Source organism: Massilia sp. DWR3-1-1, assembly GCF_049898325.1.
Taxonomy (GTDB): Bacteria; Pseudomonadota; Gammaproteobacteria; order Burkholderiales; family Burkholderiaceae_D; genus JAFCUW01.
Genome location: NZ_JAFCXL010000002.1, coordinates 286,456 through 342,158 on the forward strand (window position 1 = coordinate 286,456; position 55,703 = coordinate 342,158).

Genomic DNA, 55,703 nt, shown 5'->3' on the forward strand with positions numbered 1-55,703 from the left:
GCGGCGCGGTCGGCAAACAGCGCCAGCGGCGCCTTGTGCAGCGATTGCGACAGCAGGGCGGGAAAATTGTCGAGCAGGGCCTGACGCACGGCCGATTCGAGCCGGCGCCCCGCCTGCTCGGGGAACAGGACGAAAAAATCGCGTCCCAGCGCGGCGCCGGCGTCATGCCGGCTGTGGCGGTTCATCCAGTCGTTCCACAACACCACCCGGTGCTCGCGGTCGAGCACCACGGCGCCGATGTCGAGGGTGTGAAACACGCTGGCCAGCAGGCCGGCGGCGGTGGCGCGATGGTCCATCTCAGCGGCCCGCCGCCGGCAGCAGGCGCGCCAGCCAGCCGTCGACCTGCGCGCGCAGCTCCTCGAACGCGCCCAGGTCCAGCACGAAGGCGATATACCCATGGATGCGGTGCGTCGCCAGCGCCAGGTCGATGTGCAGCATCAGCACCACGGGACTGCGCCCCGGCTCGGCCGCGCTGGCGCCCAGGATGACGGCACTGCTGGCCAGTTGCACCACTGGCAGCGAGCCGCGCAGCTCCTGGTCGAACAGGCTGGCCAGGGTGCCGACGCAGCAGTTGAGAACGATGTTGCCGATTTCGCCCATCGCTTCCTGCTCCATCTCCGTCAACTCCTCGAACGGCACGGCGTCGCCCACCATCAGGCGCACGATGTCGAGGCTCTTGTCTTCGGCGAACATGACGATGGCCTCGGTGCGAAAACTGCCCTCGTAGTGCTGGCGCACGCCGCACACGCGCGTATCGTCGCCGGCCAGCAGCGCGCCGGCCGCGGCGCGGTCGAGAAAACGCAGGGTCGGCACCGACATCGTCACTTCATCGCCGACGATGTCGCTCAGCGCATTGGCGGCCTGGCCGACGCCGATGTTGAACAGTTCGACGAGGGCGTCGTGCTGCAGCGCGCTCAGAATCAGCATGATCAGCCCAGCGCGTCGAGCAGGGCGCCGATGCGTTGCTCCGTCATGGGCTTGGCCAGAAAGCCCAGCCCCAGTTCGGCCGCGCGCCGCCGCGTCGCCATCTGCACATTGGCCGTCAGCAGCGAGATGTGGGCGTCCGGGCACAGCGCGCGCAGCGCGCTGGCGGCGGCCAGCCCGCCCATGCCGGGCATGTTCACGTCGAGCAGGATCAGGTCCGGTACCAGCACGCGCACGCGCTCGAGGGCGTCCTCGCCGCTGGCCGCTTCTTCCACGTGCCAGAAGCAGCGGCGCGCGAGAATGAACTGACGGGCCAGCAGGCGGGAAACGCGGCTGTCGTCGACAACGAGGACGGTCTTGGCAGGGGACATGGGAAAATCCTGTGGTGGCAGATAGGCCAGGCAATTCTGCCACGGCGCTCCCGCTAGTTTTTCCCAAAAGTAACTTCCTTTGCGCTGGCGCGGGTCGCTAATTGCCCTGCGACAAATTTATTGCCGTTTGCCGTGTCGATTGATCACCGCCGATCCGTTAAAATGGCGCCACTTCCGACTCTTCTCAAAGACTGCCACCATGACCCAGGACGAACTCAAACAGGCCGTTGCCGCCGCCGCCATTGCCTACGTGGTCGATGGCGAAATCATTGGCGTGGGCACCGGCTCGACCGCCAATTTCTTCATCGACGAACTGGCCCGCATCAAGCACCGCATCAAGGGCGCCGTCGCGTCCTCGGAAGCGACGGCGGCGCGCCTGCGCGGCCACGGCATCACCGTGTTCGACCTCAACGACGTCGCCGCGATTGCCGTCTACGTCGACGGCGCCGACGAGATCACGCCGGCCGGCGCGATGATCAAAGGCGGCGGCGCGGCGCTCACGCGCGAAAAAATCGTCGCCTCGGTGGCCGCGCGTTTCGTCTGCATCGCCGACGGCTCCAAGCTGGTCGACACGCTGGGCCGCTTCCCCTTGCCGGTGGAAGTGCTGCCGATGGCGCGCGCGGCCGTCATGCGCAAGCTGACGGCCCTGGGCGGCCAGCCGAAGCTGCGCCTGAAAGCGGGCAGCGACGCCGGCTTCATCACCGACAACGGCGGCGAAATCATCGACGTGGCCGGCCTGTCGATCAGCGACCCGGTGGCGCTCGAGCGCGAGATCAACCAGATCCCCGGCGTCATCGCCGTCGGCCTGTTCGCCCTGCGTGGCGCCGACGTCTGCCTGCTGGGCGAAGGCGACGGCGTGCGCACGCTGACGTTTTGAGCACCGCCGCGATCAGGCTGGCCCTCGCCGTCGGCCTGGCAACGCTGCTGGGCGGCTGCGCCGCGCCGCGCCAGCCGGTGCCGGCGGCGGCACCCGCGCCGGTCAATGCGATCGGCGACGGCGCCCTGCGCGGCGCCGATGGCGTGCTGATCGAGGCGCTGCCGTTTCGCCAGGGGGTCTCGTCGGTGACGGTCGAGCGCCTGGCCAAGGCCCAGGGCTGTGTCGGCGGCGAGGGCGCCAGCCTGGTGACGCCGCCCGGTCCCGTCGAAGTCTACAAGATGGTCTGCCAGTCGGGCCGCGTGTTCATGGCGCGCTGCGAACTGCGCCAGTGCCGGGCGCTGTAACAGCGTCCCCGCTTGAACGACAACGGCGCCCGCGGACGCCGTTGTTATTGAAGCATTGAAGCATTGAAGCGGGCGGGATTTATTCCGCTGGCGGCACGTAGCCCATGGCGGCATCGGCGCCTTCGCCGAAGAAATGCTTTTCCATTTGCGTGGCCAGGTATTTGCGGGCGCGCAGGTCGGCCAGGTTCAGGCGGTTTTCGTTGACCAGCATGGTCTGGTGCTTGAGCCAGGCGGCCCAGGCTTCCTTCGACACCGATTCGTAGATGCGCTTGCCCAGTTCACCCGGGTAAGGCGGAAAATCCAGACCTTCGGCCTCTTTGTTCAGTTTGACGCAGTGTACGGTGCGGGCCATGAGAAATCCTTATGCGGTAATGAATGATCGTCAAGCCGTGATTATAGAGGCTTAATGAGCACTTGTGATTTGCGCTGCCAGTTGTACATCTTCTGGCGGTCCTTCGGCAGGTCCTCGACGCTGGCGGGGACGAAACCACGCTTCTGGAACCAGTGCGAGGTGCGGGTGGTGAGCACGAACAGCTTGTTGTAGCCGGCCGCACGCGCGCGGTTTTCCATGTGGCGCAGGATGCGCTCGCCGTCGCCCTGGGTCTGCACTTCCGGGTTAACCGTCAGGCAGGCCATCTCCGCCATCTTCGAGGCGGGGAAGGGATACAGCGCGGCGCAGCCGAAAATGACGCCATCGTGCTCGATGACGGAAAAATTGTCGATCTCGCGCTCGATCAGTTCGCGGCCCCGCTTGACCAGGGTGCCGTCGGCCTCGAGCGGCTCGATCAGCTTGATGATGCCGCCGACGTCGTCGATGTTGGCCTTGCGCAGGCTTTCCAGGTTCTCGTGGGTGATCATGGTGCCCACGCCATCGTGGGTGAACAGTTCGAGCATGGCCGAGCCGTCCATGGCGAACGGCACGATGTGGGCCCGTTCGACGCCATTGCTGCACGCCTTGACCGCTTCCTTCAGGTAGTAGGCGGCGTCGCCCGGCAAAAAGCCCGCCTGCAGCACCGCTTCGGCCTGGTGCGAGGACAGCTCGCGAATCTCGGCACCGCCTTCGTCGACCATCATCGGCGTCTCGCTGATGAAAATGAGCTTGTCGGCGTGCAGGGCGATCGCGGCCGACACGGCCACGTCTTCCATGGTCAGGTTGAACACTTCGCCGGTGGGCGAAAAGCCCAGCGGCGAGAGCAGCACGATGCTGTCGGTGGCGAGGATCGGGTGGATCGTTTCGGCGGCCACCTTGCGGGTGATGCCGGTCAGCTCGAGGTCGACGCCGTCGATCACGCCCAGCGGGCGGGCGGTGACGAAGTTGCCGGAGATGATGCGAATGGCCGCGTTCGACATGGGCGTGTTCGGCAAACCCTGGCTGAAGGCGGCCTCGATGTCGAGCCGCAGTTCGCCGGCCGCTTCCTTGGCGCATTCGAGGGCGGCGGTGTCGGTGATGCGAATGCCGTTGTGAAAACGCCCCTCGACGTTACGCAGCGCCAGCTGCTCGGCCACCTGGGGGCGCGAGCCGTGCACGATGACCACGCGGATGCCCAGCGCGACGAGCAGCGACAGATCCTGGGCCAGCACGGTGAGGGCGCCGGCGACCACGAGTTCGCCGGGAAAGGCGACCACGAAGGTCTTGCCGCGAAAGGCGTGGATGTACGGCGCGACAGAGCGCAGCCACTGGACGAATTGGTGAGAGGTTTCCATTTGGCGCATTATAATTCGCTGCGCGACTTGCGCGTGAATTGCTGTATTAAAACCGTATAAAAACGTGCAAAACAATGTCAGATCATCGTAACAAACGCTCGCCGGCCGGTTCGGCGGAAAATGCCGGCCGTTCCGGCCGCGCTGCGCAAGCGCCCGCGCGCGCGCAGCGCCCGCCCCGTTCGCGCCAGGCCAATCCCCATCTGCCGGCGCCGGCGCCCACGCATATCCCCAACACGGCGTTGGCCGACGCCCTGCGCGCGCAGCCGGTGCGCCTGCCGCAGGCGCAGATGCCGGCGCGCGCGCCACGGCCGGCACCAGGCGCCGACGCCGTCGCCGTCGACCGCACTGACTTGCCTGCCCGCGCCGATGCGCAAGCGGCCGCGCCCCTGCAGGCGCGCGCCCCCCGCGAATCGCGCGAGGCGCGCGCGGCGCGCCAGGCGCTGCGCACGCCGCTGCCTGCGATTACCTTCCCCGAAGACTTGCCGGTATCGGGCCGGCGCGCCGAAATCGCCAAGGCGATCGTGGAAAACCAGGTCATCATCGTGTGCGGCGAAACCGGTTCCGGTAAAACCACCCAGCTGCCGAAAATCTGCCTGGAGCTGGGCCGCGGCCAGAAGGGCCTGATCGGCCACACCCAGCCGCGCCGGATCGCGGCCTCGTCGACCGCCAAGCGGATCGCCCAGGAACTCGGTTCGGCGCAAGGCGTGCACGTGGGTTTCAAGGTGCGCTTTACCGACACCTTGCAGCCGGGCGCCTCCGTCAAACTGATGACGGACGGCATCCTGCTGGCCGAGACCCAGACCGATCCGATGCTGCGCGCCTACGACACCATCATCATCGATGAGGCGCACGAGCGCAGCCTGAACATCGATTTCCTGCTCGGCTATTTAAAGCAGCTGCTGCCGCGCCGGCCCGATCTGAAAGTGATCATCACCTCGGCCACCATCGACGCCGAGCGCTTCGCGCGCCACTTCGGCAGCGCCGACAAGCCGGCCCCCGTGATCGAAGTGTCGGGCCGCCTGTACCAGGTGGAGGTGCGCTATCGCCCCGTCGAGCGCGAGCAGGTTCTCACCGGCGCCCCGGACACGGGCAAGGCGCCGCCGAAAGCCCAGGCCGCGCGCGAGAAGCGCGACCTGATGGACGCCGTCATCGACGCCGTCGATGAATTGAGCCGGCTCGGCTCGGGCGACGTGCTGGTGTTCCTGCCGGGCGAGCGCGAAATTCGCGACTGCGCCGAGGCGCTGCGCAAGCACCATCCGCCGCACGTGGAGATCCTGCCGCTGTTCGCCCGCCTGTCGGTGGAAGAGCAGGAGCGGGTTTTCAAGATATCGAGTGCGCGCCGGATCGTCCTGGCCACCAACGTCGCCGAGACCTCGCTGACGGTGCCGGGCATCCGTTACGTCGTCGATGCCGGCCTGGCGCGGGTAAAACGCTACAGTTTCAGGAACAAGGTCGAGCAGCTGCAGGTCGAGCCGATCGCCCAGTCGGCGGCCAACCAGCGCGCCGGCCGTTGCGGCCGCGTTGCCGACGGCGTCTGCATTCGCCTGTACGACGAGCAGGATTTCCTGCAGCGGCCCAAATTTACCGAGCCGGAGATCCTGCGCTCCTCGCTGGCCGCCGTCATCTTGCGCATGAAGTCGCTGCACCTGACCGACGTCGAGACCTTCCCCTTCATCGAGCCGCCGCAGGGCCGCGCGATCGCCGACGGCTACCAGCTGCTGCAGGAAGTGGGCGCCGTCGACGACGCCAACGTGCTCACGGCGCTGGGCCACAAGCTGGCACGCCTGCCGCTGGACCCGCGCGTGGGCCGGATGATCCTGGCGGCGCTGGAGAATGCGTGCCTGAGCGAGATGCTCGTCATCGCCTCGGCGCTGTCGGTGCAGGACCCGCGCGACCGCCCGATGGAACACCAGCAGGCGGCCGACGAAGCGCACAAGAAGTTCGCCGACGAGAAAAGCGAATTTCTGACGTACCTGAAAATCTGGCACTGGTTCGAAGAGGCCATCGGGCACAAGAAAACCAACCGCCAGCTGATGGAAACGTGCCGCAGCAATTTCCTCTCGCAGGTGCGCCTGCGCGAGTGGCGCGACGTCCATTCGCAACTGCTCACCATCGTCAAGGAGCAGGGCTGGCGCCTGAACGAACTGCCTGCCACCTACGAAAACCTGCACACGGCCCTGCTCACTGGCCTGCTGGGCAATATCGGTTTTAAAAGCGAAGACGAGCCGGGCGCCGGCTACCTGGGCGCGCGCGGCATCAAGTTCCACGTGTGGCCGGGATCGTCGCTGACCAAGAAGCCGGGCAAATGGGTGATGGCGGCCGAACTGGTCGAGACCACGCGCCTGTATGCGCGCACGCTGGCGAACATCGCGCCCGAGTGGATCGAGCGGGTCGGCGCCCACCTGCTGAAAAAATCGTGGGGCGAGCCACGCTGGGAAAAACGCGCCGCCCAGGTGACGGCGTCTGAACGCGCCACCCTGCACGGCCTGGTGATCTACAGCCAGCGCCGCATCAACTATGGCAATTTCAACCCCGTCGAAGCGCGCCAGATTTTTATCCAGGAGGCGCTCGTCGGTGGCGACTACGACACGCGCGCGCCGTTTTTCGCCCACAACCACAAGCTGGTCAAGGACATCGAAAACATCGAGCACAAGTCGCGCCGTCTCGACGTGCTGGTGGACGATCACCTGATCGCCGCCTTCTACGACAAGCTCATTCCCCTCGACGTCGTCAACGGCGCCGGTTTCGAGGCCTGGCACAAGCAGGTCACGCGCGACGATCCCAAGCTGCTGTTCCTCAATCGCGAAGAACTGATGCGCCACGAGGCGGCCGGCGTGACCACCGAGCTGTTCCCGAAAACGCTGACGGTGACGGGCATCGAGATGGCCCTGACGTACCACTTCGAGCCGGGCAGCCTGCGCGACGGCGTCACCCTGGCGGTGCCCCTGTTCGCGCTGAACCAGATCGCCCGCGAGCGCGCCGAGTGGCTGGTGCCGGGCATGCTGAAGGAAAAAGTCCACCTCTTGCTCAAGTCCCTGCCGCAGAAGCTGCGCCGCCACTGCGTGCCGCTGCCCGACTACGCGGCGCGCTTTTGCGAGCGCATGCAGGACAGCGGCCAGTTCGGCCGGGGCGACCTGATCGACGCGCTGATGCAGGACATCCGCGCGCAGACCAGCATGAGCGTGCTGTCGACCGATTTCAAGGTCGAGACCCTGCCGGCCCACCACTTCATGAATTTCAAGGTGATCGACGAGCATGGCCGCCAGCTCGAGATGGGCCGCAACCTGGCCACGCTGCAGGCCGAACTGGGCAAGGAAGCGCGCCAGAGTTTCCAGAAGCTGGCCGAAGCGGCGCCGGCGGTGCTGACGCCGGCGCCGGCGTCGTCGAACGCGCCGCAGACGGCGCCGGGCAAGGCGAAGGCGGCGCTGGCGCCGGCCGCGCCGCCGGTGACCGGCGCCCACACGGGCCTGACTTCCTGGAGCTTCGGCGAACTGCCCGAGCTGCTGGAGATCCCGCAAGGCAAGCTGACCCTGGTGGGCTTTCCCGCCCTGGTCGACAAGGGCAGCCACTGCGACCTGGAAGTGTTCGACGATCCCGCGGTGGCGGCGCGCACCCATCGCATCGGCCTGCGCCGCCTGTTTGCGCTGCAGTTGAAGGAGCAGCTCAAGTTCATCGAAAAGAACATCGCCGGCATGCAGCAGATGGGCATGCAGTTCATGGCGCTCGGTTCGCAGGAAGAACTGCGCGACCAGATTATCCAGAAGGCGATCGACATCGCCTGCCTGCAGGAGCCGCTGCCGAACGACGCGGCCGCGTTCAACCAGCGCAAGGACGCGGGCAAGTCGCGCCTGGGCCTGCTGGTCAACGAGATTGCCCGGCTGGTGGCGCAGGTGCTGGGCGAGTACCACGGCCTGCCCAAGCGCCTGCAGGGCTTGCCGGCGCCCGTGGTGGCCGATATCCAGGGCCAGTTGCAGGCGCTGGTGCACAAGCGCTTCGTCACCGACACCGATTACACGCAGTTGTCGCATTTCCCCCGTTATCTCAAGGCCATCAACGTGCGCCTGGAAAAACTGCGGGGCGATCCGGCCCGCGATGCGAAATCGATGGCCGAGTGGAGCAGCGCCGCCAGCCCCTTCCTGCGCATCGCGAAAATCCACGCCGGCAAGAACGTCGACCCGCGCATGACGGAATTTCGCTGGATGCTCGAAGAGTTGCGGGTGTCGCTGTATGCGCAGGAGCTGCGCACGCCCATGCCGGTGTCGGCCAAGCGCTTGCAGAAAGTGTGGGAGTCGATGCAGCGCTAAGCGTCACTGTTGCGTTCTCGCCCAAAGCGCGCTGGCGCACAGAATGGCTGTCGTCGCCGCTTTAGTCTGGTGGCAGACAGGAGACGATATGCTCATCACCGCACGCTGCAACAACGCCGGCCCGCTGGCCACCGCCATCCCCACCCGTTCGCTGGCGGCACGCCTGCTGGCGCGCCTGCGCAGGCTGCGATGGTAAAGCGGCGCACTTCCTTGCTGGGGGCGATGCTGCGCGTGGGCAAGCAGCAGCAGCGCTCGGCCGTGCGCATGCTGGGCGCGCTGATGGCGCCGCCGCCGGCCGCCGCCAAGCCACGCCGCCCGCGCACGGTGCGGCCGCCGCCGGCCGCCGCCGGCACCTGGCTGGCGCTGGGCTTTGCCAACCTGACGGGGCGCATGCGCTACTGGCTGTACCTGCCCGCCTGTGCCAGGGCTGGCGCGGACGGGCCGCTGCCGCTGGCCGTCATGCTGCACGGCTGCGATCAAACCGCCACCAGCTTCGCCGACGGCAGCCGCATGAATGCGCTGGCGGAAAAGGCCGGTTATGCCGTGCTGTACCCGCAGCAGTCGGCCACCAGCCACCCCCACCGTTGCTGGAAGTGGTATGACCGCGCCACCCAGCAGGGCGGCGGCGACGCCGAACTGATCGCGGGCGTGGTGCGGGCGGTGCTGGCGGCCTATCCCATCGACCGCCGCCGCGTGTACATCGGCGGCATCTCGGCCGGCGCCGCCATGGCCCAGATTGTCGCGCTCAACCATCCCGAGCTGTTTGCCGCGCTGGGCATGCACTCGGGCCCCGTGTTCGGCGCCGGCCACGGCGGCATGGGCGCGCTGGCCGTGATGCAGCATGGCGCCAGCGCGCGGGCCGGTGCCGCCATCGACGAGGTGTTGCTGCGCCAGCCGGGCCGGGCTTGCCTGCCCGCCATCGTCATCCACGGCGAGGACGATACGGTGGTGCGGCCCGTGAACCAGTTGCAAGTGGCGGAGCAGGCGCTGCAACTGAACGGCATGGGCGCGGGCAGCGCGGTGACGGAGAAGCTGACGGTCAAGCCGGCCACCCGGCGCACGCTGGGCTACCGCATGCGCGACCTGTACCGGGGCCGCAAGCTGATGCTGCGGGTGGTGCGCATCGCCGGCCTCGAGCATGCGTGGAGCGGCGGCGACGGCCGCTTCAAATTCAATTCGGCGGCGGGACCCGATGCCAGCAAGATGCTGCTGGATTTTTTTTCGCGCCACCAGCTCACATAAGCAGCAACAGCGCCGCCGCCACGCAGGTGGGCAGCAGGGCGCCCAGCAACAGGCCGCCCACCCCCACCGATTCGTCGCGAAAGCCCCGTCGCAGCAGCGCCACGCCGGCCGGATTGGGGGCGTTGGCGATGACGGTCAGGCCACCGCCGGCCACCGCGCCGGCCATCAGCATGTATTTTTCGCGATCGCCCAGGCCGACGATCAGCGAGCCCAGGTAAGTGAGGGCGGCGTTGTCGGTGACGGCGGTCAGGCCGAGGGCGCCGAAGAACAGGGCGGTGGGGCCCAGGCTGGCCACGACCGGCTGCAGCCACCACTGCTGCATGCCGCCCAGCACCACCAGGCCGGCCAGGAAAAATCCCACTAGCAGGCCTTCTTTCAAAATGAGGGGGTCCTGGTAGCGCTGGTAGGCCTGGGTAAAGCCGAAGAACAGCAGGAATAATCCCAGGAACAGCACCGGGTGATGGGCCAGCACCACCACGGCGGCCAGGAAGCCGATGTGGATCAGGGCCACCAGCGGCGGCACCGGCGCGGCGTCGCCGGGATCGGCGGCGGGCGCGGCCAGGTGGCGGCGCAGCAGGAAGCTGACGGCGCTGGCGTTGATCACAACGGCCAGCGCCGCCTTCCAGCCGAAGTTGGCGGCCATGAAGGCGCTGTCCCACTGCCAGGCGGTGGCCACCATCAGCACGGGCGGCGCGGCGTACGCGGTGAGGGTGCCGCCGATCGAGACGTTGACGAACAAGACCCCCAGCGCGCCGTATTTGAGCCACTCGGGGATGCCCTCGCGAAACACCAGCGGCGCCAGCATCAGCGCCGCCAGCGTCATCGCCGCCGGCTCCGTCACGAGCGAGCCCGACAGGGGCACCACGGCCAGGCACAACCAGACCAGCGCCAGTTCGGTGCGCACCGGCAACAGCCGCGCCAGCATTCCCAGCAAGCGGCGGATGGCGTCGAGCACGGGCCGCGAGGCGGCCACCACCATCACCACGAAGACGAACAGCGGTTCCGTGTAGTGGCGCGATTCGGCGTAGTCGACGGCGGCCTGGCTGCCGGCCAGCACGGCCATCACCGCCACCAGTACGAAGGCCCAGAAACCGAACACCACTTCGACTTCGCCGAGCAAGTGAAACAGGCCGGCGTGGCGGGGGTGGCGGCGGGCCAGCATTTCGAAACTCTTGGCGGCAAAGGTGTGAAGCAGGGCGAGGCCGAAGATGATGGCGCTGGCCAGTTGCAGGCGCTCCATCAGCGCACCCGCAGGGGACGGGGGGCGGGCAGGGCGGGTGGGCAAAATTGGGCGACGGGCATGGCGGTTCCAGGGATGAGCATGGGCCATTATTTCATTGTTTGGCAGGCGGCGGGGTAGCCTTCGCGCCGACCGGCCCGGCATCACCGTCACACAGGGCGCCAGGGCAGAGTGAGCGCTCGCACCGGCAGCGCGTTCGCAGCATGTTTGATAAAACCCCCTTGCCAAACCGGAAGCCCAATAGTACTGTGTATTCATACAGTAGTTTTAGGGGTTTTCATCATGATATTGCAACAACAGCAACAACAACAGCCACAACAACAGCCACCAGCGCATCGCTCGCGGCCCCCGCCCGAGTCCCTTCACCCTTCTTTATGGCTGGCCTCGCAGCTGGCCCGCTCGTCGTCCCGCTGTGTCGACACGGGCCATGCGGCGCTGTCGGCCCAGTTGCCGGGCGGCGGCTGGCCCAGCGGCACCCTGATCGACCTCATGCTCCAGCAACCGGGCATCGGCGAGCTGCGCCTGTTGCGCCCGGCCCTGCTGCAGGCAGCGCGGCGGCGCATCGTGCTGCTGCAACCGCCCCATCCGCCGCAGGCGCTGGCGCTGGCGGCGCTGGGGATCGCCCCGTCGCAGCTGATCTGGATACGTGCCGACCGCGGCAGCGATGCCTTGTGGGCGGCCGAGCAGGTGCTGCGCAGCGGCAGTTGCGGCGCCTTGCTGTTTTGGCAAAATCACGCGCGCGGCGAAGCCTTGCGCCGCCTGCACCTGGCCGCGCAGAGCGGAGAGTCGCTGTTTTTCATGCTGCGCCCGCTGGCGGCCGCCCAGGACAGCTCGCCGGCGCCCCTGCGCCTGTCGCTGCGGCCCGCCGCCGGCGGGCTGAACATCGAATTCGTCAAACGCCGGGGACCGCTGCGCGAGGCGCCACTGTTCCTGCCCCTCACTCCTTCTTTAATGCAGCGCCATGCGACTTTGGATCGGCCTCTATCTGCCCCAGTTACCGCTCGAAGTGTTTTGCCCGAACTGGTCCAGTGACGCCGCACCTGGTGCGGGCAAGGCCTTCGCCACTGTCGTCATCGAGCAGGAGCGGGTGGTGGCACTGTCGGCGCTGGCACGCGCCGGTGGCGTCCAGCCCGGCTTGCGCCGTGGCGGCGTGCTCATGCTCGTGCCCGACGCCCGCCTGTTCGAGCGCGCGCCCGAGCGCGAGCGCGATGCCCTGCAAGCCGTCGCCATGGTCTTGCTGCAATACTCGCCGCTGGTGGCGCAGGGGGAAGAATCGACCCTGCTGATCGACATCGGCGCCAGCTTGCGCCTGTTCGGCGGCATCGGCGCCTTGTGCCGCCACCTGCGCGCCAATCTGCGCACGCTGGGCTTTAGCGCCAGTCTCAGTTGCGCGCCGACGGCGCGCGGGGCCTGGCTGCTGGCCCGCCACGGCGGCGCGCGCAGCCTGCAGATGGCCTCGCTGACGCGCCGCCTCGACCGCCTGCCCCCCAACCTGCTGCCGCCGGCACGGCCGTTTGCGCCGTGGTTCGAAGGGATCGGCTGTTTTACGCTGGCCCAGTTGCGCCGACTGCCGCGCCCCGGTTTGCAGCGGCGCTGCGGCCGCCCCCTGCTCGACGTGCTCGACGCCGCCTACGGCATGCTGCCCGAACTGTTCGACTGGATCGAAGCGCCCACCACTTTCACGGCCAGCCTGGAATTGTTCGACCGGGTCGAGCACGCCGAGGCGCTGCTGGCAGGCAGCAACCGCCTGCTGGCGCAACTGACCGGCTGGCTGTGCGCGCGCCAGCTGGCGGTGCTGCGCATCACCTTGCTGCTGGAACACGAGCGGGGCCGGGTGGCCTGTCCGCCCACGCCCATCGAGATCGTGCTGGCCGAGGCCACCTGGCGCCCCGAGCATTTGCTGCGCCTGCTCAAGGAGCGCCTGGGCAAGGTGAGCTTGACGGCCCCCGTCATCGGCCTGTGCCTGCAAGCGCCCCAGGTGCAGGCACAGGCGCCACCCAGCGAATCGCTGTTTCCCGAGCCGGGCGGCAGCGAACAGGACCAGTTGCGCATGTTCGAGCTACTGGTGGCGCGGCTGGGGCCGGAAAACGTCCTGCAGGCGGCGCCGCAAGCCGATTACCGGCCCGAACTGGCCAATTTATGGGTGCCGGTGGGCCAGCAGATCCGGGCGGCGGCGCGCGCGGCGCAGATGCCGCCGGACGTGCTCAGCCTGCCCCGTCCCAGCTGGCTGCTGACCAAGCCGATCGCCTTGCTGATGCGCAATCACCGGCCCTTTTATGGTTCTCCCCTGAAAATGGCCTCGACCCCCGAGCGCATCGAGGCGGGCTGGTGGGGCCAGTCGCAGACGCGCGATTATTTTATTGCCGAAGGACTCGATCACGCCCATTACTGGGTGTACCGCGAGCGCATCGTGGGGGCGGCCGCCGATAGCGCGCCCCGCTGGTATTTGCATGGCTTGTTCGGCTGAGGGCCAGCGCATACCGGCATAAAAAAAGCGCACCCGCAGGTGCGCTTGTTGCGGGAAGGTGCCGGCGGACGATTTACTCGTCGTCGAACTCTTCCGCCAGATTTTTCCAGCCCTTGTTTTTCGCAAACTCGCTGAACTCTTCCGGCGCTTCCAGCACGATCAGCTTGCTGTCTTGCAGGCCGGGGTCGCTGTGGGAGAAATCCGGACCCACGTAGCCGAGGGCGCGCAAGCGGTCGATCACTTGCTTGATCAGTGCCTTGTCCTTGTAGGCGCCGGCCTCGACCGGTTTGGCGAAGTCGATGAACACATCAATAATCCCGTAACCCTCGTCGTAAATGCGAATTGCCTTGACGTCGTGGCTACGGCCGCTGGAATCGACGGCCTTGAAGGGGCCGCTCAGTTGGATATCGGTATCGGTCGTCATGGCATCCAGCATACACCAAGGGCTGCGCGCGCGTGGCGCACCGTTGCGCGAGCCATCACGGCAGCGCCTTCAGGATCGCCGTGAAGCGGTCCCTGGTGCCGGCAATGCGTTCGAGATGCGGGTAACGCAAGCCGTCGCGATAATCGAGAGAAATCGTGCGGAAATTGTTGCCCTGCTTGACCAGCAGGTTGATGGGCACGCCGTCCCTGGCCGCCTTGACGGCCGCCTTGAGCACCTCCGGTTTGTAGGCGCGGTTGTTGACGGCAACGATGCTGCTGTTGCCGGCCAGGCCAGCCCGGAACGCCACGCCGTCCCAGATCACGCCCGCGATGCCACCGTCGGCCTTGACCGTCATGCCCAGCGAATAGCTGAAGCTGGCCACCTTGGCCTGCTCGTCGGCTGCCTTGGAAAAATCGCTGGGCGTGTCCTTGTAGACCAGCTTGTAGCCGGCGCGCGCCAGGCCGTCCAGCGGCGCGCCCTTGGCATGGCCATCGAGGCGGCTGCGCAGGAACGGTCCCCAGTCGAAGGCCTGTACCTTGTTGAGGGCGGCTACCACGTCCTCGAAAGTGTAGAACGCCGGCAGCATGCTGCCATCGTTGATGCCGTAGAAGGCGCGGGCGAAATCGTCGAGCGAGCGCTTGTCGCCCGACATTTCGCGGATCTTGGTGTCGACATCGATCCAGATCAGCATGCCTTCGACATAATAATCTTCGCCCCGTTGCCAGTTGCTCCAGCCCATTGCGCGGCGGCCGCTGATGATCGGCTCGTTGACGGTGTCCTGCATGGCGCGCCAGGCCCGGCCCGGCTGGTTGTCGTAGGACGCGGCGTAGGCGGCGATGCCTTCGAGCGTGGTCTTTGCCGTGATCAGGCCCGAGCGGGCGGCCAGCACCTTGCCCCAGTACTGGGTCTGGCCCTCGTACACCCACAGCAATTCATTCTCGAGCGGGGTATTAAAATTCGGCACGTTCTGGCCGGCCGGGCGGCGGAACTTGCCATCCCACGAGTGGGTGTATTCGTGCGGCAGCAGGTCGCGTCCCGCTTCGCTCTTGGCCCATTCCGTGAAGTAGCCGGGCTTGACGCCGTTCTCGCTGGACTGGTGGTGTTCGCGGCCGACGCCGCCGAATTCGTCCGACATGGCGAACAGGAAATCGTAGTGCTTGTAATGGTGGGAGCCGAACAGCTTGCGCGCCTGCTTGACCAGTTCGCGGTGGGGCGCGATCTGTTCGGGCTTCGCTTCCAGGCTTTCCGGATTGTCGGCCACCATGTTCAAAAATACGGGCACGGCGGCGCCCGGATCGAGGTCGATGCGCTTGAAGTAGCGGCCAGCGAACAGGGGCGAATCGATCAGGGTTTCCAGGTCGAGCGGCTTGAAATCGACGACGTCGCCGGTGCGCTTGTCCGTTTCCAGCGCGCTGCCGAACTGCCAGCCTTGCGGCAGGGTCAGGCTGGGCTGGAAGGTGATGCGCCGCGCCACGTAACCGGCCGGGTACATCGTCACCGCCGGCCACTGGATGCCGAGGATGTCACTGGTGATGGTGATGCGGCCCTGGCCGCCATCGAGCGGCGAGAGGAACTGGTACTGCGCTTCCAGGGTCGTCACGCCGGCCGGCACGACCAGGTGAAAGGCGAACACATTGACGGGGTCGCGCACCCATTCGATGGCCTTGCCGTTGCCCGTGAATGTCAGGCCGGCCAGCTGGTTGAGCACATTGTTGGGGCCGTGGTTGGCGGGCAGCCACTGGGGATACAGCATCGTCATCGGCCCTGGCTTGACGGGGATCGACATCTTCATGCGGAAAATCTGCTGGCTCAAATTGGTCGCGTCGACCTGCAGCACGATGGTGCCGGGGTAGGCCACATCCTGCGGCGGCGGGACGTCGGCGCGGGCGGGCGCGCACAGCGTGGCGGCCAGGGCGAGCGGCAGCAAAGTTTTCAACAGGCGCGGCAGGGGGCGAATCTTCAACAGGGCGGTCATGGGCGGGGCGTCAGTATGGTTGATTGGTCAAGTAAATGGCCGAAAGTGTAGCACGCGAAAAAACTTTGGGTTGTGTGAAAATTTTCCCGATATTTTTCGGCGCCTTGGGCCAAAAACCGTGTTTTTCAAGGCCTTGAAAGCACCGCAAGCGGTCCTAAATGGGAACCAGCAGATGCTCCACGGAGGTCTGCCCACCTATCGCTTAACTTACACGAGGATATTTATCATGCGTACTTTTGACCTGACTCCATTGTATCGTTCCGCTATCGGTTTCGACCGCCTGGCCAATCTGCTCGAGCAGCGCGCCGATGCGCAGCCCAGCTATCCGCCTTACAACATCGAACTGGTGAGCGAGAACAACTACCGCATCGTCATGGCACTGGCGGGATTTAGCCGCGCGGAAATCGAGATCATCACCGAGCGCGACGCGCTGCACGTGACGGGCCGCAAGCAGAAGGACGAGCAGCAAAAAACCTTCCTGCACCGCGGCATCGCAGCGCGCGATTTCGAGCAGCGCTTCCAGTTGGCCAATCACGTCAAGGTGACCACCGCCTCGTTCGATAACGGCATGCTGACCATCGACCTGGTGCGTGAAGTGCCCGAGGCGCTCAAGCCGCGCAAGATCGCCATCGACGGTGGCGAAAACGTGCAGGTGATCGAGCAGCCGCAAGCTGCCTGAGCGGCCACGGCCAGGGGACGCGCGTCCCCTGGCCGAGATAGCAGTGTGTCGACATTGCGTCGACACTGAGTGACACAAAGGGCGCCCGCAGTCGGGGCGCCCTTTGTGCGCGCTCTTGCCAGGCACGGGCCAGCGGCGCCGCCAAAGCTTAAGTACCGGCTAAGTCTGGCCGTGCACACTCACTTTCAACGATGGCGTCCGCAGGGGCGCCACACATGAACTATCGAACGCATCACATTTATCCAGGAGTGCGAACCATGTCCAATTCCGCTGTCTCTTCGATCTCCGCCAAGCGCCTGACCCTGGCGCTGGCCGCCGCTGGCGCCATTGGTGGCGCCGTCGGCGCGATCGCCGTCAACCACAACAATGCGGTGTCGGCCCCGGCCGCTGTCGCTGCCGTGACTGCGCCGGCCGCGGCCGAGGTCAAGGCGCCGCTGGCGCCGGCCGGCGCGGCGGTGGCCATGGCCTTGCCGGACTTCACCCAGATCGTCGCGCGCATGGGGCCGGCCGTGGTCAATATCCAGGTCATGGGCAGCACCAAGACCGCTCTCGCGCGCGGCCCCGGCGGCGCGCAGCTCGATGAAGACGATCCGTTCTTTGAATTTTTCCGGCGCTTTCAAGGCCCGCAGGCACCCCGCGGCCAACAACGCGACCGGCCCGTTTTTGGCGCTGGTTCCGGGTTCATCGTGAGTCCGGACGGCGTCATCCTCACGAACGCGCACGTGGTGCGCGATGCCAAGGAAGTCACGGTCAAGCTGCAGGACCGGCGCGAGTACCGCGCCCGCGTGCTGGGCTCGGACCCGAAGACGGACGTGGCGGTATTGAAAATCGATGCAAAAAATCTGCCGGTGGTGCCGATCGGTAATTCCAAGGAATTGAAAGTGGGCGAATGGGTGCTGGCGATCGGCTCTCCCTTCGGCCTCGATAGCACGGTGACGGCCGGGGTGGTCAGCGCCAAGGGCCGTTCGCTGCCTGACGACACCACCGTGCCCTTCATCCAGACCGACGTTGCCGTCAATCCAGGCAACTCGGGCGGCCCCCTGTTCAATACGCGCGGCGAAGTGGTCGGCATCAATTCGCAGATCTACAGCCAGACGGGCGGCTACCAGGGCCTGTCGTTTGCCATTCCCATCGACGTGGCCAACCGCATCAAGGACCAGCTCGTTGCCACGGGCAGCGTCAAGCACGCCAAGCTGGGCGTGACGGTGCAGGAAGTGAACCAGGGCTTTGCCGATTCGTTCAAGCTCGAGTCGCCCGAGGGGGCGCTGGTGTCGAGCGTCGAGCGGGGCGGGCCGGCCGACAAGGCGGGCTTGAAATCGGGTGACGTCATCCGCAAGCTCGATGGCGAGCCGATTGTCGCCTCGGGCGACTTGCCGGCCATGCTCAGCCTGGCCAGGCCGGGCCAGCAGATCGCCATGGACGTCTGGCGCGATGGTAAGATTGTGCGCATCGGCGCCCGCCTGGGCGACGCCAGCGAAAAGGCCGCGCCGGAAGAGCGCGCCGTCGCCGCCAACACCACCTCGAAGCTGGGCTTGACGCTGCGGCCGCTGGCGCCCGTCGAACGGCGCGAGTCGGGCCTGGCCGGCGGGCTGGTGGTGGAAGACGCCGATGGCGCCTCGGCCAACGCCGGCGTGCAGCCGGGCGACGTGCTGTTGTCCATCAACGGCCGCACGGTGGCCAGCATCGACCAGGTGCGCGAGGCCATCGGCAAATCGTCGAAGTCGGTGGCGCTGCTGATCCAGCGGGGCAGCGACAAGATTTTTATTCCTGTGCGGATCGGCTGATGGACTGGGCGGTTCGCCTGATCAGTGGCAGTCAATGGAGTGGGCATGCGTTTATTGCTGGTTGAAGACGATGTGATGATCGGCGAGGTGGTGCTCGACCTGTTGCGGGCCGAGCACTACGCGGTCGACTGGGTCAAGGACGGCGACATGGCCGACACGGCGCTGATGCAGTCGCAAAATTACGACCTGGTGCTGCTCGACCTGGGTTTGCCGCGCAAGGATGGCATCGAGGTGCTGCGCTCGATGCGCGCGCGCAAGGACCGCACCCCCGTGCTGGTGGCCACCGCGCGCGATGCCGTGAGCGACCGCATCGCGGGGCTCGACGCGGGTGCCGACGACTACGTGCTCAAACCCTACGATCTCGACGAACTGCTCGCGCGCATCCGCGCGCTGCTGCGGCGGGCGGCCGGCCGGGCCGAGCCGATCTTCGAATACAACACCATCACCATCAACCCGGCCACCCGCGAGGTGGCCGTGGCCGGCGTGCCGGTGACCTTGTCGGCGCGCGAATGGGCGGTGCTCGAAGCGCTGATCGCCCGTCCCGGCGCGGTGCTTTCGCGCGCCCAGCTGGAAGAAAAGCTCTATAGCTGGCGCGACGAAGTCTCCAGCAACGCCGTCGAAGTGTATATCCACGGCCTGCGTAAAAAACTTGGCAGCGAGCTGATTCAAAACGTGCGCGGGGTCGGCTACATGGTGCCGAAACTGTGAGGGCACAGCTGCCATGAAGATGCCGGGCATCGACAAGCTGCCGCACCTGCCGCAGATGACCCACTCGCTGCGGGGGCGCCTGCTGTGGTTTCTGCTGGCCGCCATCAGCATCGCCGCCATTGCCCAGGCCAGCATCGCCTACCGCACCGCGCTGTCGGACGCCGACCAGATTTTCGACTACCACATGCAGCAGATGGCGCTGTCGCTGCGCTCGTCGGCGCCGCTGGCCAACAGCGACCTGGCGGCGCGGGCGGACGTCGACGCCGCCGCCGAAAACAACGACCTGGTGGTGCAGGTGTGGACGCCGGACGGCGTGCAGGTATTTCGTACCGTCTCGAGTGCGCGCCTGCCGCAGCGGGCGGTGCTGGGCTTTTCGAATGTCGTCGCCAACGGCACCACCTACCGGGTGTTTTCGGTGCAGACCAACACCCAGACCCTGCAGGTGGCGCAGGACATGGCGGTGCGCCGCAACATGGCCGGCAACCTGGCCCTGCGCACGGTGGGGCCGATCGCCGTCATGATGCCGATCCTGATGCTGGTGGTGTGGTGGGTGGTGAGCGGCTCGCTCGAACCGGTGGCGCGCGTGCGCTCACAGGTGGCCTCGCGCCAGGCCGACGATCTCTCGCCCGTATCCGACGCCGGCCTGCCCGACGAAGTGCGTCCACTGGTGCAGGAACTCAATTTGCTGTTTGGCCGCGTGCGCACCGCCTTCGCCGCCCAGCAGAACTTCGTCGCCGATGCCGCCCACGAATTGCGCACCCCGCTGGCGGCCCTGAAGCTGCAGGCGCTCAGCCTCGAGCGCGCCGACAATCCCCAGTCGCGCCAGCTGGCCGTGTCGCGCCTGACCGCCGGCATCGAACGGGCCACCCGCCTGGTCGAGCAGTTGCTGGTGCTGGCGCGCCACGAAGCGAGCTCGCAGGATGCCGCCGTGACGGGCCAGGTGCCGCTGGCCGACCTGGCGCGGCGCGCCGCCGGCGACCTGGCGGGCCTGGCGCAGCAGAAGGGCGTCGACCTGGGCGTGCACCGCGCCGATGCGGTGAGCGTGGCGGGCCACGCCGACGCCCTGATGATCTTGTTGCGCAACCTGGTCGACAACGCCATCAAGTACACCCCGGCCGGCGGCACGGTCGACATCGAGGTGCGCCGCGACGCCGACGGCAGCGCCGTGCTGCAGGTCGAAGACAGCGGCCCCGGCATCGCCCCTGAAGAGCGCGGCCGCGTGTTCGACCGCTTCTACCGGATCGCCGGCAGCGAGGCGGCCGGCAGCGGCCTGGGCCTGGCCATCATCAAGGCGATCGCCGAACGCCACGGCGCCGTCCTGACCCTGGACCAGTCCGCGCGCCTGGGCGGCCTGGCCGCCAGCGTCACTTTTCCGGCCTCGACGCCCGCCTTGTAGCGGTCTCGACGCCAGCCTTGTAGCGGTCTCTACCTGAAAGCCGCGCCGCCCACCGCCCCCATCCCCCGAGGCGCCCCGTGAACAGCATCGGATTTGCGTATACTGAACGTGCGCCTGGCCGCCAGCGCGAGCTTTCCCCTCTCGACCTGAAAGCCGCGCCGCCCACCGCCCCCATTCCCCGAGGCGCCCCGTGAACAGCATCGGGTTTGCGTATACTGAACGTGTGCCTGGCCGCCAGCGCGAGCTTTCCCGTCTCGACCTGAAAGCCGCGCCGCCCACCGCCCCCATTCCCCGAGGCCCCCCGTGAACAGCATCGGATTTGCGTATACTGAACGTGCGCCTGGCCGCCAGCGCGAGCTTTCCCGTCTCGACCTGAATGCCGCGCCGCCCACCGCCCCCATTCCCCGAGGCGCCCCGTGAACAGCATCGGGTTTGCGTATACTGAAAAAGCCCCCGGCTCTGCCGGGGGCTTTTTTATCTGACTAAACCAAGCAAAAGTAGGGGTCCACTTTTGCTTGATGTCTTTAAAACGAGTGACGCACGCCGCCGTTATACGCCGCATCGCCCGAACCGGCGTCGGTGGCATTGCCCACGGTGTAGCCAGCGCCACGACGGTTCTTGATCTTGCCGTACGAGGTGTACAAGGTGGTGCGCTTGGACAGGGCGTAGGTGTAGCCGAGCGCTACCTGGGTGGCGTCCTGGTTGAACGCGGTCTTGTCGTTCTTGTTGATGACGGAGGCGAGGATGGTGCCCTGGCCGACCGGCACGGCCGCGCCGATCAGCAGGTCGGTGCTGTTGGTCGAGGTGGTCGGACGCACGCCGCCGAAAGGGTTGCTGGTGTTGGGCAGCACGGCGCTGTTGACGCCCTTGTCGACGCCGTAAGCGGCGTAGCCCTTGACCATGCCGAAGTCGTAATTGGCGGCCAGCAGGGTGTTGGTGCCGATGTCGCGGCTCACTGCCGTCACGCCGGTGGTGGCGGCGACGTCGCTGTTGCGGTTGTTGTAGGCCAGGCGCGCGTTGAGTTTGCCGACGGTGTAGCTCAGGGCGGCGCCGATCTGGCGGCCGGCGCTGCTGTCAGCCTGTTCGCCGGCCGAATACGCCAGCTCACCGGTGATACCCGACATTTGTGGCGACACATACATCACCGTGTTGCTGGTGCGGGTGTTGGCGCCCACGGTCGGCAGCAGGTTCTTGGCGCTGCCCGACAGGCCGGCGGCGAACGGATCGGCGACGGTGGTGATGGTGTTGTAGTACGGCGTGTACTGGCGGCCCAGGGTCACGGTGCCCATGGTCGACTTCAGGCCGACCAGCGCCTGGCGGTTGAAAATGCTGCCGGCGGTGTCGACTTCACCGGTGTCGGTCTTGTAGCCCGTTTCCAGCACGAACAGCGCCGACAGGCCGCCACCGAGGTCTTCGGTGCCGCGAAAGCCGAGGCGCGAGACCGAAGCGACGCCGCTGCTGATCTTGGTCACATTGGCGGTGCCGCCCGTTTCGCGGACCAGGCCAGCATCGACGACGCCATAGATGGTGACGTTGGTCTGGGCCAGGGCAGGGGCGGCGCATGCGGCCAGGACGGCGGCGGCGAGTAAGGTCTTGTTCATGAAATTCCTGATAATGGGGTTTGAGGTGCAGTGGAACGGAAAACCGGGTTAAGGAGTCGGCGCCACCTTTAAGTATTGATACAGGGTCTCCCGACTGATGCCGAACTCCCGCGCAAGCGTTGATTTCTGCTCGCCGGCACCAGCACGGCGGCGCAGTTCGACAACCTGGTTGTCCGCGAGCGCCTTCTTGCGACCTCGGTAAGCACCGCGCTGCTTCGCCAATGCGATCCCTTCGCGCTGCCGCTCGCCGATCAAGGCCCGCTCGAACTCCGCAAACGCCCCCATGACCGACAGCAGCAGGTTCGCCATCGGCGAGTCTTCGCCGGTGAAGCTCAGGCATTCCTTGACGAATTCGATTCGTATTCCGCGCTTGGTCAATGTCTGCACGAGCCGGCGCAGATCATCCAGGTTGCGCGCCAGACGGTCCATGCTGTGCACGACTACCGTGTCGCCTTCGCGGGCGAACGACAGCAAGGCGTCAAGCTGCGGCCGCTGTGTATCCTTGCCCGAGGCTTTGTCGGTGAACAGCTTGTCCACCTGGACCTGATCGAGCTGACGCTCTGGATTCTGGTCGAAACTGCTGACCCGGACATAACCGATACGTTGACCTCGCAAAACGTGCTCCTTAACAAGATGTGTCAGGAAAGACTCTATGACCGTTCAGGGCATATGTCAACTAATTGCGATACCAACCCTATCCTGACGGCTTGCGCTGGGGGCTTCTGACATCAGGTTAGGGTATAGCCCAAATTGACATGGCATCTGCCGGTAAGCTAAAATGAGTTTCCCAAAGGCTAAGCCTTAAATCAATCGGAATTTCCACCCGTGTAAGCCTCCTTCCTCGCTGCGATCTCTGTAGTACCTCCACCTGTCGCACGAGGCTGCACGTCCGATTTATTGCGTCTTTCCGTTCCTGGAGTTCTTGGTTCCTTCTCATTTCCGCTGGCCGGAAAGACTCGTTCACGTTCGCCCCCTGCCCTGTGGCAGGCACAATCAATGGAATAGAAGAATGATGAAATCCTTACGCCAGGACTGGCTTTCCAATGTCCGAAACGATCTTTTAGCGGGCATGGTTGTCGCGCTAGCGCTCATTCCTGAAGCAATCGCTTTTTCGATTATCGCTGGGGTCGATCCTAAAGTGGGCTTGTATGCCTCATTCAGTATTGCTGCAATTATTGCGTTTGCTGGCGGTCGTCCGGGTATGGTTTCAGCCGCCACCGGTGCAATGGCCTTGGTCATGGTGACTTTGGTCAAGGACCATGGCTTGCAGTATCTGCTGGCCGCCACGATCCTGACGGGAGTTCTGCAAGTTCTTGCTGGCTGGCTTAAGCTTGGCGCGCTTATGCGCTTCGTCTCACGGTCCGTCATCACCGGTTTTGTCAACGCGCTGGCCATTCTGATCTTCATGGCGCAACTGCCCGAATTGACCAACGTGACCTGGCACGTATATGTGATGACAGCGGCTGGCCTGGGTATTATTTACCTGTTCCCATACATCACGAAGGCTGTTCCGTCCCCCCTGGTTGCCATCGTGGTATTGACCGCCGTCGCGATCTTAGCTGGCATTGACATCCGCACCGTAGGCGACATGGGCAAACTACCTGACAGCTTGCCCGTTTTCCTGTTGCCGGATTTGCCGCTGAACCTGGAGACACTTTCGATCATCTTCCCGGTGTCGGCCACGCTTGCCGTGGTTGGCCTGCTTGAGTCGATGATGACCGCTTCGATTGTCGATGACCTGACCGATTCCAACAGCAATAAGAACCGTGAGTGCGTGGGTCAAGGCATTGCCAATATCGCCACCGGCTTCCTCGGAGGCATGGCCGGCTGCGCCATGATTGGTCAGTCTGTCATCAATGTAAAGTCCGGCGGACGCGGTAGGCTTTCCACCCTCGCGGCCGGGGTATTCCTATTGCTGATGGTGGTGTTCATCGGTGACTGGGTTGCGCGCATACCGATGGCAGCATTGGTCGCTGTCATGATTATGGTGTCCATCGGGACCTTCAACTGGGCATCGATTCGCAACCTGCGCGATCATCCGAAAAGTTCCAGTGTCGTCATGGTGGCAACTGTCGTCGTAGTTGTGGCTACACACGACTTGGCGAAAGGCGTGCTGGTAGGCGTGCTCTTATCTGGCTTTTTCTTCGCCAATAAAGTGGGACAGATCTTGCGCGTGAGTTCCATGTCCGAAGACGAGGGCCGGGTGCGTACCTACCAAGTGGCCGGTCAGGTCTTTTTCGCTTCGGCGGATCGGTTCGTTAATGCCTTCGACTACAAGGAGGTCATCGAGCGAGTTCGTATTGATGTCAGCCGCGCCCACTTCTGGGACATTACGGCCGTTAGCGCCTTGGACAAGGTAGTCGTCAAGTTCCGCCGCGATGGGACGGAAGTCGAGGTAATCGGGCTCAATGAGGCCAGCACCACTCTGGTGGATAAGTTCGCCGTGCACGACAAAGACGGCGCCGAAGACATGCTGATGGGCCACTAAACGGAGACATGACTATGAACAACGAAAACAAAGTGTTGGCCTGTGTTGACCAATCGCACTTCGCCGATTATGTCGCCGACTACGCAGCTTGGGCCGCCACCCGGATGAGCGCTCCGCTCGAATTCCTGCATGTCATCGACCATCATCCAGAGATTGGCTCGGGAGGCGATCATAGTGGTGCCATCGGGATTGACGCGAATGAGGCTCTGCTGAAAAAGCTTTCAAGCGAGGACGAGACACGCACCAAGGCAGCACGGGAACTAGGTCGGGTCTTCTTGAACCGATTGCGCGAGCGTGCCCGCGCCGCCGGTGCCGGTTCTGTGGATGTGCGTCAGCGCCATGGCGAACTGGAAGAGACCATCTCGGAACAGGGAAGCGGTGTCCGCCTCGTCGTCTTGGGGCGTCATGGCGAGACTGCTGACTCGACCGAACGTAAGCTGGGGCGCAATGTTGAACGGGTGGTGCGCGCATTGCACCAGCCCGTCCTCACTGTGACGGCGAATTTCAAGGAACCTCGGCGGGTTATGATCGCTTTCGATGGCGGCATCGTAACCCGACACGGTGTGGAATTGGTGGCGGCCAGTCCACTTTTCCGTGGCATCCCAATTTATCTGCTGATGTCTGGCAAGGAAAGTCGGGACGCAACAAAGCAGCTTGAATGGGCCAAAATGACCTTGGAGTCGGCAGGCTTTGAAGTGTCCGCTTCGCTCGCTTTCGGCGATGTTGAGGGCATCATTACCAAGACCGTGCTTGAACAGTCCATCGACCTGCTCATCATGGGCGCTTATAGCCACTCACCTCTGCGCAGCCTGCTATTTGGGAGCAAGACCACCGATATCCTGCATTCGTCCACTATTCCTACCTTGCTGCTCGGGTAGCGTCAACACAATGTCTCTGCAAAGTCGATTCGGCCTTGTAGGGACCCGGCATAATGACCGGCCCCAGCTCAGCAGGAGAACTCATGCCAGTCAGCTTTCTCTCGAACGACCAGCGCGAAAACTACGGTCGCTACGCAGGCCCACCGTCGCCCCACGACCTTGCCCGGTATTTCCACCTGGACGACACTGACCATGTGCTGATCGCGCAAAAGCGTGGGGCGCACAATCGGCTGGGCTTCGCCGTCCAGCTCGGGACGGTACGCTACTTGGGCACGTTCCTGGAAGACCCGCTGGCAGTGCCCCAGCCCGTGCTGTGGACGCTGGCCAAGCAGCTGCGCATCGAGGCGCTGGACAAGACAAGCGCCTATAGTGCCGGCGAGCAGCGCTGGCAGCATGCGACTGAAATTCGCGCAACCTATGGCTACGTCGACTTCACGGAACCCCTGGTTGCCTTCCGCCTGACCCGGTGGCTGTACGCTCTTTGCTGGACCGGCACCGACCGGCCGAGCGTGCTGTTCGAGCGTGCCACAACATGGCTTGTGACGCACAAGGTACTGCTACCAGGCTGCACCACCCTCGAACGCTACGTTGCGCGCCTGCGCAGCCGCGTCGAGGAGCGCTTATGGCGCTCGCTTGGCAGTGGAATTAGCCTGGACCAGCAAACACGGTTGGAAGGCCTCCTGGTTTCTTCTGGTGGCAGTCGGAATTCGCCGCTTGACCGCCTACGCACCGGGCCGGTCGTGGCCAGCAGCCGGTCAATGAGCCTAGCGCTGATGCGGCTGCAAGCCGTTCGCGAGCTTGGCATCCGGTTGCCGGCCGCCACGCGCATCCCGGCCACGCGGGTCGCGGCCCTGGCCCGGTTCGCCGGCGCCGCCAAGGCCAGCGCGATCCTGCGCCTGCCAGTGCTGCGCCGCGTGGCAACCCTGGTCGCGTTCGTGCACTGCCTCGAAGCATCGGCACAGGATGACGCCCTGGAAGTGCTCGAAGTTATCTTGCAAGAGCTATTCGGTGATGCAGTGAAGGCCGACAAGAAATCGCGCCTTCGCTCGCTCAAAGACCTTGACGAAGCGGCGGCCACCCTCGCCAGCGCTTGCCAAATGCTGCTGGACGATACCGTGCCCGATGCCGAGCTGCGCAACCAGCTATTCGCGAGAATTTCGCCGGACGCACTCGCGCTGGCCCTTGCCGGCGTCAACAAACTGATTCGGCCGAGCGACAATGTTTACTACCAGGAGCTTGATGCCAAGTACAAGACCGTGCGCCGCTTTCTGCCCGCGCTGGCCGAACACATCCACTTTGGCGCGAATGCCGCTGGAGAGCCGTTCATCGCCGCCTTTGCCTGGCTTCGCGCCAACATGATGGTGAAGAGACCCGACAAGGACGCGCCACGCGAAATCATCACCAAGCCATGGCAGCGCCATGTGCTGCGCGAGGGTGATGCCATTGATTTCCACGCCTACACCTTCTGTGTTCTGTCCGAGCTGCGTATTGCGCTGCGCCGGCGCGACGTGTTCGTGGCCCCGAGCTGGCGGTACTCCGATCCGCGCGCCGGCCTACTCGATAGCGCTGAATGGGAATCCACGCGTCCGATCATTTGCCGCACACTGGGCCTGTCGGCGGTACCGGGGCCGACATTGACGGCCCTTGCCGATGAACTGGACCGCACCTACCAGGCTGTCGCCGCCAGGTTGCCCGACAATCCGGCCGTGCGGTTTGAGAAGGTGGGCGACAAACAAGAACTGGTGCTCAGTCCCCTCGATAGGATGGTTGAGCCGGCGTCGCTGATCGCGCTACGCGCCAAGGTCACAGGCATGCTGCCGCGCGTCGATCTGCCGGAACTGATCCTGGAGATTGCCGCCCGCACTCGTTTTACGGACGCCTTCACCCACATATCGGAGCGCACCGCGCGCGCTTCCGATCTGCATGTGAGCATCTGCGCGGTGCTGATGGCCGAGGCCTGCAACACCGGACCGGAACCGCTGATTCGCGGCGACGTTCCGGCGCTCAAGCGCGACAGGTTGTCCTGGGTGGACCAGAACTACCTGCGCGACGACACGATCACGGCGGCGAACACGATGCTGGTCGCGGCGCAGGGCCGTTCGGCGCTGGCCAGCGTGTGGGGCGGCGGCGAGGTCGCGTCGGCCGACGGCATGCGGTTCGTGGTGCCGGTGCGGTCGGTGCATTCCGGGCCAAACCCGAAATACTTCGGCGTCGGTCGCGGCGTGACCTGGTACAACCTGATATCGAACCAGTTTTCCGGGCTGAACGACATCACGGTGCCGGGCACCCTGCGCGACAGCCTAGTCCTGCTGGCCGTCGTCCTGGAACAGCAAACCGATCTTCAGCCGACGCAGATCATGACGGACACGGGTGCCTACAGCGATGTGGTGTTCGGGCTGTTTCGCTTGCTTGGGTACCGATTCAGCCCGCGCCTTGCCGATGTCGGCGGTACGCGCTTCTGGCGGATCGATACCAAAGCCGACTACGGGCTGCTGAATTCTGTATCCGGACACAATATCAGTCTACAAAAGATCGAGCCGCATTGGGACGACATGCTGCGCCTGGCCGGCTCGCTCAAGCTCGGCCGGGTGCCGGCTGCGGGCATCATGCGCACGCTCCAAGTGGGCGAGCGGCCGACCAGACTAGCCCAGGCCATCGCAGAATTCGGCCGCATCGACAAAACCTTGCATACGCTGACGTACATCGATGATAAAGCCAAGCGCCGTGGCACTCTGACCCAGCTCAACCGGGGCGAGGGGCGGCATAGCGTCGCCCGCGCTGTCTTCCACGGAAAGCGCGGCGAACTGCGCCAGCACTACCGCGAAGGCCAGGAAGACCAGCTCGGTGCGCTCGGCCTGGTGCTCAACATGATCGTGCTGTGGAACACAAGCTACATGGAGGCTGCATTGAACCAACCGCGCGCGGACGGCTTCGAGGTCCGGGATGAGGACGTGGCCAGGCTGTCGCCGTTGCTGCATGAGCACATCAACATGCTAGGTCGGTACTCGTTCTCGGTGCCGGACGCGGTGGCCAAGGGTGAGCTGCGGCCATTGCGCAACCCAGCTAGCGATGAGTAGAGCGGCCAACCAGGATACGGCCAGAAATGACACATAGACCAGAAAGTAGTAACGGCATGATCCTTTATGCCATGCCAGTATGGCCGTGCCGCGTCAGATCATGGATTTTCCTTAACCCGGTTTTCCGTTCCACTGCACCTCATACCCCATAATGAATAATAAATGGTCGCGCAATATATCACAGAATATAGCGACCTGCCGGCCTCCCCTCCCACCCCCGCCACCGCCGCTTGACCGCCGCCCCGTACTTCCTTATATACTTGTCTATATATCGATTGCTGTCGAAGGTTGCCATGTTGCGTTTTACCGTATTGCTGCCGTGCCCAGGCGCGGCCGGCTCGACCCACGCTGGCCAGCCGCAAGGGGCCGTCGTCGCCCATGCGGGCGCGCTCTAGCATTGCGCATGCTCGATTCGGGAGATTGGGGCGCGATCTGGTTGACCATGAAACTGGCCACCATCGTGACCCTGTTGCTATTGCTGCTTGGAACGCCGGTGGCCTGGTGGCTGGCGCGTACCCGTTCTCGCCTGAAGGGCGTGATCGTCGCCATCGTCGCCTTACCGCTGGTGCTGCCGCCGTCCGTGCTGGGGTTTTATTTGCTGATCAGCATGGGGCCGCACGGGCCGATCGGCCAGTTCACGCAGTCGCTGGGCCTGGGCCTGCTGCCGTTCACCTTTGCCGGCCTGGTGGTGGGCTCCGTCCTGTATTCCTTGCCGTTTGTCGTCCAGCCCCTGCAAAACGCCTTCGAGGCGATCGGCAGCCGGCCGCTGGAAGTGGCGGCCACCTTGCGCGCCGGTCCCCTCGACACCTTTTTTACGGTGGTGGTGCCGCTGGCCAAGCCTGGCTTCCTGACGGCGGCGACGCTGGGGTTTGCCCATACGGTGGGCGAATTCGGGGTGGTGCTGATGATGGGCGGGAATATCCCCGACAAGACCCGCGTCGTCTCGGTGCAGATCTACGATCACGTCGAAGCGCTCGAGTACGCGCAGGCGCACTGGCTGGCCGGCGGCATGCTGCTGTTTAGCTTTGCGGCGCTGCTGCTGCTCTATACCTTCAATCCCACCCGGGCGCGCGCATGAAGGGCGACCGCTTCGATCCCGCGGCGCCCATCGAGGTGGCCTTGACGCTGGCGCGGGGCACATTTTCCATGCAGCTCGAGCTGACCCTGCCGGCGCGCGGGGTGAGCGCCCTGTTCGGCCATTCCGGCTCCGGCAAGACGACGGTCTTGCGCGCCATTGCCGGTCTGGACCGGCACGCCGGCGGCCAGGTGGTGGTCAACGGCGACACCTGGCAGGACGAGCGGCGCGGCGTGTTCGTGCCGCCGCACCGGCGCAGCATCGGCTACGTGTTCCAGGAAGCGAGCCTGTTTTCCCACCTGTCGGTGGCGGGCAACCTCGAGTTTGCCCGCAAGCGGGCCGGCGGCACGCTGGCCGACAGCGCCGCCGCGCTCGCGCGCGCCATCGATCTGCTGGGCATCGGCCACCTGCTGGCGCGGCGCGCCACCGGCCTGTCGGGCGGCGAGCGCCAGCGCGTGGCGATTGCCCGCGCGCTGCTGACGCGGCCGCGCCTGATGCTGCTCGACGAGCCGCTCGCCTCGCTCGACGGCAAGCGCAAGGAAGAGGTGCTGCCCTACCTGGAAAGCATGCAGCGCGAACTGGGCATTCCGATGGTCTATGTCAGCCACTCGACCGAAGAGGTGGCGCGGCTGGCCGACCACGTGGTGCTGCTCGAGGCGGGCAAGGTCATCACCAGCGGGCCGGCGGCGCAAACGCTGGCGCGGCTGGATGTCTCGATGGCGCTGTCGGAAGACGCCGGCATGGTCGTCGATGGCATCAGCGACGGCTACGACGCGCCCTACGGCCTGTTGCGCCTGCGCGTGGGCAGCCATGGCGCCATGTTCGTCGCCCACGCACCCGTGGCCGACGGCGCCAGCGTGCGCCTGCGCGTGCTGGCGCGCGACGTCAGCCTGACCTTGAGCGCGCATGGCGACAGCTCGATCATGAACCAGTTGCGCGCGCAGGTGGTGGCGACCTGGCCGGCCAGCGACGCCGCCCACGTCGTCGTCCGCCTCGACGCCGGCGGCGCGCCCCTGCTCGCGCGCATCACCCGCCGCTCGCACGACCAGTTGGGCCTGACGGCCGGCCTGACGGTGTGGGCGCAAGTGAAGGCGACGGCCCTGCTGTCCCTGCGCTAACCTTGGCCCCATTCAGGCCCACTTATTAATCTGCGTTCGCCGGGAGACGATCGATGCACACCACCACATTGGCCCTGCGCCTGCTGCGCGGCCCGGAAGTCGCGCTGGGACCGGGCAAGGCCGACCTGCTCGAGGCCATCCGCGTCACCGGCTCGATCAGTGCCGCCGCGCGCGCCATGAACATGTCGTACCGGCGCGCCTGGTTGCTGGTGGACGTGATGAACCGCTGTTTCAGCACGCCGCTGGTGCAGGGTGCGGCGGGTGGACAGAAGGGGGGCGGGGCACACCTGACCGTGACCGGTGAGCGGGTGCTGGCCCGGTTCAGGCAGATGGAGGCGGCGGCCGCCGCTGCTGCGCAGCCGCACCTCGAAGCATTGATGGGAGAGCTGCAGCCCTAAGCCTTCGCTTCAGGACGCGCCCCTCCCGTGACCTGCTGGCGTCAGAATTTATGCCAGAGACGGGCAAAATACGCGGTGCCGTTCAGGCCGAACTGCACGCTTTCGTACTTGAAGCCGTTGTCGGTCTCGTTGGCATCCTGCACCGTCGGCTTCACATTAAAAATGTTCGCCGCGCCCATGGTGAACTTGGTTTTTTCCGTGAACGCATAGGTGAAGGCCAGGTCGGCCGAGGTCTTCGCTTCGTATTTCATGGCCGGCGTCGGCGGGCCGGAGAAGGTGCCCAGGGTTTGCGGACCGAAGTGGATGATCTTGAAGTCCGTTTCCACCTTGCCGTAGGTGTAGTCGAAGTCCAGCGTGGCCTTGCGACGGGGGCCGCCCTGCTCGATGAACAGGCGCTCGCGCTCGGACAGCAGGACGTTTTCGAAGCCGGCCAGCGAGGCCGGCGCGTGGACGTTGCGCACTTCGGTCTTGCTGAAGTTGGCGGCCAGGAAGGTGTTCAGGCGACCGCCCCACAGGCTGCGCTTGTTCGACACCGTCAAGTCCAGGCCCTGGGTGCGGGTGTCGATGGAATTGACGAAGAACTGCGCCGACGCCACGCCCAGGTTGAGCAGGATGTTGCCCAGGACCGGATAGTTGCTTGAGTCGAAGCGGCCCGACAGCACGATGCGGTCGTCGATGTTAATCCGGTACAGGTCGGCGGTAATGGCCGTCTGCGCCGTCGGCGACCAGGTCGCGCCCAGGGTGAAACTGGTCGACTTTTCTTCTTTCAGTTTCGGGATGCCGGCCGCGGTGGTGACGGCGCCGCCGTTGGGGGCGAACACCACGTCCTTGGCGACGCCGCCCACGAAATCGGTGAAGGTCGACGAGAAATACACCTGCTGCAACGACGGCGCACGGAAGCCCGTGCTGGCCGAGCCGCGCAGCAGCACGCCGTCGGCCAGCTTGAAGCTGCCGGCCAGCTTGCCGGTGGTGGTCGAGCCGAAGTCGCTGTATTTTTCGTGGCGCAGCGCCGTCTGCACCTTCAGCCTGGCCGTCAGGTCCGCTTCCAGGTCGAGGTAGGCGGCGCTGCTGTGGCGGCGCTGGTTGGTGGCGTCGCCCGGCTGGAAGCCGGGAAAGCCCTGGCTGCCGGCGTTGCCGCCGAAACCGAGGCCGTCGGCGTCGCTGTAGGAGCCGGGCTCGCCGGCGAAAATCTGGTAGTTCTCGCGGCGGTGTTCGGCGCCGAAAGCGACGTTGAGGCCGCCGAGGATGTCGCCATAAAAACGGCTCAGGTCGGCGTTGGTGGTCAGCTGTTCAAAGGAAAAGCCGCCCGCGTTGAAGGTGCTGGCGCTGACGCCACGGCCGCCATTGAGCAGGTCCAGGTTGGCGATCGAGGCGTTCAGGGTGTGGCTGATGTTGTAGCGCATCTTGTTGTAGCCGTAGGTCTGCGACAGGTCGCCGTTCCATTCGCCGATCCTGGCGCGGTAACCGATGGTGCCGTAGCGGTCATCGACGTCGGCGTTGATAAACGGGGCGAAGCCGTTCGGGTACATGGCGGCCGCGTTCTTCGATGGAATGTCGCCCGAGCCGATGCCGCCGCGACCGAAGGCGGCGCTCGAGCCGTAGCGGTCCTGCACGCCCAGCGTGAAGTAGAGCTTGCCGTCGGGGCCGGCGGGGATGTCGCCATTGACATACAGGGTGCGGTTTCTTACCAGCGAATCGCCGATGATGCGGGGGCTGTCGGCATCGGCGCGGTTCGAGCGGCCCCGGTTGAGCACTTCGCCGGTGATGCCGATGACGCCGCCATCGCCCACCTGGAAACCGCAATAGGCCGAGCCCATGTAGTTCTTGCCGTCGCGCGCCGAGTATTCGCCGGCACCGGTGACGGCTTCGCAACCGAGGCTGCGCTTGAGTTCGATATTGATGACGCCGGCGATGGCGTCCGAGCCGTACTGGGCGGCCGCGCCATCGCGCAATACTTGCACGTTGCGGATCGCCAGCAGGGGAATGGCGTTCATGTCGGTGCCCGTGTTGCCGCGATTGCGGGCGCCGAAAATATTCACCAGCGCCGTGGTGTGGCGGCGCTTGCCGTTCATCAGCACCAGGGTCTGGTCCGAACCGAGCCCGCGCAGGGCGGCCGAGTCGACCAGGTCGGCGCCATCGGCGCCCGTCTGGCGGGTCGAGTTGAACGAGGGCGAAATATACGTGAGCGTCTGGGCCAGGTCGAACTGGGCGCCCGTTTCGCTGGCCTTGCTGAGGGAAATGACGTCCACCGGCGCCACCGTGTCGATGGCCGAGGCGTTGCCGGCGCGGCGCGAGCCGACCACGCTGACGGTCTGGATCTCGCTGGCCACGGGTGCGGCAGGGGTGCTCTGGGCCATGGCAGCAGGGGCGAAGGCGGCCAGGGCGGCGCTTCCGTACAAACTGAGCAGGACTGCATGACGAAGGGGGGCGATTGGGAACACGCGACATTCTCCTGAAGGCAAAATTTTATTTTAAGCACTGTTTTGGGGCGCCGTGGCCCAATGTGGACATGTCACAACGCTATGGAAACATAATTATTTGGACTAGGCTGATTGGCTTGCACTGTGATAGTGCGCAACGCACCGCCATGCGGTCTGTCCTGCGGTTCGACACGCTGGCGCAAATTCTTCTACACTGCCTGGTATCGAAGACCACGAAAGTCACCATGTCCCACCATTACGCGAGCATCAACCCGTTCACTGAAGAACTGGTCAAGAGTTTTACCCTGCACACCGATGAACAGGTCGAAGCGGCGCTGACCCAGGCCCACGCCGTGTACCAGTCCGACTGGTCGCGCGGGCCCATCGAGACCCGCCTGGCGGTGCTCGCTCGCCTGGCCGATTTGCTCGAGCAGCGCGTTGACGTGTTCGCCACAGCCATGGCCACCGAAATGGGCAAGCCGCTGGCGCAGGGCCAGGGCGAAGTCAAGTTGTGTATCGGCATTGCCCGCTACTACGCCGAGCAGGCCAAGACCATGCTGGCGCCGGTGCCGTACCCGATCGCGCGCGGCGAAGCGGTGGTCGAGCACTTCCCGGTGGGCGTGCTGGTGGCCGTCGAGCCATGGAATTTCCCCCTGTATCAGCTCATCCGCGTGGTGGCGCCGGCCATCGCCGTGGGCAACCCGGTGCTGCTCAAGCACGCCGAAAACGTGCCCCAGTGTGCCGAACTGTTCGAAACCCTGGTGCGTGACGCCGGCGCGCCCGCGGGCGTCCTGGTCAACCTGTTCATCACCAAGGAGCAGGTGGCCGCCCTGATCGGCGATGACCGCATCCAGGGCGTGGCCCTGACGGGCTCCGAACGGGCCGGCAGCGCGGTGGCCGCGCGCGCTTCCGAAATGCTGAAAAAATCCACGCTCGAGCTCGGTGGCAGCGATGTCTTCGTGGTGCTCGACGACGCCGACGTCGCCAAGGCGGCCAAGGTGGGCGCCGGCGCGCGCCTGTCGAACGCGGGCCAGGTGTGCACGGCCGCCAAGCGCTTTATCCTGCACGCCAAGGTGGCCGACGCCTTCCTGGCCGCTTTCACCGGCCACATGCAGGCGGCCACCATGGGCGACCCGATGGATCCGGCCACCACGCTCGGGCCCCTGTCCTCGAAAGGCGCGCGCGACAATCTCGAGCGCCAGGTCAGCGACGCCGTCGCCCACGGCGCCACCGTCGTCATCGGCGGCAAGCCGGCGCCGCGCCAGGGCTTTTTCTATGAGCCGACCATCTTGACGGGCGTCACCCCGGCCAATCCGATGTTCTACGAAGAATTTTTCGGCCCCGTGGCGCAAGTGTTCGTCGCCGCCGACGACGACGCCATCGTCGCCATTGCCAACGACTCGCGCTTCGGCCTGGGTGGTTCGATGTTCACGGGCGACATCGCGCGCGGCAAGGCCATGGCGGCGCGCATCGAAACGGGCATGGTGTTCATCAATTCGTCCAGCACCTCGCAGCCGCAACTGCCGTTCGGCGGCGTCAAGCGTTCGGGCTATGGCCGCGAGCTGGGCGACCTGGGCATCATGGAGTTCGTCAACAAGAAGTTGATGGTGGTGGCGGGATAAATGCATCAAACAAAAGTACACCCCTACTTTTGTTTGGTTTAGCCAGATAAAAAAGCCCCCCGGCAGAGCCGTGGGGCTTTTTTAGTATACGCAAACCCGATGCTGTTCATGTGGCGCCTCGGGGAAGGAGGGTGTTGGTGAGCGCCGCCCTCGACCGCCGGCACATCCAGGCCGGCTCGATGGCGAAGATGTTTGGCACGGTGCGGGCCAGGCCGCGCCTGGACTTGCTGCACAGCGCCTGCGACGCAGCGCACTGTCTCTCCATCGAGGAAGTGACTAATGCAACCGATATTGATATCGGTCAGTCGAAAGTGTGCGCGCGCCAGCGTTTTTTGTTTTTTTGATACGAGCGTATTGATAGACTACACGCACCGCGCATCGACTCTCCCCTTGGATCTGTCGCACGGTGCATCCCATGTTTCTATGGCCTATTACTTGACTGTATATGGGAGTGGATATGGACGTCTATGATCGCAGGATCAACAAGTCTGGCACATCCTTTCAAGCGCAGTTCGGACCGGCGGGCCCACCCGTCCCGCCCCCCGTCAGTGCCGCAGCCACAGCGACGCAGGGGCGCCTGGTTGGTATCGGCTTGATCGTCCTTGCTGCCTCACTGGCCTATGTGCTTTTATTGCTGTGGAATACAGGATTCGATGGCAGCCGGGAAACGAAGGAAACCATTCCCGTCTTTTGCGTGCTGCCGCGAGTCTGTGTTGCTGCCAACGCCGGCACCAGGATTCTGATGGCGGTGATGGTCGCGGGCGCGCTGGGCAGTTTCATTCATGCGGCGACCTCATTCGGCGATTTTGTGGGCAACGACCGCCTGTCCGCGAACTGGATCTGGTGGTATCTGCTCAGGCCCTTTATTGCAATGGCGCTGGCCGCGATCGTCTATCTGGCGCTCAATGGCGGCCTGCTGCTCAATGGCGGTCAGTCGAAAGAGGTCAATGTCAATATCTATGGCGTGGTGGCGCTCGCCGGGCTGGTGGGCATGTTCACCAAGCAGGCGACGGACAAGCTCAGCGAAGTGTTCACCACCATGTTCAAAACCACGACCGAGGGGGACGCCAAGCGGAGTGACGCGCTCGATAACAAGGTTCCCGTGCTCACCAGTGTGATACCGCCCAGTGTCGATGCGGGCGCGGGCAGTGCAACAGTGACACTCATCGGTTCGGGTTTTGTGCCCGGTTCGGTGGTGCGCGTCAACAACAAGAGCCGCGCAACCGTCGTCACCGACGCGACCCGGCTGACGGCCACCCTGCTCGAGGAGGATCTGGCCGATGGCACACTGCAAGTGAGCGTATTGAGCCCGCCCCCGGGGGGCGGTGAATCGGCGTCCCTGTCCGTCAGGCTGGCGCCCCTGCAGGAGTCGCCGGTCGTCGATGAGGACAGCATCGATGGATGCTGTACGCCGATTCTTGCGCCCACTTCCGATGCAGTACTGCCGCCAGCGCGGGGAGGGGTAGCATCATGACGCTCCCCTTGATATGGTTGCCAGAGGTTCTTGAGTCGGCGGGTCTGAAAGTCGCCGTCAGGCCGGGCTGGGACAGCCTCGGCGGTGCGATGGACCGCGTGATGGGCGTGATGTGCCATCACACGGCCGGGCCGCGCAGCGGCAATATGCCCAGCCTCGATACCCTGGCGCTTGGCCGCCCCGATCTGCCCGGGCCATTGGCGCAACTGGGGCTGGGCCGCGACGGCACCTATTACGTGATCGCAGCAGGCCGGTGCAACCATGCCGGCGCTGGTGTATGGCGTGGCATCAGCAGTGGCAATCGCAGCTTTATCGGCATCGAGGCGGAGAATGCCGGACGCAGCGATGACCGTTGGCCCGATATCCAGATGGAGGCGTATCGCTACGGCGTTGCCGCCATCTTGACGCACGTGGGCCGCAGCGCGGATTTCTGTGTCGGTCACAAGGAATATGCCTTGCCGCGCGGGCGCAAGATCGACCCTTTGTTCGATATGGACCTGTTTCGGGCGAACGTGAAAGCCATCATGAGCGGCACGTTTGCCCCATTGACCCAGATCCCTGCGATCGAAGCGGTGGCCGCCGCCGGTGAGGTGGCTCCTCGGCTGACCTTGCGGCGCGGCAGCGGTGGCGAGTTGGTCAAGCGCATCCAGCTCAGCTGCGCGGTACCGCCCAGTGGCGACTTCGACGGGATCACCGAAGCTGCCCTGCGCGAGTTCCAGCGAAGGTGCGGGGTCATTCCGGACGGGCTCGTTGGCCCGAACATGTGGAAGACGTTCGACAATCACCCCTGATCACGCCGTCATCGATTGCACGGGCCGGATTGGGTTGGCACAGCGGCGAATCAGGCCCGGGGCAATGCGCTTGTAAAGGAGTTCGTCATGGCTGACCGGCGTGTACAAGGCTTGCATGCTTGCCGCTATTTCCAGGCGTGGCAATGGGGGCGACAGGTGGTGGCCCGATGGCGTGGCGGGCCGGGCGGCACCTGCTTGCCGCCCGGCCCGCCCTTGTGCCGCCATCGCCGCCGTCTGGGGCGAGCCGGCACGCCCTGGTGGCACTGGACGGCGTTGGCCATGGCGCTGTGTGTGCCCATGGCACCGGCGTTTGCGCAATCGTGGAACGGTAACGTGGGCGGGACGACCCTTGAAATAAGCGGGCGCGACAGCGCAGTGCAGGGCCGCTCGTTCGTGGTCTACCTTGGTGGGAATCTCAGCAATCCGCTGGCTTTGCACTGCGGTTATGCGAACTCGGGGCAAGCCAGTCCTGCCCTGTTTTGCAGTGACGACCTCAATCGCTACATCGGTCCGCGCAAAGCGATATCCACGGCAAACCATTTCAACTTGCGTTTTTCTCTGCACGATCTCGATTATGCATGTGCCGCGGCACTTTTCAGCAGTCCCATGTTTTGCCGAATGAAAGTGCGCGATGCGGCCGATTTCGGCGGCCCGGAGTTCAGATTGCAAAATATTAGGCAGGCAGCGTTGGCGCGGTAGTGGCCGCAGCGGCGAGTTGCCCCCTCAGCGCAAGGTTGACGTCGCTTGTGTTGACGCCCAGTTTTCGCATGAGCAACATGATATTGTCGGGGGTGATGTCCGTGCTGGACATCGCTTTGACGATGGTTTCGATTTGCAATGCAGAAAGATTTTTCGGATCGGCTTCGCGTGCTTCCATCGCCTCGCGCCATTTGACGAGCGTCCCCATGGTCTGTGGGCCATCTTCCAGTGCAACCCAGGTGATACCCTTAAGGTCTTCGGGCAGCTTTGGCTCGCCTTTCTTGAAAAAGACGCAGCGGCTCGGCCCCAGTCTGCCGGAAAATAATCCGAATTCCAGCAGCACGTTATCGCGAATGAGCGGTAAAGCATGGCTGTCCTTGTGCAGATAGTCGTCTTCTCGAAAGACAAAGGCGGCTGCATCGACATCGTCGAGCATTTTCAGTAAATTTTCCCATGTGCTCACACCAGGCAGAAATGCTTCCGGGGCTGTCCACGGGCAGGGTGTGAAGTTGGCAGCCTTAAGCAAGTCTGATACCAGGCCCAGGTCGCCTGTTGCCACCGCTTGCGAAGATGATCCAATGAATATGCGCACGAGAACTCCGATTTTTATTTTCTGAATCGACCCGTATTTAGACTGCAAAAACGGATGACGGTTCCATGTTTGACGCGCGCGACGCCATGTGGGCGATCGCAGCGGCGGGCGGGCCAGCCGTTTGCAGGGCGGCCGATCAATTCCGGCGTGGCGCCCTGTTCGCCCCGCGCGCAGGGCCACCTTGGCTGAGATTGCACTGATCAGCTATACTGTGTTTTTATACAGTAGTTTCTTGTTCAGTTAAATCATGCAGCCCCCCCCTTTGCCGCCGCCAGGCTTGCCCGACTACGCCGAGCTGTTTTGCCTGTCGAACTTTACTTTTTTGCAGGGCGCCTCGCACGCCGAGGAACTGGTGGCGCGCGCTGTACAGCTCGGTTATGCGGCGCTGGCGCTGACCGACGAGTGCTCGCTGGCCGGCGTGGTGCGCGCCCATGCAGAGGCAAAAAAAGCGGCGCTGCCCCTGCTCATCGGCGCCCATTTCCACCTGGCGGGCGACGATGGCGCGACGGCCCTGTCGCTCATTTTGCTGGCGCAAAACCGCAATGGCTACGGCAACCTGGCCGAGCTGATCACCATCGGCCGCACCCGCGGCGACAAGGGCACCTACCTGTTAAGCCCGGCCGACCTGGCGGCGCCGCCGGCCCAGTTCGCGCATTTGGCGGGCATGCCCGATTGCCTGGCCATCCTGTTACCGGCCTATCCGGGCCACGATGCCGCCGCCGTCGACCGCCTGCACATCCAGGCCGGCTGGATGGCGAAGGTGTTTGGCACGGGGCGGGCCTGGCTGGGCCTGAACCTGCTGCACCGCGCCTACGACGAAGCGCACCGTCTCACCATCGAGGAAGTGGCGGCGCAGCACCGCTTGCCGGTGACGGCGATCGGCCACGTCTGCATGCACGTGCGCTCCCGCAAGCCCTTGCAGGACACCTTGTCGGCCATCCGCCTGGGCAAGCCGTTGGCCGAGTGCGGCTATGCGCTGGCGCAGAACGCCGAGCAGCATTTGCGGGCGCGCCTGCGCCTGGCGAATATCTATGCGCCGGCGGCGCTGGCCGAAACGCTGCGCATCGCCAGCCTGTGCACGTTTTCGCTCGACGAATTGCGCTACGAGTATCCGAATGAGGTGGTGCCGGCCGGCCATACGCCGGCCTCTTACCTGCGCAGCGAAACCTATATCGGCGCGCACCGGCGCTTTCGCGATGGCATTCCGGCCGCCGTGCAGGCGCAGATCGAGCACGAACTGGGCCTGATTACGGAAATGACGTATGAGCAGTATTTTCTGACCGTCTACGACATCGTCCGCTTCGCCCGCGCGAACAATATCCTGTGCCAGGGCCGGGGCTCGGCCGCCAATTCGGCCGTCTGCTATTGCCTGGGCATCACCGAGGTCGATCCGGCCCGCGCCAATCTGCTGTTCGAGCGCTTCATTTCCCGGGAACGCAACGAGCCGCCCGATATCGACGTCGACTTCGAGCACCAGCGCCGCGAAGAAGTCATTCAATATATCTATAACAAGTACGGCCGCACCCGCGCCGCGCTGGCCGGCGTGGTGATCAGCTACCGGCCGAAAAGCGCGCTGCGCGACAGCGGCCGGGCGCTGGGCATCGACCTGGCCATCGTCGAAAAAGTGGCCAAGACCCATTACTGGTTCGACAGCAAGCACGACCTCATCAATCGCCTGGCCGAGTGCGGCCTCGACCCCGCGTCCGAACTGGCCGAGCAGTGGGCCACGCTGGCGAGCTTGTTGCTGGGTTTTCCCCGCCACTTGTCGCAGCATCCGGGCGGCTTCGTCATCGCGCGGGGGAAATTGTCGCGCCTGGTGCCGATTGAAAACGCGGCGATGGCCGACCGCAGTGTCATCCAGTGGGACAAGAACGACCTGGAAGAACTGGGCCTGATGAAGGTCGACGTGCTGGCGCTGGGCATGCTGTCGATGCTGCGGCGGGGGCTGGCGCTGATCGGCGGACGCCACGGCACGGTGTTCGAGATGCAGGACATTCCCCACGACGACGTCGCCACCTACGACATGATTTGCGAGGCCGACACGGTGGGCGTGTTCCAGATCGAATCGCGCGCCCAGATGAGCATGCTGCCGCGCATGAAGCCGCGGGTGTTTTACGACCTCGTCATCGAAGTGGCGGTGGTGCGCCCGGGGCCGATCCAGGGCGGCATGGTCCATCCCTACCTGCGCCGCCGCCAGGGGCTCGAGCAGCCCGAGTACCCGAAAGAGGAAATCAAGGGCGCCCTCGAACGCACGCTGGGCGTGCCGATTTTCCAGGAGCAGGTGATGCAGGTGGCGATCCTGGCGGCGGGATTCACGCCCGGGGAAGCGGACCAGCTGCGCCGGGCGATGGCGGCGTGGAAGCGCAAGGGCGGCCTCGAGCAGTATTACCAGCGCATCGTCGGCGGCATGCTTGAACGTGGTTACCCGCTGGCTTTTGCCGAATCGATTTTTGCGCAAATCCAGGGTTTCGGTGAATACGGTTTCCCGGAATCGCACGCCGCCAGCTTTGCCCTGCTCGCGTATGCCAGTTCGTGGATGAAGCGGCATGAACCGGCGGCGTTCTTGTGCGCGCTGCTCAATAGTCAGCCGATGGGGTTTTACAGTCCGTCGCAACTGGTGCAGGACGCGCGCCGTCACGGCATCGACGTGCGGCCCATCGACATCACCGTGAGCGACTGGGAATCGACCCTGGAAGAAGTCGACCCGGACCGCACGCGCCAGCCGGCCGTGCGCCTGGGGCTGTCCCTGCAGCGGGGCATGGGGCGCGAGGTGGCGGCGCGCATCGAGGATGCGCGTGCGATCCGGCCCTTCGACAGCGTCACCGACCTGGCCCGCCGCGCCAGCCTCGACCGAGGCGACCTGCAGGTGCTGGCCGCCTCGAATGCGCTGGTGGCGCTGGCCGGCCACCGCCGCGAGGCCTTGTGGCAAGCCGTTGGCGCGGTGCCCGACAAGGACCTGTTGCGGCCCACCACGCCGGACGAAGTGGTGCCCGAACTGGCCGCGCCCAGCGAGGGCGAGGACATCGTCGGCGACTACCGTTCGCACGGCCTGACCCTGGGCCGCCACCCGCTGGCGCTGCTGCGCCCGCGCCTGTTCAAGCAGCGTTTCATGAGCGCCGAGGTGCTGGGCCACTACCAGAACGGCCAGTTGGCCAGGGGCTGCGGCATCGTCACCGTGCGCCAGCGTCCGGGCACGGCGAAGGGCGTGCTGTTTCTGACGCTGGAAGATGAAACGGGCAATGTGAACGTGATCGTCTGGCCCAAACTGGTCGAGCAGCAGAGAAGCGAAGTCCTGCGCGCGCATTTACTGGGCGTCTACGGCATCTGGCAATGCGAGGGCAATGTGCGCCACTTGGTGGCGCGCCGGCTGGTCGACCTGTCGCACCTGCTGGGCAAACTGGGCACCGAAAGCCGCGACTTCTGCTAATCAAAGGCATCTGAAAGAAAACCCCGTACCCGATCCCCATCGAACCACCACATCCCCGAGGCGACCCGTGAACAGCATCGGGTTTGCGTATACTGAAAATGCCCTCGGCTCTGCCGAGGGCATTTTTATCTGACCATCCCGAACAAAAGTAGGTTTTTACTTTTGTTCGTTGATTGTCCCGTAATAACCATGAATCTGGCTCGACCAGGTCTGGTCGGCCATGTCAGGCCAGTGGTCGGTGTCGAAGCCTGGCGCCGCTTCGATTTTTTCCTGGTCCATGTTCAAGGTCATGCGGTGGTTGACGGTGTCGAGCGTCAGCGCTTGCCAGGGCACGGCGAACAGCTTTTCGCCGATGCCCAGCACGCCGCCGCTGGCCATCACGGCGTAGGCGATCTTACCGGTGCGCATGTCGAGCATGATTTCCTTGATCTCGCCCAGGTGCTCGTCTTTCAGGTTGTGGACGTGGTCGCCAATGAGGGTGTCCGCGCCCATCAGTTCAGGACCCGGGCCCTTGTTGTTCTTGTTCGAGTACATTCCAAAAGTATCGCGGTTCAAAATAGACATGGTGACCTCCGTAAGATGAAGCGACCAGCATAGGCCGCCATTCCCGTTCGGTCTGTACGCGCACGCACTTAGCCCCCTTGGCTCCCGTGCATCAAGGCCGGACTCGCTTATTTTTTTTCGGCCGCCTGCTCGGCCTCGATCATGCGCCGGCTGCGCTCGTAGGCGCCCGGATGGCTGGCGGCGTAGGGCAGGGCCTGCTTCATCCAGGCGGGCAGATTGTGCTCGATGCTCTTGCGCTCCGATTCTTCCAGCCAGTCCAGCAGCTTCGCCAGCGGCTGCGTCGAGATGCCCTTGCGGTGCAAGGTGTCGACGGCGTACAGGTCCGCTTCGGTTTCCATCGCCCGCGAGTAGTGCAGGTTGGCCAGCACGGCGGGAATGCCGGCGGCGACGGCGCTGAAGTCGCCCAGCAGCGCCGCCGAGGCGGCCGCCGTCAGCGACGAGCGCGCCAGGGCGCGCACGCTGTGGCGCCGCTGCACGTGGCCCACTTCATGGGCCAGCACGCCCATCAGGCCGGCCCGCATCTCGTCGTCGAACGTGGTCTGCTTGCCCAGCACGGCCAGCACCAGTTGGTCGGTGATGATGATGGTGCCGTCCGGCAGGGCCAGCGCGTTCGGCCCCAGCGCGGGAGCGCTGCGGTTGAGCAGGCGCAGCCGGTGGCGCGGACTGGCCGGCGCCACCTCGGCCAGCATCGCCTGCAGGGCCGCCACTTGCGCTTGTGACAGCGTCGACGGCGCAAACACCTTCGCTTCCAGGCCCGCCAGCGCGCTGGCGCCGAGGCGCCCGTCAAACGCGTCGGGCACATTGGCGGCGATCTTTTCGGCCGCCGCCGGCAGCACCCAGACCCACACCGCCGCGCCCACGGCCAGCAGCAGCACCAGCGCGGCCAGCGCCGCATACCAGTGGCGCTGCCAGCGCACCACCAGGCCGGGCCGGTAGGCCAGCGCCGCCGCCACTGCCGCCCGCGCCTGCGGATCGGCCACTTCGCAGCGGGCGCCGCCCGGCAAATACAGGACCGAGGGCGCATCGAGGAAGGGCTCGGCCAGGCGCACCTGGTCGAGCCGGCCGCGCCAGTCGATGCCGGGGCCGGCCAGGTGCAGGTGGCCGTCGGCCGTGCTCAGCTCGACCTGGTGCAGGCGCGCGCTGACGCCGTCAAAATACTGTGCATTGCTCATTGTTGCCTCACCAGGAAAAATCAAAGCCGAACAGGTCGGCGGCGCCGTCGCCGCTGGCGCTGCCCCGATGGGCCGCCGCCTGCGCCAGCACGTGCTCGAAGCCGCCGCTGGCGACGATGGTCATGGCGGCGAGGCGGAAGCGGTGGACGCGCACCACCGCGAACGGCCAGAACAGGCCCAGCGTCACGATCGTCAGCAGCACGTTGACCACCTGCAGGCGGGCGAAGGCGCGCGCCGACATGGCACTGGTGATGGTGATGCCGGGAAAATGCGTGCTCGACCAGGCCAGGTTGGCGATCCGCGCCGTCATGTAGGGGATGCACATCAACACGGCCACGTAATAGAGCAGCACGCCAGCGACGCCGGCGATGGTCGTCAGCCAGCCGGCCGACTTGCCGCCGATGCTAGCGGCGATGCCAAAGCCGGCCGCGAGAATACCGAAGGCCATGGTGGCGGCCAGGCTCAGGCCGAATGCCACCAGGTAGAGCTTGTAGAAGGTCCAGGGGGAGACGGCGAAAGCGGCGGCAGCCGTGCCGAAGCGGGCATGGGCGCGCTGGTAGCTGGTCATCCGGGCATGCAGCAGCGGCCACAGCAGGTACAGCAGGAAACTGAAGAACACCAGCGGATTGGTGGGGGCCATGGTCACGAGCAAGCCCGGCAGCACGACCATGAGCAGGACCGGCAGAAAGGTCGCATAGGCGCCGGCGGCGCTGCCGTCAAAGCCGAAGGCAATGCCGCGGTACTCGGTATTGTGCAGGCGGAAACGCAAGGCGCCGCGCATCAGGAAGGGCAGGGCCAGCCCAAGGGCGCCGATGATGGCCAGCGAAACGCTCGAGGCAAAGCCGAAGGCGTAGTGGTAGCACACCAGCATCACCAGTGCCAGCAGGCGGCCCCGCAGGATCGCTTTCGGGTCGCCGCGAAAATCGAACACCGCCCCGCCCAGCGAGGTATTGCGGTCGAAGTACTGCAGGCGGCGCACCTTGGCCCAGGCCGAATAGATGCCCAGGGTCGCCACCGTCAGGCACAGGTTGACGATCCAGATGCGAAAATATTCCTTGCCGCTGCCCGTGAACACGGGCACCAGCGTCTCGTCGCTGGCCTGCATTGGCGAGCCTGGCAGGGCCTCGCGAGCATCGACATGTGTATCCATGGTCCCCTTTTTTATTGTTCGCAGTAAATATTTAATTGTAGCGAGCACCGCAGAATTTTAGTAAAAAATCAATACTTAATGGGCAAAAATGCGACAGTGGCAATGTTGTCGCCCGCTTGGGACGCTGGCGCGCGACGATTTGGCGGTGCCGCCATAGCGTGCGTGGACCCTGCCGGCCGGCTTTTTTTTGCCTTGTTTTAGAGCAGTAACTGTCGTGATCGGGTATAATTTCAATTTCCCGCACGTGCCATTCGGCACTATCTGCAATGACCAAATTTGTCTTCGTCACCGGTGGTGTCGTCTCTTCCCTGGGTAAGGGAATTGCCGCCGCCTCTCTCGCCGCGATCCTTGAATCGCGTGGCCTCAAAGTCACCATGCTCAAGCTCGATCCGTACATCAACGTCGATCCGGGTACCATGAGCCCCATGCAGCACGGTGAAGTGTTCGTCACCGATGATGGCGCCGAGACCGATCTCGACCTCGGCCACTACGAGCGCTTCATCAGCACCCGCATGCGCAAGGTGAACAATTTCACGACGGGCCAGATCTATGAATCGGTGATCCGCAAGGAACGCCGCGGCGAGTATCTGGGCAAGACGGTGCAGGTCATTCCGCACATCACCAACGAAATCCAGGATTACATCTACCGGGGCGCCGAAGGCGTCGACGTGGCGCTGGTGGAAATCGGCGGCACGGTGGGCGATATCGAGTCGCTGCCCTTCCTCGAGGCGGCGCGCCAGTTGTCGCTGCGCGCGGGCCGCAAGTCGGCCGCGTTCGTGCACCTGACGCTGGTGCCCTACATCGCCTCGGCCGGCGAACTCAAAACCAAGCCCACCCAGCACAGCGTGCAAAAGCTGCGCGAGATCGGCATTTCGCCCAACGCGCTGCTGTGCCGCGCCGACCGCCCCATTCCCGCCGACGAGCGGGCGAAAATTTCGCTGTTCTCGAACGTCGAAGAGCAGGCTGTCATTTCCGTCTGGGACGTCGACACCATCTATAAAGTGCCGCAGATGCTGCACGACCAGGGTCTCGACGCCATCATCCTCGAAGCCCTGGGCCTGGAAGCGCCGCCGGCCGACCTGTCCGTGTGGACCAAGCTCATTTATGCGCTGGAACACCCGAAGACCGACGTCACCATCGGCATGGTCGGCAAGTATGTCGACCTGACCGAGTCGTACAAGTCGCTCACGGAAGCGCTGCGCCACGCCGGCATCCACACGGAAAGCCGCGTCAATATCGAGTACGTCGATTCGGAAGACATCGAGACCAAGGGCTGCGCGGATCTGGCGAAGTACGATGCGATCCTGGTGCCGGGCGGCTTCGGCAAGCGCGGCGTCGAAGGCAAGATCATGGCGGCTCGTTATGCCCGCGAAAACAAGATCCCCTACCTGGGCATCTGCCTGGGCATGCAGGTGGCGCTGATCGAATACGCGCGTCACGAAGCGGGCATGGCCAACGCCAACTCGACCGAGTTCGATCCGGACACCGACCAGCCCGTCGTCGCCCTGATCAACGAGTGGCAGAACCATGACGGCAAAGTGGAAAAGCGCGACGAAAGTTCGGACTTGGGCGGCACCATGCGCCTGGGCGCGCAAACCTGCGCCGTCAACCCGGGCACCCTGGCCGCCGAAATCTACGGCAGCGTGGTCACCGAGCGCCACCGTCACCGCTACGAGGCGAACAACCATTACCTGGCGCGCGTCGAAGCGGCCGGGCTGGTGGTGTCGGCCCGTACGCCGACCGAAAACCTGTGCGAAATCATGGAACTGCCACGCACCGGTGAACACGCCCACCCTTGGTACATGGGTGTGCAGTACCATCCCGAATTCAAATCGACGCCGCGCGCGGGTCACCCCTTGTTCACCTCGTTCATCGTCGCTGCGCTGGCGCACAAGCAGGCCCACGCCGCCGCGTCGGCCCCGGCCCCCGTGTTGGAAGGAGATGCAGCATGAAGCTTTGTGGTTTCGACGTCGGCCTCGACCAGCCGTTCTTCCTCATCGCCGGCACCTGCGTGATCGAATCGCGCCAGATGGCCATGGACACGGCCGGCACCCTGAAAGAAATGACGGCGGCGCTCGGTATTCCGTTCATCTATAAATCGTCGTTCGACAAGGCCAACCGCTCGTCGGGTTCGACCTTTCGGGGTCCCGGCATGGAAAAAGGCCTGGAAATCCTGGCCGACGTCAAACGCGAAATCGGCGTGCCCGTGCTCACCGATGTGCATACCATCGACGAGCTGCCCGCCGTGTGCGCCGTCGTCGACATCATCCAGACCCCCGCCTTCCTGTGCCGCCAGACCGATTTCATCGTCGCCTGCGCCCAGACCGGCTTGCCGGTGAATATCAAGAAGGGCCAGTTCCTCGCGCCCCATGACATGAAAAACGTCATCGACAAGGCGCGCGCCGCGGCCCGCGCCGCCGGTGTCAACGAAGACAACTTCATGGCCTGCGAACGCGGGGTGTCGTTCGGCTACAACAACCTGGTGTCGGACATGCGTTCGCTGGCCATCATGCGCGAATCGCATTGCCCGGTCGTCTTCGACGGCACCCACTCGGTGCAGTTGCCGGGCGGGCAGGGCACCTCGTCGGGCGGACAGCGCGAACACATTCCCGTGCTGGCGCGCGCCGCCGTGGCCGCCGGCATCGCCGGCCTGTTCATGGAAACCCATCCGAATCCCGCCGTGGCGATGTCCGATGGCCCGAATGCCATGCCCTTGGGCCGCATGAAGGAGTTGCTGACCACGCTCGTCGAGATCGACCGCATCGTCAAGCGCACCGGCTTCATGGAAGCGAGCTTCTGACCGGCGCCCCTGGCGTTTCTCGTACCGCATTGCAGGCCGGCTCACAGAAGCCGGCCTCCGCTTTTCTTACCTTTGGAGACATACATGAGTGCTATCGTTGACATTATCGGTCGTGAAATTATCGATTCGCGCGGCAATCCCACCGTCGAATGCGACGTCCTGCTCGAGTCCGGCGTCATGGGCCGTGCCTCGGTGCCGTCCGGCGCCTCGACCGGTTCGCGCGAAGCGATGGAACTGCGTGACGGCGACCCGAAGCGCTATTTCGGCAAGGGCGTGCTGCAGGCCTGCGAAAACATCAACACCGAGATCTCCGAAGCCATCATGGGCCTCGACGCCAACGAACAAGCTTTCCTCGACCGCACCCTGATCGACCTGGACGGTACTGAAAACAAGAGCCGCCTGGGCGCCAACGCCATGCTGGCCGTGTCGATGGCCGTGGCCAAGGCTGCCGCCGAAGAAGCGGGCCTGCCCCTGTACCGTTATTTCGGCGGTTCGGGCGCCATGCAGATGCCGGTGCCGATGATGAACGTCATCAACGGCGGCGCGCACGCCGACAATAACCTGGACATCCAGGAATTCATGATCATTCCCCTGGGCGCGCCGTCGTTCAAGGAAGCGGTGCGCTATGGCGCCGAAGTGTTTCATACCCTGAAGAAGATTTTACATTCGAAGGGCCTGGCCACCTCGGTGGGCGACGAAGGCGGTTTCGCGCCGAACGTGTCGAGCCATGAAGAAGCCATCAAGCTGATCATGCAGGCGATCGAAGAAGCGGGCTACGAGCCGGGCACGCAGATCGCCCTGGGCCTCGATTGCGCCGCCAGCGAGTTCTACAAGGACGGCAAGTACGTGCTGGCCGGCGAAGGCGGCCTGTCGCTCACGGCCACCGATTTCACCAATCTGCTGGCAACCTGGTGCGACAAGTACCCGATCATCTCGATCGAAGACGCGATGGCCGAAGGCGACTGGGAAGGCTGGAAAATCCTCACCGACGCCCTGGGCAAGCGCGTGCAGCTGGTGGGCGACGATCTGTACGTCACCAACACCAAGATTTTCAAGGAAGGCATCTCGAAGGGCATCGCCAACTCGATCCTGATTAAAATCAACCAGATCGGCACCCTGACCGAAACCTTCGCCGCCATCGAAATGGCCAAGCGCGCCGGTTACACGGCCGTCATCTCGCACCGCTCGGGCGAGACCGAGGATTCGACGATTGCCGACATTGCCGTGGGCATGAACGCCTTGCAGATCAAGACGGGCTCGATGTCGCGTTCGGACCGCATGGCCAAGTACAACCAGTTGCTGCGCATCGAGGAAGACCTGGGCGACATCGCCAGCTACCCGGGCCGCGACGCGTTCTACAACCTGAAGTAATTGCAGCGACCGGCCGGCTCCCCGCTGGCCGGCCCACCTCATGCGCCTGATCACGCTCGCCCTCGTTTCCCTGCTGCTATTGATTCAATATCCCCTGTGGCTGGGAAAGAAGGGCTGGCTGCGCGTGTCCGAACTGGAAACCCAGGTCGCCGCCAGCCACAAGAAAACCGACGAACTCAAGGCGCGCAACGCCAAGCTCGAGTCCGAAGTGCGCGACCTCAAGGACGGTACCGGCGCGGTGGAAGAACGCGCGCGCTACGAACTGAGCATGATCAAGGCCAACGAGATTTTCGTGCAGGTGCTCGACGAGAATGGCCAGCCGACCGTCTCCAAGACGGCCCTGCCACCGCCGCCGCCCGAGAAAAAATCGGGCAAGCCGGCGGGGCACTAGTCTTTCATCACGTCCTCAATCGATGAGGGCTTTCACCAGCTTTTTGCCACCTGGCATGTGCGCTTCTTGCCGCACCATCAACTGCGTCCCTTTTGCAAACCAGAACGTCGAGACGGGCATCTCCGGCCGGTTGTAGTCGGTTGTCACCACCCAGCAGTCGACCGGCCCGGCAGGGCCCGCAATGGTGGCCGAACCGCTCACCTTGAACAGGTAGCGCTGGGGCGGCGTGCTGGCGCCCGGATGGTAGAAATTGATGCTCGCCTCGTAACCGGCCGCCAGCGGCAAGGTCTGCAGGGTTTCCAGGTCCGCTTCAAAGTTGAACGTGGGCTCGGGCGAGGCCATCGCCAGGTCCTTCTGTGTGTTGTCGGCCAGCTCAGGCATGCCGCTGATCTTGTCGGGCGCGAACAGGAATCCCTCGACCGTCTTTTTGCCGTCCCGTTCCGACACCCGCTGGTGGCTGCGCGGGCGCAGGGTGTCCTTGTCGAACCACGATTCCTGCACGCGGGTCGAGGCCGGTCCGGCGCTGTCCCAGCGCTGGGTCAGGCGCACGGCGCCCTGTTCGAAGCGCACGGTGCGGGTCCAGATATCGGCCGGCACGCTGCTCTCGCCCGCCTGCATGAAGCGCAGGTAGTGGTGGGTCGATTCCTTGAGCAGGGCGAAGCGGGGCAGGGGTGTGCCGACATCGACGGCGGTGGCGGCGAAGGCGGCTGGCGCCGCGGCGAGCAGGGCGGCGAGGGCGGCAAGGCGCAAACGGGAACAGGCAGTCATGCAGGTATCCTCTGGGAATAAAATCCCAGTGTATGGCGCAATTGAGCCCGGCAAGCGACGTATGTATCGAAAAAACATGATTGCGCAAGCCCTGATGAACGCGAGATAGTGCCATTGCATAGCACAGCTGTGCTACATTTAAGTCTCGACCAGGAGAGCGCCATGTCCGCCACCACCACCATTCGTCTGCCCGACGAGCTCAAAGCCCGCATCGCCATTGCCGCCGGGCGGGCCGGCAAGACCCCCCACAGTTTCATCATTGAAGCGATTGTGGAAAAGGCCGAACTGGAAGAGCGGCGCGCCGGCCTCGACGCCGAGGCCGATGCCCGCTTCAGCCGGATCGTCGATACGGGCAACACCGTTGGCTGGGGCGAGGTACGCAGCTATCTGCAGCAGCGTCTGAATGGGGCGTCGCCGCCGCGGCCGGCCATCCGCACCAAGCCGGCGTGAGCTTGCCCGATTCGGTGACGCGGATCGACCTGGCGCCCGAAGTGCTCGATGACTTCGATCGTATCGTTGACCACTACGCGAATTACCAGGATACCAATGCGGCCGCCCGCATTGAAGAAATCATCGAGGCGATCAATGCGCTGGCGCTCAATCCCCTGCTCGGCAGACCCGCAGCGAGGGGCAAGCGGGAACTGGTGATTGGCCGCCAGGGGCGCGGGTGTATTGCGCTCTACCAGTATATTGACGTCATCGACACCATTTTTGTGCTGGCCGTGCGCAGCCAGCGCGAGGCGGGCTACGAGCGTTAAGACACTTCGATGGTGGCCAGCACCGCGCGCACCGCGTCGGGGATGGGCACCGGCCGGTTCGTGTCGCGGTCGACGTAGACGTGGACGAAGTGGCCGGCGGCCGCCGCGCTGGTCTCGTCGTTGCGAAACAGCGCCAGTTGATAGCGCACGCTCGAATTGCCCAGCTTGGCCACGCGCAGCCCCACGTGGACCGTATCGGGAAAACTGATCGAACTGAAATACGAACAGCCGCTGTCGACCACCAGCCCCACCACCCGGTCGGCGTGCAGATCGAGCGCGCCGCGCGCGATCAGGAACTGGTTCACGGCCGTGTCGAAATACGAGTAATAGACGACATTGTTGACGTGCTGGTAGGCGTCATTGTCCATCCAGCGGGTGGCGATGCTGAGAAAGTGGGGGAAATCTGCTCGTGTGGCGTCACGCATGGAACGGTCCCGTCAGTCGGTGAATGAGGGGGCACGGCGGCCCCCGGCAACCTCAGTGCTTGGCCTCGCCCGCGGGCATCAACAGCTCGACGGGCGCATCGGTGACGAACAACTGCGCGCAGTCGACCTTGTCGAATTCGTAGTGCTTGCCGCAAAAATCGCAGTCGATCGCCAGTTGGCCCAGTTCGGCCAGCGCTTCCTCGACCTCCGCCTGGCCCAGCATCTTGAGCATATTGCCCACCTTGTCGCGCGTGCAGCTGCAATGAAATTGCGGGTGGGCGGGCTCGAACACGCGGATGGTTTCTTCCCAGAACAGGCGGTTCATCAGGGTCTGGATATCGGTCGAGAGCAACTCTTCCTGCTTCAGGGTCGAGGCCAGGGTGACGGCGCGGTTCCAGGTTTCCAGGTCGTCTTCGGCGCTGGCCTGCTTGACCTGGTCATCCTTGCCGCTGTGGCGCGGCAGCTTTTGCAGCAGCAAGCCGCGCGAGACGCTGTCGTTGGCGCCCAGCCACAAGCGGGTGTCGAGCTGCTCGGAGCGCAACATGTAATTTTCGATGACGGTGGCCATGTCCTCGCCGTCGAGGGGGACGATGCCCTGGTAGGCTTGCTGGCCGGGCATCTTGTCGGCCGGATCGAGCGTGATGACGAAGCGCCCCTTGCCGCTGGCGTTGAGCAGGTCCGTCAGCGAGGCGTCGTCGGCCACCACGGCGTCTTCGGCCAGCTTGGCGGTGGCGCGCAGGCGTAGGTCGGAGTCGCACTCGACCACCAGCAGGCGCACGGGGCCGTCGCCATGGATCTGCATGACGATGGCGCCATTGAATTTCAGGTTGGCCGACAGCAGGGCGGCGGCCGCCACCATTTCGCCCAGCACCGTCTTGACGGCGGCCGGGTAGGCCTGGCGCGATTGAATTTCGCGCCAGGTGTCGGAAATTTCGACGAATTCACCGCGCACGGCGGCATTGTCGAAAATAAATTTTTGCAGGGTGTCCGTGCTGGCGATAGTGATCGTCGTCATGCTTTATCCAATCTTGGTCAAGTCTGTTCGGTAAGTTTTGCCGCGTTGTACATAGCCGTCGGCAATCGCGGCCAGGCGGGCGATGTCGGCGGACTCGAGCGTGCGCACCGCCTTGGCGGGGCTGCCGATGATCAGGCTGTAGTCGGGAAACTGCTTGCCCTCGGTGACCAGGGCGCCGGCGCCCACCAGGCAGCCCTTGCCGATGGTCGCGCCGTTCATGATCACCGCCTGTATGCCGATCAGCGAGCCGTCGCCGATGGTGCAACCGTGCAGCATCGCCATGTGGCCGATCGACACCCCTTCGCCCACCTCGAGGGGATAACCCATGTCGGTGTGCATCACGGTGCCTTCCTGCACATTGCTGCCCGCACCGATGCTGATGCGTTCATTGTCGCCGCGCAGGGTGACGCCGTACCAGATGGTGGCGTTGGCGCCGAGGGTAACTTTGCCGATCAGGTTGGCCGATTCGGCCACCCAGGCGCTGGGATCGATCTGGGGCGCGTCAGCACCGAGTTGGTAGATAGCCATGTTGCCCCTATGATGGTGGGTGAGTGTCGAAGAGCCAGTGTTGGGGTATTTTACGCCCCCCGCGGCCGCGATCGGCAAGCAGCCCATGTGGGGACGCTCGGCAAGAATGCAACAGGCCGGTATAATCCGAACGGTCGTTCTTTTATTTGAGAGTTCCATGAAACCGTCCCGATCCGAATTCATCGCCGTGCGCGGCCTGCGCACCCACGTGCGCCATTGGGGCCGCGAAGGCGCGCCCATCATTTTCATGGTGCACGGCTGGATGGACGTGGGCGCCTCGTTCCAGTTCGTGGCCGATCACCTGGCCGGCGACTGGCACGTCATCGCGCCCGACTGGCGCGGCTTCGGCCTGACCGAGCGGGGGCCGGGCGACACCTATTATTTTCCCGATTACCTGGGCGACCTGGACGCCATGCTCGACCATTATTCGCCAGATGAACCCGTCAATCTGCTGGGCCACAGCATGGGCGGCAATATCGTCGGCCTGTATGCGGGCATCCGGCCGCAGCGGGTGCGCCGCCTGATCAACCTGGAAGGCTTCGGCATGAAGGCGAGCCGGCCCGAGCAGGCGCCCGGCCAGTACGCGCGCTGGCTCGACGGCCTGCGCGAGTGTACGCCCCTGCGCAGCTACCCCAGCCTGGCGGCGGTGGCGGCGCGCCTGCAAAAAACCAATCCACGGCTGTCGGACGCGCGCGCGGCCTTCCTGGCGCCGCACTGGTCGGCGCCCGACGATGCCGGCCAGTTCGTGATCCTGGGCGACCCGGCGCACAAGAAGCCGGGGCCGATCCTGTACCGGGTGGAGGAGGTGATGGCGTGCTGGAGCGCGATCACGGCGCCCGTGCTGTGGGTCGAGGCGGAACAGACCAATATGTGGGAATGGATGGGGCCGAAGGCGCAGGCGCGCGTGGAAATCGACCGGCGCCTGGGCCACCTGCGCCAGGTGCAGGCGCACATGCTCGCTGACGCGGGCCACATGCTCCATCACGACCAGCCCGAACACCTGGCGGGCCTGATCGAGGCCTTCCTGTAACGGCGCATCGCAGCATGCGCCCCCACCGGCGCGAGCGATCCGACGTACAATATCAGCATGCTCAATGTTGACCTGCACAGCCACACCAACGTCTCCGACGGCGTCCTCGCGCCCGCCGCGGTGGCGAAGTACGCGCGCCAGGCCGGCGTCGATGTCTGGGGCCTGACCGACCACGACGAAGTGGGCGGGATTGCCGCCGGGCGCGCCGCCGCCGCCGCCGTGGGGCTGGGCTTTGTGCCCGGGGTGGAAATTTCCATCACCTGGGCCAACCAGACCGTGCACATCGTCGGCCTGCGCATCGATGAAACCAATCCCGTGCTGCTGGCCGGCCTGGGCGCCACCCGCAGCGGCCGCGACGCGCGCGGGCGCGAAATTTCCGCGCAACTGGCCAAGGCCGGCTATCCGGGCGCCTACGAAGGCGCTCTCAAGTACGTCGGCAATCCCGACCTGATGTCGCGCACCCACTTTGCCCGCTACCTGATCGAATGCGGCGCCGCCAGCAATATCGGCGAGGTGTTCCGCAAGTTTCTCAGCGAAGGCAAACCCGGTTATGTGCCGCACCGCTGGGCCTCGCTGGAAGAGGCGGTGGGCTGGATCAAGGCCGCCGGCGGCATCGCCGTGGTGGCCCATCCGGGCCGCTACAAGTTTTCGCCGCTGGCCGAAGGGGTGCTGTTCGACGAATTCAAGCAGTTGGGCGGCAGCGCCATCGAAGTCGTCACGGGCAGCCACACGCCCGACCAGTATCCCGTGTACGCCGAACTGGCGCGCCGCTACGGCTTTCTCGCCTCGCGCGGCACCGACTTCCACGCACCGGGCGAATCGCGCGCCGATTTCGCCCTGTTGCCGCCGTTGCCCTCGGGCGTCAAGCCCATCTGGCACGACTGGTTTTAAAACTTGAAATCGGCCTGCGCGGCCGCATCTTCGGCTTGACTAATGCTGAGCCGACGGCGCGCGCGCCATCCCTGACTTGCCTGCGGAGATTGCCATGAAACGTATCGTGTTGTTCCTTGCTACCAACCTCGCCGTGATGCTGGTGTTGTCCGTCGTCCTCAATGTGCTGGGTGTGGGCAGCGCCGTCACCGCGCAAGGCATCAACGTGGGCGCCTTGCTGGTGTTCTCGCTGGTGGTCGGTTTTACGGGGTCGATCTTTTCGCTGTTGATCAGCAAACCCATGGCCAAGTGGTCGACGGGCGCGCGGGTGATCGACAATCCCGCCAATTCGACCGAGCTGTGGCTGGTGCAAACCGTGCGCCAGCTGGCCGAACGGGCCGGCATCGCCATGCCCGAGGTGGCCGTGTACGACGGCGAGCCGAACGCCTTCGCCACCGGCGCGTTCAAAAATGCCGCGCTGGTGGCAGTGTCGACGGGCCTGCTGCAAAGCATGAACCGCGAGGAAGTCGAAGCCGTGCTGGGCCATGAAATCGCCCACGTGGCCAATGGCGACATGGTCACCCTCACCCTGATCCAGGGCGTGGTCAACACCTTCGTTATCTTCATGGCGCGGGTGGTGGGCTTCTTTGTCGACAAGGTGCTGTTGCGCGGCAACAGCGACCGCGGCCCCGGCATCGGTTACATGGTGACCGTGTTTGTCTGCGAAATCATTTTCGGGCTGGTCGCCTCCATCATCGTCGC

General features: G+C 64.8%; 50 protein-coding genes (2 of these 50 only partly in view). 31 read left to right on the plus strand and 19 right to left on the minus strand.

Features of this window, described 5'->3' with window-relative positions; translation table 11 throughout:
* The 3 genes in view from ACP7EY_RS03535 to ACP7EY_RS03545 are tightly spaced (at most 2 nt apart) and all read right to left on the minus strand, a layout consistent with a single transcriptional unit that may run on beyond the window.
* A protein-coding gene (locus tag ACP7EY_RS03535; RefSeq protein ID WP_426190523.1) for a diguanylate cyclase crosses the window boundary here: on the minus strand, positions 1–296 show its 5' portion. 694 nt of this gene lie to the left of the window's left edge; only the first 296 of its 990 coding nucleotides appear in the window; it begins with the start codon at positions 294–296; its stop codon lies beyond the left edge, outside the window.
* Between the two features lies 1 nt (position 297).
* On the minus strand, positions 298–927 hold the full coding sequence (locus ACP7EY_RS03540) for a chemotaxis protein CheC (RefSeq protein ID WP_426190525.1): 630 nt from the start codon (positions 925–927) through the stop codon (positions 298–300).
* Between the two features lie 2 nt (positions 928–929).
* Positions 930–1,295, minus strand: a complete 366-nt coding sequence (locus ACP7EY_RS03545; RefSeq protein WP_426190527.1) for a response regulator transcription factor — start codon at positions 1,293–1,295, stop codon at positions 930–932.
* A gap of 199 nt (positions 1,296–1,494) precedes the next feature.
* Here ACP7EY_RS03545 and rpiA point away from each other — a divergent pair, with 199 nt between their 5' ends.
* Together rpiA and ACP7EY_RS03555 are read left to right on the plus strand one after the other, a co-directional pair.
* Complete coding sequence (rpiA, locus tag ACP7EY_RS03550) at positions 1,495–2,172, plus strand: ribose-5-phosphate isomerase RpiA (protein WP_426190529.1); 678 nt, start codon at positions 1,495–1,497, stop codon at positions 2,170–2,172.
* Complete coding sequence (locus ACP7EY_RS03555; RefSeq protein ID WP_426190531.1) at positions 2,169–2,516, plus strand: hypothetical protein; 348 nt, start codon at positions 2,169–2,171, stop codon at positions 2,514–2,516. Before rpiA ends, ACP7EY_RS03555 begins: the two co-directional genes overlap by 4 nt.
* Positions 2,517–2,595: 79 nt before the next feature.
* On the opposite strand, the gene ACP7EY_RS03560 is transcribed toward ACP7EY_RS03555, so the two are convergent.
* The gene (locus ACP7EY_RS03560; RefSeq protein WP_426190533.1) at positions 2,596–2,868 is read right to left on the minus strand and encodes an oxidative damage protection protein; all 273 of its coding nucleotides are present in this window, start codon (positions 2,866–2,868) and stop codon (positions 2,596–2,598) included.
* A 41-nt stretch (positions 2,869–2,909) separates the two neighbouring features.
* Positions 2,910–4,220 carry an amino-acid N-acetyltransferase gene (gene argA, locus ACP7EY_RS03565; RefSeq protein ID WP_426190535.1) on the minus strand — a complete coding sequence of 437 codons (1,311 nt, stop codon included), beginning with the start codon at positions 4,218–4,220 and terminating at the stop codon, positions 2,910–2,912.
* A 74-nt stretch (positions 4,221–4,294) separates the two neighbouring features.
* Here argA and hrpA point away from each other — a divergent pair, with 74 nt between their 5' ends.
* Both hrpA and ACP7EY_RS03575 read left to right on the plus strand, forming a co-directional pair.
* Positions 4,295–8,524 (plus strand): ATP-dependent RNA helicase HrpA, encoded by a 4,230-nt coding sequence (gene hrpA, locus ACP7EY_RS03570; protein WP_426190537.1) that lies wholly within the window; start codon positions 4,295–4,297, stop codon positions 8,522–8,524.
* A 189-nt stretch (positions 8,525–8,713) separates the two neighbouring features.
* On the plus strand, positions 8,714–9,766 hold the full coding sequence (locus tag ACP7EY_RS03575; protein ID WP_426190538.1) for an extracellular catalytic domain type 1 short-chain-length polyhydroxyalkanoate depolymerase: 1,053 nt from the start codon (positions 8,714–8,716) through the stop codon (positions 9,764–9,766).
* Here the strand turns inward: ACP7EY_RS03575 and ACP7EY_RS03580 are convergent.
* The gene (locus ACP7EY_RS03580) at positions 9,759–11,006 is read right to left on the minus strand and encodes a putative Na+/H+ antiporter (RefSeq protein ID WP_426190540.1); all 1,248 of its coding nucleotides are present in this window, start codon (positions 11,004–11,006) and stop codon (positions 9,759–9,761) included. The two genes, ACP7EY_RS03575 and ACP7EY_RS03580, sit on opposite strands and share 8 nt — an antisense overlap.
* Positions 11,007–11,288: 282 nt before the next feature.
* Between ACP7EY_RS03580 and imuA the strand changes: the two genes are divergently transcribed.
* The gene (imuA, locus tag ACP7EY_RS03585) at positions 11,289–12,038 is read left to right on the plus strand and encodes a translesion DNA synthesis-associated protein ImuA (protein WP_426190542.1); all 750 of its coding nucleotides are present in this window, start codon (positions 11,289–11,291) and stop codon (positions 12,036–12,038) included.
* Entirely contained in the window at positions 11,968–13,473 is a 1,506-nt protein-coding gene (locus tag ACP7EY_RS03590) for a Y-family DNA polymerase (protein ID WP_426190544.1), read from the plus strand. Before imuA ends, ACP7EY_RS03590 begins: the two co-directional genes overlap by 71 nt.
* Before the next feature lie 73 nt (positions 13,474–13,546).
* Here ACP7EY_RS03590 and ACP7EY_RS03595 read toward each other — a convergent pair whose 3' ends face one another.
* Both ACP7EY_RS03595 and ACP7EY_RS03600 read right to left on the minus strand, forming a co-directional pair.
* On the minus strand, positions 13,547–13,897 hold the full coding sequence (locus ACP7EY_RS03595; RefSeq protein ID WP_426190546.1) for a hypothetical protein: 351 nt from the start codon (positions 13,895–13,897) through the stop codon (positions 13,547–13,549).
* A gap of 55 nt (positions 13,898–13,952) precedes the next feature.
* On the minus strand, positions 13,953–15,872 hold the full coding sequence (locus ACP7EY_RS03600; RefSeq protein ID WP_426190548.1) for a M61 family metallopeptidase: 1,920 nt from the start codon (positions 15,870–15,872) through the stop codon (positions 13,953–13,955).
* A gap of 226 nt (positions 15,873–16,098) precedes the next feature.
* On the opposite strand from ACP7EY_RS03600, the gene ACP7EY_RS03605 reads away from it, so the two are divergent.
* The 4 genes from ACP7EY_RS03605 (at position 16,099) to ACP7EY_RS03620 (ending at position 20,439) form a co-directional block, all read left to right on the plus strand.
* Complete coding sequence (locus ACP7EY_RS03605; protein ID WP_426190550.1) at positions 16,099–16,551, plus strand: Hsp20 family protein; 453 nt, start codon at positions 16,099–16,101, stop codon at positions 16,549–16,551.
* Between the two features lie 257 nt (positions 16,552–16,808).
* Entirely contained in the window at positions 16,809–18,335 is a 1,527-nt protein-coding gene (locus tag ACP7EY_RS03610) for a DegQ family serine endoprotease (protein WP_426190552.1), read from the plus strand.
* A gap of 45 nt (positions 18,336–18,380) precedes the next feature.
* On the plus strand, positions 18,381–19,043 hold the full coding sequence (locus ACP7EY_RS03615; RefSeq protein WP_426190554.1) for a response regulator: 663 nt from the start codon (positions 18,381–18,383) through the stop codon (positions 19,041–19,043).
* A gap of 13 nt (positions 19,044–19,056) precedes the next feature.
* Complete coding sequence (locus ACP7EY_RS03620) at positions 19,057–20,439, plus strand: ATP-binding protein (RefSeq protein WP_426190556.1); 1,383 nt, start codon at positions 19,057–19,059, stop codon at positions 20,437–20,439.
* A 524-nt stretch (positions 20,440–20,963) separates the two neighbouring features.
* Here ACP7EY_RS03620 and ACP7EY_RS03625 read toward each other — a convergent pair.
* Both ACP7EY_RS03625 and ACP7EY_RS03630 read right to left on the minus strand, forming a co-directional pair.
* Positions 20,964–22,040, minus strand: a complete 1,077-nt coding sequence (locus tag ACP7EY_RS03625; RefSeq protein WP_426190558.1) for a porin — start codon at positions 22,038–22,040, stop codon at positions 20,964–20,966.
* Between the two features lie 48 nt (positions 22,041–22,088).
* A complete protein-coding gene (locus ACP7EY_RS03630) occupies positions 22,089–22,655 on the minus strand; it encodes a recombinase family protein (protein ID WP_426190560.1) in 567 nt (188 codons plus the stop codon).
* Positions 22,656–23,049: 394 nt separating this feature from the next.
* Here ACP7EY_RS03630 and ACP7EY_RS03635 point away from each other — a divergent pair, with 394 nt between their 5' ends.
* The 6 genes from ACP7EY_RS03635 to ACP7EY_RS03660 all read left to right on the plus strand — a co-directional run bounded on the left by ACP7EY_RS03635 (position 23,050) and on the right by ACP7EY_RS03660 (position 31,074).
* Positions 23,050–24,528: a SulP family inorganic anion transporter gene (locus ACP7EY_RS03635; protein WP_426190562.1), complete on the plus strand. Its 1,479-nt coding sequence runs from the start codon at positions 23,050–23,052 to the stop codon at positions 24,526–24,528.
* Positions 24,529–24,542: 14 nt separating this feature from the next.
* Positions 24,543–25,406: a universal stress protein gene (locus ACP7EY_RS03640; RefSeq protein WP_426190564.1), complete on the plus strand. Its 864-nt coding sequence runs from the start codon at positions 24,543–24,545 to the stop codon at positions 25,404–25,406.
* Positions 25,407–25,489: 83 nt separating this feature from the next.
* The gene (locus tag ACP7EY_RS03645) at positions 25,490–28,483 is read left to right on the plus strand and encodes a Tn3 family transposase (RefSeq protein ID WP_426190565.1); all 2,994 of its coding nucleotides are present in this window, start codon (positions 25,490–25,492) and stop codon (positions 28,481–28,483) included.
* Between the two features lie 403 nt (positions 28,484–28,886).
* Complete coding sequence (gene modB / locus ACP7EY_RS03650; RefSeq protein ID WP_426190567.1) at positions 28,887–29,561, plus strand: molybdate ABC transporter permease subunit; 675 nt, start codon at positions 28,887–28,889, stop codon at positions 29,559–29,561.
* On the plus strand, positions 29,558–30,676 hold the full coding sequence (modC, locus tag ACP7EY_RS03655) for a molybdenum ABC transporter ATP-binding protein (protein WP_426190569.1): 1,119 nt from the start codon (positions 29,558–29,560) through the stop codon (positions 30,674–30,676). Before modB ends, modC begins: the two co-directional genes overlap by 4 nt.
* A gap of 53 nt (positions 30,677–30,729) precedes the next feature.
* The gene (locus ACP7EY_RS03660; RefSeq protein ID WP_426190571.1) at positions 30,730–31,074 is read left to right on the plus strand and encodes a winged helix-turn-helix domain-containing protein; all 345 of its coding nucleotides are present in this window, start codon (positions 30,730–30,732) and stop codon (positions 31,072–31,074) included.
* 41 nt (positions 31,075–31,115) lie between these two features.
* On the opposite strand, the gene ACP7EY_RS03665 is transcribed toward ACP7EY_RS03660, so the two are convergent.
* Complete coding sequence (locus tag ACP7EY_RS03665) at positions 31,116–33,515, minus strand: TonB-dependent receptor plug domain-containing protein (protein WP_426190573.1); 2,400 nt, start codon at positions 33,513–33,515, stop codon at positions 31,116–31,118.
* A gap of 224 nt (positions 33,516–33,739) precedes the next feature.
* Here ACP7EY_RS03665 and ACP7EY_RS03670 point away from each other — a divergent pair, with 224 nt between their 5' ends.
* From ACP7EY_RS03670 to ACP7EY_RS03690, 5 genes are all read left to right on the plus strand, one after another.
* Positions 33,740–35,116: an NAD-dependent succinate-semialdehyde dehydrogenase gene (locus ACP7EY_RS03670; RefSeq protein WP_426190575.1), complete on the plus strand. Its 1,377-nt coding sequence runs from the start codon at positions 33,740–33,742 to the stop codon at positions 35,114–35,116.
* A 137-nt stretch (positions 35,117–35,253) separates the two neighbouring features.
* Positions 35,254–35,460, plus strand: coding sequence for a hypothetical protein (locus ACP7EY_RS03675; RefSeq protein WP_426190577.1), 207 nt, complete (start codon positions 35,254–35,256; stop codon positions 35,458–35,460).
* A gap of 113 nt (positions 35,461–35,573) precedes the next feature.
* A complete protein-coding gene (locus ACP7EY_RS03680; protein ID WP_426190579.1) occupies positions 35,574–36,590 on the plus strand; it encodes a hypothetical protein in 1,017 nt (338 codons plus the stop codon).
* Positions 36,587–37,381, plus strand: a complete 795-nt coding sequence (locus tag ACP7EY_RS03685; protein ID WP_426190581.1) for a peptidoglycan recognition protein family protein — start codon at positions 36,587–36,589, stop codon at positions 37,379–37,381. Before ACP7EY_RS03680 ends, ACP7EY_RS03685 begins: the two co-directional genes overlap by 4 nt.
* Positions 37,382–37,468: 87 nt before the next feature.
* Positions 37,469–38,080 (plus strand): hypothetical protein, encoded by a 612-nt coding sequence (locus ACP7EY_RS03690; RefSeq protein ID WP_426190583.1) that lies wholly within the window; start codon positions 37,469–37,471, stop codon positions 38,078–38,080.
* On the opposite strand, the gene ACP7EY_RS03695 is transcribed toward ACP7EY_RS03690, so the two are convergent.
* On the minus strand, positions 38,055–38,672 hold the full coding sequence (locus ACP7EY_RS03695; RefSeq protein ID WP_426190585.1) for a TIR domain-containing protein: 618 nt from the start codon (positions 38,670–38,672) through the stop codon (positions 38,055–38,057). The genes ACP7EY_RS03690 and ACP7EY_RS03695 overlap by 26 nt on opposite strands.
* Positions 38,673–38,919: 247 nt before the next feature.
* Here ACP7EY_RS03695 and ACP7EY_RS03700 point away from each other — a divergent pair, with 247 nt between their 5' ends.
* Positions 38,920–42,099 (plus strand): error-prone DNA polymerase, encoded by a 3,180-nt coding sequence (locus ACP7EY_RS03700; RefSeq protein ID WP_426190587.1) that lies wholly within the window; start codon positions 38,920–38,922, stop codon positions 42,097–42,099.
* 156 nt (positions 42,100–42,255) lie between these two features.
* Here ACP7EY_RS03700 and ACP7EY_RS03705 read toward each other — a convergent pair whose 3' ends face one another.
* The 3 genes from ACP7EY_RS03705 to ACP7EY_RS03715 form a co-directional block, all read right to left on the minus strand.
* A complete protein-coding gene (locus ACP7EY_RS03705) occupies positions 42,256–42,663 on the minus strand; it encodes a PRC-barrel domain-containing protein (protein WP_426190589.1) in 408 nt (135 codons plus the stop codon).
* 107 nt (positions 42,664–42,770) lie between these two features.
* The gene (locus ACP7EY_RS03710) at positions 42,771–43,835 is read right to left on the minus strand and encodes a M48 family metallopeptidase (RefSeq protein ID WP_426190591.1); all 1,065 of its coding nucleotides are present in this window, start codon (positions 43,833–43,835) and stop codon (positions 42,771–42,773) included.
* 7 nt (positions 43,836–43,842) lie between these two features.
* The gene (locus ACP7EY_RS03715) at positions 43,843–44,985 is read right to left on the minus strand and encodes a YjgN family protein (RefSeq protein WP_426190593.1); all 1,143 of its coding nucleotides are present in this window, start codon (positions 44,983–44,985) and stop codon (positions 43,843–43,845) included.
* A 266-nt stretch (positions 44,986–45,251) separates the two neighbouring features.
* Here ACP7EY_RS03715 and ACP7EY_RS03720 point away from each other — a divergent pair, with 266 nt between their 5' ends.
* The 4 genes from ACP7EY_RS03720 (at position 45,252) to ftsB (ending at position 49,547) form a co-directional block, all read left to right on the plus strand.
* Positions 45,252–46,937: a CTP synthase gene (locus ACP7EY_RS03720; RefSeq protein ID WP_426190595.1), complete on the plus strand. Its 1,686-nt coding sequence runs from the start codon at positions 45,252–45,254 to the stop codon at positions 46,935–46,937.
* Positions 46,934–47,785, plus strand: a complete 852-nt coding sequence (gene kdsA / locus ACP7EY_RS03725; protein WP_426190597.1) for a 3-deoxy-8-phosphooctulonate synthase — start codon at positions 46,934–46,936, stop codon at positions 47,783–47,785. Before ACP7EY_RS03720 ends, kdsA begins: the two co-directional genes overlap by 4 nt.
* A gap of 84 nt (positions 47,786–47,869) precedes the next feature.
* Positions 47,870–49,156 (plus strand): phosphopyruvate hydratase, encoded by a 1,287-nt coding sequence (eno, locus tag ACP7EY_RS03730; RefSeq protein WP_426190598.1) that lies wholly within the window; start codon positions 47,870–47,872, stop codon positions 49,154–49,156.
* A gap of 40 nt (positions 49,157–49,196) precedes the next feature.
* Complete coding sequence (gene ftsB, locus ACP7EY_RS03735; RefSeq protein WP_426190599.1) at positions 49,197–49,547, plus strand: cell division protein FtsB; 351 nt, start codon at positions 49,197–49,199, stop codon at positions 49,545–49,547.
* Between the two features lie 15 nt (positions 49,548–49,562).
* On the opposite strand, the gene ACP7EY_RS03740 is transcribed toward ftsB, so the two are convergent.
* Positions 49,563–50,315: a hypothetical protein gene (locus ACP7EY_RS03740; protein ID WP_426190601.1), complete on the minus strand. Its 753-nt coding sequence runs from the start codon at positions 50,313–50,315 to the stop codon at positions 49,563–49,565.
* 162 nt (positions 50,316–50,477) lie between these two features.
* On the opposite strand from ACP7EY_RS03740, the gene ACP7EY_RS03745 reads away from it, so the two are divergent.
* A complete protein-coding gene (locus ACP7EY_RS03745) occupies positions 50,478–50,765 on the plus strand; it encodes a CopG family transcriptional regulator (protein ID WP_426190603.1) in 288 nt (95 codons plus the stop codon).
* A 2-nt stretch (positions 50,766–50,767) separates the two neighbouring features.
* Entirely contained in the window at positions 50,768–51,073 is a 306-nt protein-coding gene (locus tag ACP7EY_RS03750; protein WP_426190605.1) for a type II toxin-antitoxin system RelE/ParE family toxin, read from the plus strand.
* Here the strand turns inward: ACP7EY_RS03750 and ACP7EY_RS03755 are convergent.
* From ACP7EY_RS03755 to ACP7EY_RS03765, 3 genes are read right to left on the minus strand one after another with little or no spacing between them, the layout of a single operon-like run.
* Positions 51,070–51,498 (minus strand): acyl-CoA thioesterase, encoded by a 429-nt coding sequence (locus ACP7EY_RS03755; RefSeq protein ID WP_426190607.1) that lies wholly within the window; start codon positions 51,496–51,498, stop codon positions 51,070–51,072. The genes ACP7EY_RS03750 and ACP7EY_RS03755 overlap by 4 nt on opposite strands.
* Positions 51,499–51,550: 52 nt before the next feature.
* Entirely contained in the window at positions 51,551–52,513 is a 963-nt protein-coding gene (gene hslO, locus ACP7EY_RS03760; protein ID WP_426190609.1) for an Hsp33 family molecular chaperone HslO, read from the minus strand.
* 3 nt (positions 52,514–52,516) lie between these two features.
* Complete coding sequence (locus ACP7EY_RS03765; protein WP_426190611.1) at positions 52,517–53,041, minus strand: gamma carbonic anhydrase family protein; 525 nt, start codon at positions 53,039–53,041, stop codon at positions 52,517–52,519.
* 157 nt (positions 53,042–53,198) lie between these two features.
* On the opposite strand from ACP7EY_RS03765, the gene ACP7EY_RS03770 reads away from it, so the two are divergent.
* The 3 genes from ACP7EY_RS03770 to htpX all read left to right on the plus strand — a co-directional run.
* Entirely contained in the window at positions 53,199–54,071 is an 873-nt protein-coding gene (locus tag ACP7EY_RS03770; protein WP_426190613.1) for an alpha/beta fold hydrolase, read from the plus strand.
* A gap of 57 nt (positions 54,072–54,128) precedes the next feature.
* Positions 54,129–54,962, plus strand: a complete 834-nt coding sequence (locus tag ACP7EY_RS03775) for a 3',5'-nucleoside bisphosphate phosphatase (RefSeq protein WP_426190615.1) — start codon at positions 54,129–54,131, stop codon at positions 54,960–54,962.
* Positions 54,963–55,056: 94 nt separating this feature from the next.
* Positions 55,057–55,703, plus strand: the 5' portion of a protein-coding gene (gene htpX, locus ACP7EY_RS03780) for a protease HtpX (protein ID WP_426190617.1). 238 nt of this gene lie beyond the right edge of the window; 647 of the gene's 885 nt are visible here — the first part of the coding sequence; its start codon is at positions 55,057–55,059; the stop codon falls past the right edge of the window.

What these genes read in the sequence shown, in the direction of transcription:
- ACP7EY_RS03575 (WP_426190538.1), top strand. Translation starts at nt 8,714, where the DNA reads ATGGTAAAGCGGCGCACTTCCTTGCTGGGGGCGATGCTGCGCGTGGGC.
- ACP7EY_RS03645 (WP_426190565.1), top strand. Translation starts at nt 25,490, where the DNA reads ATGCCAGTCAGCTTTCTCTCGAACGACCAGCGCGAAAACTACGGTCGC.
- ACP7EY_RS03545 (WP_426190527.1), bottom strand. Translation starts at nt 1,295, where the DNA reads ATGTCCCCTGCCAAGACCGTCCTCGTTGTCGACGACAGCCGCGTTTCC.
- ACP7EY_RS03635 (WP_426190562.1), top strand. Translation starts at nt 23,050, where the DNA reads ATGATGAAATCCTTACGCCAGGACTGGCTTTCCAATGTCCGAAACGAT.
- ACP7EY_RS03595 (WP_426190546.1), bottom strand. Translation starts at nt 13,897, where the DNA reads ATGACGACCGATACCGATATCCAACTGAGCGGCCCCTTCAAGGCCGTC.
- eno (WP_426190598.1), top strand. Translation starts at nt 47,870, where the DNA reads ATGAGTGCTATCGTTGACATTATCGGTCGTGAAATTATCGATTCGCGC.
- hrpA (WP_426190537.1), top strand. Translation starts at nt 4,295, where the DNA reads ATGTCAGATCATCGTAACAAACGCTCGCCGGCCGGTTCGGCGGAAAAT.
- modB (WP_426190567.1), top strand. Translation starts at nt 28,887, where the DNA reads ATGCTCGATTCGGGAGATTGGGGCGCGATCTGGTTGACCATGAAACTG.
- hslO (WP_426190609.1), bottom strand. Translation starts at nt 52,513, where the DNA reads ATGACGACGATCACTATCGCCAGCACGGACACCCTGCAAAAATTTATT.
- ACP7EY_RS03720 (WP_426190595.1), top strand. Translation starts at nt 45,252, where the DNA reads ATGACCAAATTTGTCTTCGTCACCGGTGGTGTCGTCTCTTCCCTGGGT.
- kdsA (WP_426190597.1), top strand. Translation starts at nt 46,934, where the DNA reads ATGAAGCTTTGTGGTTTCGACGTCGGCCTCGACCAGCCGTTCTTCCTC.
- ACP7EY_RS03620 (WP_426190556.1), top strand. Translation starts at nt 19,057, where the DNA reads ATGAAGATGCCGGGCATCGACAAGCTGCCGCACCTGCCGCAGATGACC.
- ACP7EY_RS03715 (WP_426190593.1), bottom strand. Translation starts at nt 44,985, where the DNA reads ATGGATACACATGTCGATGCTCGCGAGGCCCTGCCAGGCTCGCCAATG.
- ACP7EY_RS03740 (WP_426190601.1), bottom strand. Translation starts at nt 50,315, where the DNA reads ATGACTGCCTGTTCCCGTTTGCGCCTTGCCGCCCTCGCCGCCCTGCTC.
- ACP7EY_RS03765 (WP_426190611.1), bottom strand. Translation starts at nt 53,041, where the DNA reads ATGGCTATCTACCAACTCGGTGCTGACGCGCCCCAGATCGATCCCAGC.
- ACP7EY_RS03680 (WP_426190579.1), top strand. Translation starts at nt 35,574, where the DNA reads ATGGACGTCTATGATCGCAGGATCAACAAGTCTGGCACATCCTTTCAA.
- ACP7EY_RS03700 (WP_426190587.1), top strand. Translation starts at nt 38,920, where the DNA reads ATGCAGCCCCCCCCTTTGCCGCCGCCAGGCTTGCCCGACTACGCCGAG.
- ACP7EY_RS03640 (WP_426190564.1), top strand. Translation starts at nt 24,543, where the DNA reads ATGAACAACGAAAACAAAGTGTTGGCCTGTGTTGACCAATCGCACTTC.
- imuA (WP_426190542.1), top strand. Translation starts at nt 11,289, where the DNA reads ATGATATTGCAACAACAGCAACAACAACAGCCACAACAACAGCCACCA.
- ACP7EY_RS03690 (WP_426190583.1), top strand. Translation starts at nt 37,469, where the DNA reads ATGGCTGACCGGCGTGTACAAGGCTTGCATGCTTGCCGCTATTTCCAG.
- ACP7EY_RS03590 (WP_426190544.1), top strand. Translation starts at nt 11,968, where the DNA reads ATGCGACTTTGGATCGGCCTCTATCTGCCCCAGTTACCGCTCGAAGTG.
- ACP7EY_RS03705 (WP_426190589.1), bottom strand. Translation starts at nt 42,663, where the DNA reads ATGTCTATTTTGAACCGCGATACTTTTGGAATGTACTCGAACAAGAAC.
- ACP7EY_RS03580 (WP_426190540.1), bottom strand. Translation starts at nt 11,006, where the DNA reads ATGGAGCGCCTGCAACTGGCCAGCGCCATCATCTTCGGCCTCGCCCTG.
- ACP7EY_RS03605 (WP_426190550.1), top strand. Translation starts at nt 16,099, where the DNA reads ATGCGTACTTTTGACCTGACTCCATTGTATCGTTCCGCTATCGGTTTC.
- ACP7EY_RS03610 (WP_426190552.1), top strand. Translation starts at nt 16,809, where the DNA reads ATGTCCAATTCCGCTGTCTCTTCGATCTCCGCCAAGCGCCTGACCCTG.
- ACP7EY_RS03770 (WP_426190613.1), top strand. Translation starts at nt 53,199, where the DNA reads ATGAAACCGTCCCGATCCGAATTCATCGCCGTGCGCGGCCTGCGCACC.
- ACP7EY_RS03540 (WP_426190525.1), bottom strand. Translation starts at nt 927, where the DNA reads ATGCTGATTCTGAGCGCGCTGCAGCACGACGCCCTCGTCGAACTGTTC.
- ftsB (WP_426190599.1), top strand. Translation starts at nt 49,197, where the DNA reads ATGCGCCTGATCACGCTCGCCCTCGTTTCCCTGCTGCTATTGATTCAA.
- ACP7EY_RS03775 (WP_426190615.1), top strand. Translation starts at nt 54,129, where the DNA reads ATGCTCAATGTTGACCTGCACAGCCACACCAACGTCTCCGACGGCGTC.
- modC (WP_426190569.1), top strand. Translation starts at nt 29,558, where the DNA reads ATGAAGGGCGACCGCTTCGATCCCGCGGCGCCCATCGAGGTGGCCTTG.
- ACP7EY_RS03745 (WP_426190603.1), top strand. Translation starts at nt 50,478, where the DNA reads ATGTCCGCCACCACCACCATTCGTCTGCCCGACGAGCTCAAAGCCCGC.
- ACP7EY_RS03660 (WP_426190571.1), top strand. Translation starts at nt 30,730, where the DNA reads ATGCACACCACCACATTGGCCCTGCGCCTGCTGCGCGGCCCGGAAGTC.
- ACP7EY_RS03755 (WP_426190607.1), bottom strand. Translation starts at nt 51,498, where the DNA reads ATGCGTGACGCCACACGAGCAGATTTCCCCCACTTTCTCAGCATCGCC.
- ACP7EY_RS03615 (WP_426190554.1), top strand. Translation starts at nt 18,381, where the DNA reads ATGCGTTTATTGCTGGTTGAAGACGATGTGATGATCGGCGAGGTGGTG.
- ACP7EY_RS03685 (WP_426190581.1), top strand. Translation starts at nt 36,587, where the DNA reads ATGACGCTCCCCTTGATATGGTTGCCAGAGGTTCTTGAGTCGGCGGGT.
- ACP7EY_RS03710 (WP_426190591.1), bottom strand. Translation starts at nt 43,835, where the DNA reads ATGAGCAATGCACAGTATTTTGACGGCGTCAGCGCGCGCCTGCACCAG.
- ACP7EY_RS03670 (WP_426190575.1), top strand. Translation starts at nt 33,740, where the DNA reads ATGTCCCACCATTACGCGAGCATCAACCCGTTCACTGAAGAACTGGTC.
- ACP7EY_RS03625 (WP_426190558.1), bottom strand. Translation starts at nt 22,040, where the DNA reads ATGAACAAGACCTTACTCGCCGCCGCCGTCCTGGCCGCATGCGCCGCC.
- ACP7EY_RS03560 (WP_426190533.1), bottom strand. Translation starts at nt 2,868, where the DNA reads ATGGCCCGCACCGTACACTGCGTCAAACTGAACAAAGAGGCCGAAGGT.
- rpiA (WP_426190529.1), top strand. Translation starts at nt 1,495, where the DNA reads ATGACCCAGGACGAACTCAAACAGGCCGTTGCCGCCGCCGCCATTGCC.
- ACP7EY_RS03600 (WP_426190548.1), bottom strand. Translation starts at nt 15,872, where the DNA reads ATGACCGCCCTGTTGAAGATTCGCCCCCTGCCGCGCCTGTTGAAAACT.
- argA (WP_426190535.1), bottom strand. Translation starts at nt 4,220, where the DNA reads ATGGAAACCTCTCACCAATTCGTCCAGTGGCTGCGCTCTGTCGCGCCG.